The sequence below is a fragment of the Microcystis sp. LE19-131.1A genome (assembly GCF_027532015.1).
In the GTDB taxonomy this organism is placed as follows: domain Bacteria; phylum Cyanobacteriota; class Cyanobacteriia; order Cyanobacteriales; family Microcystaceae; genus Microcystis; species Microcystis ichthyoblabe_A.
Genome location: NZ_JAPZSS010000107.1, coordinates 1 through 42,187 on the forward strand (window position 1 = coordinate 1; position 42,187 = coordinate 42,187).

The window sequence follows — 42,187 nt, forward strand, 5'->3', positions numbered from 1 at the left end:
GGCGTTAAAAGTTGTCAGACACCCCCCTTATCAAGGGGGGCAGGGGGGATCCCCCCGCCTATCGGCACCCCCCTTATCAAGGGGGGCAGGGGGGATCGAACCTAAAATCCATTTTTAATTTAATTATAACCAGCTACTTAATTCTAAAAAATACCTTATTTTTCCCCAAGCAATCCCAGAAGGAAGATTATAAGTAAAGATAGGGACAAGCGGAACCCATCAGCCAAATTTTCGCTGCCATCACGATATTTTATGGATAAAGATACTCGATTCGCCATTTTAGTCATTGGCATTCCCTTTCTCGGACTAGCTTACTGTGGCTTGATTTTTGCCGTGATGATCTATTGGGTGTGGGCCCGGGAACATCCCGTAACCATGGCCACTTTTTTCGTCCTTGCTCCTTCTTTGATTTCTGGCTCTATCTGGCTGTTAGCTTCCTATAAAGCCCGTCAAAAGCAGCGTTTGGGTTTATAGTTGAATGTAGAGGCCGATGGCATTCGTCCAAAAAGAATCAACTGGATTTTAGAACTTGGTTTAGGTCTTTAGTGTCAACCTCGGCCTAACCGATGGCAATCGCTGTCAGGGATTGGGAAAAAAACCAAAAAGTTTAGCAGCCCCTCCTAAAATGGCGACAACTAGGGCGATAAAAATTCCCCGGTTGGTAAATTCCTGATAAGCAACCCGTGTCGTTAGTCCTTTAATTTCCGTAGTTAGTCGCTCATCTAAGGCTTTAATGTCCCCTCTGATCTCCGATTGTCCTATTTCTACTTTGGTTAACCGTTCATCGATTTTGTCGAATTTTTGATTGACATCTCTTTGTAGGGAGTCTATTTTCCCTTCGATCCTTGTCAGAACAGCTTCTAGGGAATAAGTAACGGTTTCGTTAGCCATTTTCTGTCTCCTATATTTTCTTTAATTGCGATCGCTGTTGAGATTGGGGATACCTAAATATGTCAGTTGTCTTGGCATGGTGCGGTCTCGCGTAGCGAGCGCGTTGCGACCGCTCCAGCTAGTTGTGCAAGTGAGCAGTTAAGGGATTGACATAGCTTTAATGTTTGAGATGGGTTCATTCTCGGTTCCCTGTAGCCTGTTTCCCAATTGCTTACGGTTTGCACTGTCACACCTAACCGTTCCGCTAGTTTTCTTTGAGTTAACCCAGCGTTTTCTCGTAATTTCTGCATACGCTGTCCTAGTTCCCTATCCGTCATTATATCTCAAAAATCATCTAAAAATACTGTTGACATTATATAACTATCATTATACATCAAGAATATAAAGGAAGACGACCGCCCTTCGGTGACTTACTGGTAAAAAGACAATGAAGTTGTTGAATAAATCGGTTTTACTTACCGTTTCTGACTTAGTGCGTCCAAGAAGAATTAATAATCATTCTTTAGTCAGAATCAGAGCAGCACAAGGCTGACATTTAGGGGCTGGGCGCGATAGGATAAAAAAGTGCTAGATAAAAACCCCTCTCCCTTACAGTCCCTAGTTGCGGGTCACTGGTTCAAGCTCATCTGTGGAGCTAGTTACCAAGATTTGCCCACGATTCGCAACCTCGCCTTGGCCTATACTATCGCCGGGGCCGATTGTATTGATGTGGCTGCCGATCGAGCCGTGATCCTTGCGGCCAAGGAAGGCATCGAAACGGCGGAAAAAATCGCCGCATTCTCCCCAAATCGACGACCTTGGTTAATGGTCAGTCTCAATGACGGTGAAGATCCCCACTTTCGCAAAGCTGTCTTTAACCCGCAACTCTGTCCGGTCGATTGTCCCCGTCCCTGCGAAAAAATCTGTCCCGCTTATGCTATTGATGGGGGGGGAGTGATTGAACAGCGCTGTTATGGTTGCGGTCGCTGTTTACCCGTTTGTCCCCCGCAGATAATCGAGACAAGATCCCGTGTCTGTCAACCCGCAGAAATTATCCCCTTAATTATCGAAATGGGAGTAGATGCGATCGAAATTCATACCCAAGTCGGTCATGGAGAGGAATTTGCTCGACTCTGGCAAGCGATCGCACCTTTAACTAAAAACCTAAAAATCCTGGCCATAAGTTGCCAAGATGATGAATATATCATTGATCACCTCCACTATCTGCGAGAAACCATTTCACCCCTAAGCTGTCCTCTGATTTGGCAGACGGACGGCCGACCGATGAGCGGCGATATCGGCAAAGGGACCACCCACCCGGCCATTAATATGGCCAAAAAAGTCCTTTCCAGCAATCTAGCCGGATTTGTGCAGTTAGCCGGGGGAACCAATGACCACACCGTGACCAAATTACAGCAACTGGGACTGAGAAAAAAAATCGCTGGTATTGCCTATGGAAGTTACGCCCGTTCATTGATTTTGCCAATTTTAGAGCATTTAGACCAGCTTAACCTTGAAAATGACCCCCAAGCCTACAAAGAAGCCCTTAAAGCCGCTTCTATGGTGGTTGCTCAATTAAAAGCCTAGCCTTGGTCAAAAAACTATAATATTTTTTTAATTGACAACTAACCCATAAATGTGTTAGACCCCAAGAAAATCTTGGAAATAAAAACGGCCAATTATCGCCAAAACCCTTTACTATTAATGCCAGAAACCCTACCCTCCTCTCGGATGCCAGTGACCGACGATTTAAACAAACTCTTGGCAATTCTACCGGCTCGGATTCGCGGCAAAATCGAGGAACACCCGCGGCAGCATCAACTAATCGAAGTAGTTATGGATTTGGGACGCATACCAGAAGCGCGTTTTCCCGATGGGGCGATCGATCTGGGAGACGAACCGATCTCAAAAGAAGAAATCCAGTATTCGATCGCCAGGGTGGGCAGTTTTAGCGGCGATAATCGCGCCGGGATTGAACGCACCCTGCACCGGATCAGTGCCATTCGCAATCGAGACGGGGAAATTATCGGTTTAACCTGTCGTATCGGTCGGGCTGTTTTTGGTACGATCACCCTGATTAACGACCTAGTGGAAACAGGAAAATCCCTGCTGCTGCTCGGTCGTCCGGGGGTAGGAAAAACCACCGCTCTCCGGGAAATAGCCCGAGTTTTAGCCGACGATCTTAACAAACGGGTAGTAATTATCGACACCTCCAACGAAATCGCCGGAGATGGAGATATTCCCCATCCGGCCATCGGTCGCGCTCGTCGGATGCAGGTGTCCCGTCCGGAATTACAGCATCAGGTCATGATCGAAGCAGTGGAAAACCATATGCCAGAGGTAATCGTGATTGATGAGATCGGTACGGAATTAGAAGCTCTGGCTGCTCGCACGATCGCCGAACGCGGGGTGCAGTTAGTGGGAACGGCCCACGGCAATCAATTGGAAAATTTAATTAAAAACCCGACTTTATCGGATTTAGTCGGGGGAATTCAGGCAGTAACTCTCGGAGACGAAGAAGCACGCCGCCGGGGTTCTCAGAAGACCGTTTTAGAACGCAAAGCACCCCCCACCTTTGAGATTGCCATCGAAATGTTGGAACGTCAGCGCTGGGTCATCCACGAGGACGTATCTACTACTATCGACCAACTGCTGCGGGGACGGGAAGCAATTGCCCAAATCCGTTGGGTAGATGAGGAGGGAAAAGTACAGGTCGCTCAGGAAGAACCAAAACCGGAAAACCTCACCCCTTTGCGCGGCAATTATCTGCCAGAAATGGATAAACCCAAGGGATGGCGGGCCGATGGCCGGATGACCCCCGTGGCCCGTTTCCCTGCGGGCCCTCTCAACCGGGAAAACGATTTTGATCGCCTCCTCGAACAATCTTGGCTACAGGAGGAACCGGAAACGGAAAAAGTCCGCGTACCCGGTCCCAATGGCGAAGATTGGCCGGTTTATGTCTATCCCTACGGAGTCAGTCGCGCTCCGATCGAGCAGGTAGTACAGGCCCTAGATTTGCCGATCGTTTTGACCAAAGATTTACAGGAGGCCGACGCGGTGCTGGCCCTGCGTTCCCACGTTAAAAATCAGTCAAAATTGCGGCAAATTGCCAAAGTAAGACAAATTCCCATCCACGGCATCAAATCCAATACCCTGCCCCAAATTTCTCGCGGTTTAAAGCGGATTTTGGGCATTGATGACCCGATGAATCAGGAAGGTGCGGATCTGCGTTTATTTGCCCGCAGCGGTAGTGATGACGAGATCGAAGCTTTGGAGGAGGCCCGGTTAGCGGTGGAACAAATCGTTATTCCTACCGGCCAACCGGTGGAGTTACTGCCCCGCTCGGCGAAAGTGCGGAAAATGCAGCACGAATTAGTGGAACATTACCGTCTCCAATCCGATAGCTTCGGAGAGGAACCGAATCGCCGTATTCGCATCTATCCAGCTTAGGAGTCAGGAATTTGCAGCGACGCACCCTCATCATTATCGGTAAAGGGACGGCGATCGGTGCGGTGGCCTCCCTGATTATCCATCGTCCCCAATCGGGGGCGGAATTACGGGCTAAAATGCCCCTAGCTGAAAGAATTAAGCTCTGTCTCGATCTGGCTAGTTTAATTCTAGCCAGATCGACTATCTCGATGGTTATTTGGGGAATTCTCTATCCCTATCTTACCCATCCAGAGCCATCGGGTTTTAACAATGCCTTGGCTGAATACCAAGATTTACCCTTTTTGATGGGGGAAGTGGCAAACTATTAACTGTTACCGTTGAATGGGAAAAGACTGTGGATATTCGCTTAATCGTTGTCGATGTGGATGGAACGATCGCCGGGGATAACAATCAGGTTAATCCGGCCGTGGTGCAAGCTGTCTCTTCCGTCCAAAAAAAGGGGATTTCCGTCGCTATTGGCACTGGTAGGATGTACCGCTCGGCTTTACGCTTTCATAAACGCCTTAAATCCACTTTACCTATAATTGCTTACAATGGCGCTTGGATTCAAGATCCTGTTTCCCAAGTTCACCATCGACATACCCCTATTTCCCCCGACTTGGCGATCGATCTTTTGGATTATCTCGAACAACCCCAATGGAAGGAGAAAATCTCCCTTAATTTTTATATGGACGATGTGCTTTATGTGCGGCAATTAAACGCGGAAACGGAATTCTATCGCCAGCGATCGGGTATTATTGCCGAAGCAGTGGGGGATTTACGCAAAGTCGCCCACAAAACCACTAAAATCCTGGCCATGGGGGAAGATAAGCAATTTATCGCCGAGATTTGGCAGCATTTACAGCAACGCTATCAAAATCAAGATTTATACTTTACCCAATCGAGTCCGACTTTTTTTGAAGTTACCCACGTTGAGGCTACCAAGGGAAGCGCCACCCAATTTTTGGCCGAAGATATCCTAGGATTACAACCAAAAAACGTTATGGCGATCGGTGATAATTTTAATGATGTTTCTATGCTCACCTATGCGGGTATCGGTGTCGCTATGGGTAATGCTCCCCAAGCCGTTAAGGATCAAGCCGATTGGGTTGCCCCCAGTGTAAACTTAAATGGGGTGGCTGCGGCCTTGGCAAAGTTTGTTTTGATTTGAGCAAGATTTGACTTTTTACTAGAAAACCAACATCCTTTTCACCGAGAAAATTATGACTATTAATACGCAAACTGTTACGATTTCTAACAAAGATATTGACATAGATGCCTATTTAGCCATTCCCGATCGAGTGGGAATTTATCCAGCAATTATCGTGATTCAGGAAATATTCGGCGTAAATGACCATATTCGAGATGTCACCCGCAGAATTGCCCAAGAAGGCTATATAGTGATCGCTCCTGCCATTTATCAGCGATTTGCTCCTGGTTTTGAAACGGGGTACAGTATGGCAGATATCGAAATCGGTCGTCAGTACAAGGAACAAACCAAAGCAGCCGAATTAATCAGCGATATCCAAGCCACCATCGATTATCTTTATAGTTTGCCACAGGTGCAAAAAACCGGTGTCGGCACGATCGGTTTTTGTTTTGGTGGTCATGTGGTTTATCTTGTCTCCACTCTAGAGGATATCAAAGTTACTGCCTCTTTTTACGGTGCAGGAATCACCACGGGAACCCCTGGGGGTGGTCAAGCGACAGTGAAGGTGACTCCCCAAATCAAAGGGACAATCTACGCATTTTTCGGGGTGTTGGATACCAGTATTCCTCAAAAGCAAGTGGATGAGATAGAAAACGCATTAACCCGTTATCAAATCCCCCATCGAGTTTTCCGCTATGAAAACGCCGACCATGGCTTTTTCTGCGACCAAAGGGCTAGTTATAATGCTAAGGCGGCCAAATCTGCCTGGGGTCATGTGCTAGAGTTATTTAGCCTTCTTAAATCTTAATGGTCTGACTCCTCAAGCTTCAGCTTACACTGGAAGCAGCTCGAAATCATACTTGTAACTATTCTATTTATCATGACACCGAACCCAGCCTTTTCCATGGACGATTTTGCCAAAGCTCTTGATCAATACGATTATCAATTTGAAAAAGGGCAAATCGTGCGCGGGAGAGTCGATCAACACACCTCCGATGGAGCATTCATCGATATTGGCGGCAAATCCTCCGCTTTTATTCCTTTAAGGGAAATTTCCCTCGAAAATGTTACTTCCATTCCCGAAGCTTTACCCATAGGTGCAGAATTCGATTTTCTGATTACCCGTGGACAGGACGCGGAAGGACAAGTTACCCTGTCTCTGCGGCAATTATTACTACAAAAAGCTTGGGAAAATGTCAGGGAAATCTCTGAAAGTGGCAAGTCGGTACAGCTGCGCGTCACGGGGGTGAATAAGGGGGGAGTGACGGGAGAAGTGGAAGGATTAAAAGGATTTATCCCTCGCTCCCATTTAATCGAAAAAAATGATTTAGATTCCCTGATCGGACAACTTTTAACCGCAACTTTTATTCAAATCGATCAAGAAAATAATAAATTAGTTTTATCTCAGCGAGAAATTGCTCGCGCTAAGGCTATCAGTCAATTAGCTGTGGGTAAATTATTAAGTGGCACTGTGGTTAAATTACAACCCTACGGTGTCTTTGTCGATTGCGGTGGAGTGACGGGATTACTCCATGCTAAACAGGTGACAGGAGCCTCTTTTAATTCTCCCATGACTTTCTTTAAAGTTGGTCAAGCAATTCAAGTGGTAGTCGCGGAAATTGACGAATATAAAAACCGCATTTCCCTATCCACAAAAATCCTGGAAGCACACCCCGGCGAAATTCTCGAAAACTTTGCAGAAGTCATGGAAACAGCAGCAGAAAGATTAAAACAAGCTCAGGGAAAAACCCCAGAAACTTAGCGTAGGGTGGGTTAGGCGACAATAATTTAGATACTTTACCACCTATTTAGTATTCGCCGTAACCCACCATCAGTTATCAGTTATCAGTTATCAGATGTGAGTTTTAAGTGGACAGTCTTAAGTAGGAAATTGCCGTTTTCTTTTCGCTGATTGCTGTTTTTTACTTTTTCCTTGATCAAGATGTTTCAAGAAAAGATGTTTCAAGATCGGATAGCAATTTTAGGGACTATGCACGGAAAAGAGCGGGTGATTGCACCGATTTTAGCGCAAGAAATAGGCCTTAAGGTGATTGTACCCGATAATTTTAATACCGATCGCTTTGGCACTTTTACCCGGAATATTAAGCGCATCGGGACACAAATTGAAACCGCTCGCAGGAAGGCACAACAAGCGATCGAGCTTTCGGGATACGATATCGGAATTGCTAGTGAGGGTAGTTTTTATCCCTATCCTAACTTGCCGTTAGTTTCCTGTAATCGTGAATTGATTTTATTACTCGATCGAGTCCATAATCTAGAAATAATTGGTCAAGCAATAGTCACGGAAACTAATCACGCTCACCAAACTGTCACTAATCTAGCAGATGCTTTAGAATTTGCCGAAAAAATAGGGTTTCCTAGTCATGGTTTAGTGGTGATGTTTGATAAAAATTCTCTCGACTCTGAGCATATTTTTAAGGGAATTACTGACCAGAAAAATTTCGTTAAAATTGTTGAAGATATTCTTGACAAAAACGGCAAAGTACACCTAGAAACCGATATGCGCGCTATGCACAATCCCACGCGGATGAAAGCAATTGCAGCTGCGACAGCAAATCTTGTTCAAAAACTTAATCAATTATGCCCTAATTGTGGTTGTCCGGGGTTTGATATTATCGAAAGAACATCGGGTTTACCCTGTGGTTTATGTCACTTTCCCACCTCTTTAATTAAACTGGAACTATACGGTTGTCAAAGGTGTGATTATCGAGAGGAAAAACTCTTTCCCAACGGTGAAAAAACCGCCGATCCGATGTATTGTCAATATTGTAATCCCTAAAGATAGCTTTTCTATGGAAAGAATTTTAGAACCAGAAGTAATGGATGATCGGGAAGAAGCGATCGAATATGATGCCATGGACTTCACGGAAGTTAATACTAATTTCGCCAAAGAAGCCGTACAATTAGCCGGTATTAATGCTAGGGTCTTAGATGTAGGAACTGGTACTGCACGCATTCCGATTATACTCAGTCAACTACGTCCCCAATGGCAAATTATCGCTATTGATCTGGCCGATTCTATGTTAGAAATTGGTCAAAAAAATATCCTTAATGCTAACTGTCAAGAACAGATCAAATTGGAGAAAGTTGATGGAAAAAATCTTCCCTACCAATCCGAGCAATTTGATTTAGTTATTTCTAATAGTTTAATCCATCATCTCGAAAATCCTCTGCCTTTTTTACGCGAAATTAAGCGAGTTTTAAAACCGAATGGGGGCATTTTTTTAAGAGATTTATTCCGTCCTGATTCCGAGGAAATAATCCAGGGGATGGTGAGGGAAATCGATCCTAATTTTTCTCCCCGACAAGCGCAACTATTTAAAGATTCTCTCCATGCCGCTTTTACCCTAGCAGAAATTGCCGATTTAATCCAGCAGTCGGGATTAAAAAATATTAAAATTTATCAGTCTTCTAATCGTCATTGGACAGCCATAAAAACAAGTAAAAACTAATCACTAAATCAGGGGAAAATTGAGTCATGAAAGTTGGATTTTTGGGAACAGGATTAATGGGAACGCCAATGGTAGAAAGATTATTAAATCAGAAAATTTCTGTTATTGCCTATAATCGCACCTTAGAAAAATTAGCACCTTTACAGCAGTTGGGAGCCAAAACAGTTAACTCTCCTGAACAAGTAATTCAGGAGGCAAATTGTCTGATTTTAATGTTAACTAATGCCGCCGCTATCCAAGAGGTTTTAGGATTAAATTACGAGCAATCTAACTTCAATAATCGGACTATTATCCAGATGGGAACCATTGCCCCTTCTGAAAGTAAACAACTGCGAGATCAAATTGTGGCTAAAGGGGGAGAATATCTAGAAGCACCCGTGTTAGGAAGTATTCCCGAAGCTAAAAAGGGGACTCTCTTAGTTATGGTGGGAGCAACGGAGAAACAGTTCCATCAATGGTCAAATTTATTAGCACATTTTGGTCAAGAACCGATGTTAATCGGGGAAGTGGGAACCGCTGCGGCATTAAAATTAGCTTTAAATCAATTAATTGCCACTCTAACCAGTGCTTTTGCTTTGAGTTTAGCTTTTTTATCCCAGCAAGGAGTAGATCTAGAAAAATTCATGACTATCCTGCGTCAAAGTGCCTTATATGCGCCTACTTTTGACAAAAAATTAACCAGAATGTTAGAGAAAAATTATGCTAACCCTAACTTTCCCACTAAACATTTACTCAAAGATGTCAATCTCTTTTTAGAGGAATCGGAGAAGTTAGATTTAACCACTTTTCCCCTAACAGGAGTAGAGCGTCTTCTGGAAAAAGCTTTAGCAATGGGATTAGCAGAGGAAGATTATTCAGCTTTATATGAGGCGCTGAAAAAAGAATTATAAACCGCTTACCCACATCAAAAAGACTCTCTTTGGTTTGTGTAGGAAGAAAAACCGATAAAAGGCTTTAAATTTTCCTTAAGCTTTGTTGAGGTGGCCGGAAGAGGGGGTTAGAGTGGGAAGTGATGGAATTTTGGGCATATTTTCCTATGACGTTGACTGAATTTGGATTATTAGCGGGTTTACTTGTCCCCGGTATCCTGCTCTCGATTTTGGTGATGGTGAGTTTTGCCAAAGGGGGTTAATAAAGTGATAGAGACACCGGTGAAAGTGTCTCTATCTTTTTGGGGTGAGGATTAATCTATTTTTGGTTTTTTGCCCAATTTAATTGATTCTGTAGCTAACAAAATTGATTCTAAATGATGGCGCTTCTCCACTTGACCGAGGAAATAACCTGTCATCATCGCTGAAGCGAGAAGATTCGCCAAATTCTCGCGGTCAGTGGTAATTTGTACCGCAAAATCCTCTGAGGGCAACATTCCCACCAATCCCCTGACGTTTTGCGAGATAATATCTTTAATTTCGCTACTGACGGATTGGGCTATTCTCTCAAGGGTTTCAGGATGCTGCTGCTGGAGATACTGCATCAGACAGTTATCATTTTGTTCTTCGGTTTCCCAGGGAAAAAAATCAGGATTAAAAGTCATCAGAACTTCCACGCTGTAGTGGTTATTGGATCTAGGTTAACAAATCGCTCTTCTTGATTGCCCGAAGTCCCCCCTATCTTCTTCAAGTTTAGCTCAGTGATCAGAAATATTTACCCTTAATATACCCTCTCCCTCCTTATTCCTGATCGGTAGCTTCTAGAATACCCTGTTCCCTAAGATTGTCAACCTCGAAATATTGATGAAATTTATCGGTTACTTCTAACCAATAGGATCTACCTTCGTTTTGCTTGCGTTTTCTCACAAATCCTCGTTCTACCAAGTCCTGAACCTGTTGATAGGCCGTACTGCCCCGCAAATTAATTAAATCCGCTTGCAAAATCGGTTCTTTCAGTGCGATCGCCGCTAAAGTGCGGAGGGTTCCTGTGCCTAATTCGGCCGGGATCAGGTCTTCGATCAAATTCTGATAAGCTGACCGCAATTGTAAACTATAACCGAGGGGGGTTTCCACCACTTCCAAGGCACTATCCCGGTGGGCATAATCGGACATTAACTCGATCATAGCATCTTCCACCGTCAAGCGATCGCTGTTGGTTAATGTCACCATCTCGGTTAAGGGGACAGGCTGCCCTTTTAGGTAAAGTATCGCTTCTAGACGGGTAGCTAGTCTGATCTCCTGGTGGGCTTCCGCGCTCAATCTCGACTACCTAAGTTTAGACACTAAGCTAATATTCTACTAGAAAACGAACGAGAAAATTATGGAAACTTTTTGGAGTCAGGTTTTAGACTTTTGTTATCAGGCTACCGAGCAGGTGGGCGATCGCCTAGTAGCTGATTTTGGCAAATTACAGGCCACCAATAAAGCAGATGGGACTTTAGTGACGGCTGCCGACCGTTGGTCCGATGGCGAATTGCGATCATTAATTGCCCGCACTTTCCAGGATCATGGAGTCTTAACCGAGGAAACTACCCATATTTTCCCGGATCAAGAATGGTCTTGGGTAGTGGATCCAATCGACGGCACGACTAATTTTACTCGCGGTATTCCCATCTGGGGCATTTCCCTAGGACTTCTCTACCGGGGGACTCCCGTGTTCGGATTTGTTTATCTCCCCTGCCTGAAACAGTCCTATTATGGTTATTGGTACGGTGAGACGGGTTTAACCGGTCCAGAGGGGGCCTACTGCAACGGTCAACCGATTCACACCAGTGACGATTTTCCCAGCAAAAATCATCTGTTTAATCTCTGCGCTCGTAGTACAGGTGTATTCAAAAACCCCTTTCCCTGCAAAGTGCGGATGATAGGAGTGGCTAGTTATAATCTGCTTTTGGTTGCCGATGGCACTGTCTTGGGAGGAGTGGAAGCAACCCCAAAAGTCTGGGATATTGCTGCGGTTTGGGCAATTCTACAGGCCGCTGGCGGGGTATTTATCTCTTTAGGAGAAAAGATTTTTCCCTTACAGGTGGGGGAAAATTATAGTGATCGATCCTATCCCTGTTTAGCCGTGGCTCGATCGAATTTAGCGCCAGTTTTCTTGCCTTTAGTCGGTTTTCTCAAGGATGTTGCTTGAATGGAGAATTGCTCAGGTTAGAATAGCTGCATTTATTGGTTTTATCTCTATTTAGGGCTGGCTGAATAAATCTAAAAACCTTGTTGGATAATATCTTTAAGCTTGTTTGAAATCAAAAACTGCCAGCCCTTGGATTGATCAGGGGGGAAATTTAGGCACTTTTTGCCTGAAAATTAGGTAATTGACCCCCTGAAAATCGGTAAAACCCTACACTCCACACCCTACACCCCACACCCTGCCCCCACGAATTTATTTCATGAGTTTTGATACTTCCTCTCTCAGCGAACGCAACGATAAAGCCGAAGTCTATCAGCCGGTAATTATTCGCCTCGAAAATGTGTCTAAAATCTACGGCAGTGGCGAAACCATAGTTAAAGCCCTCAATAACATCAATTTAAGCCTAAAAAAAGGGGAATATTGCGCTATTATGGGGGCTTCAGGTTCGGGAAAATCCACAGCCATGAATATTATCGGCTGTCTTGATCGTCCCACCTCGGGGTCTTATTATCTAGAAAATCTGGACGTTTCCACGCTGCCGGATGGGGATTTAGCTCAGATTCGCAATCGCAAAATCGGCTTTGTTTTCCAGCAATTCCATCTTTTACCCCAGATGAGTGCGCTAGAAAATGTCATGTTACCGATGATTTATGGTGGGGTTCCTCCCCAAGAAAGAAAGGAAAGAGCGATTGCTGCTTTAACGAGGGTGAAATTGGATAATCGACTGCACAATAAACCCAATCAATTATCGGGGGGACAACAGCAGCGCGTTGCTATTGCTAGGGCAATTGTCAATCAACCCATATTATTACTTGCTGATGAACCGACGGGGGCGCTAGACTCGAAAACTACCCAAGAGGTGATGGCTATTTTCTCGGAATTGAATAACAGTGGCATTACTATCGTCATGGTAACTCACGAGGCTGATGTGGCGCGTCACTCTCAGCGCATTATTTGGTTTAAGGATGGTGAAGTGGTTTATCCTAATCTCGCACCGACGGATTTACACGAGGTGATTGGGTAGGGTAGGGATTTTTCAGTTATCAGTGAAAAGAAAACGGCAACTTCCTAATTAGATATCTGTTAGGGATTGGGAAGAAAACCAAAAAGTTTGGCTGCCCCTCCTAAAATGGCAACAACCAAAGCGATTAGAATCCCTCGATTGGTAAATTCCTGATTAGCGACTCTTGCAGTTAATCCTTTAATTTCTGTGGTTAGTCGCTCATCTAGGGCTTTAATCTCCCCTTTTAACTCCGATTGTCCTATCTCTAGCTTGTTAACATCCCTTTGTAGAGAGTCTATTTTTCCCTCAATCCTTGTCAGAACAGCTTCTAGGGAATAAGTCACGGTTTCGTTAGACATGGGCTAAACTCCTATATTTTGCTATGTTGCAATCGCCTTATTTATGGGTTGCCACTGAGTAGAGAAAATCTGATGCTGACGGTGATTATTGCCCCGATACCGGCACTAATTACCCCAACAATCAGAGGTAAAATTAACCCCCGAAATCCCTGTAAGTCAGAAACAGACTTAACTAAAACAGATTGCTCGTTTTCTACTTTTTCTAATCTTTTATCGATGCCCTCAATCTTAAAGCCTAAGGCTTTAATCTCCCCTTTTAACTCCGATTGTCCTATTTCTACTTTGGTTAATCGTTCATCGATTTTGTCTATTTTTCCCTCAATCCTTGTCAGAACAGCTTCTAGGGAATAAGTCACGGTTTCGTTAGACATTGGCTAGACTCCTATATTTTGCTATGTTGCGACCGCCTTATTTAGGGGTTGCCACCGAGGAGAGAAAATCTGATGCTGACGGTGATTATTGCCCCGATACCAGCACTAATTCCCCCAACAATCAGAGGTAAAATTAACCCCCGAAATCCCTGTAAGTCAGAAACAGACTTAACTAAAACAGATTGCTCGTTTTCTACTTTCTCTAATCTTTTATCGATGCCCTCAATCTTAAAGCCTAAGGCTTTAATCTCCCCTTTTAACTCCGATTGTCCTATTTCTACTTTGGTTAATCGTTCATCGATTTTGTCGAATTTTTGATTAACATCTTTTTGTAGAGAGTCTATTTTTCCCTCGATCCTTGTTAGAACAGCTTCTAGGGAATAAGTCACGGTTTCGTTAGACATGGGCTAAACTCCTATATTTTGCTATGTTGCGGTCTCGCGTAGCGAGCGCGTTGCGACCGCCTAATCTTCTTTGGGCGCGATTGCTCCAGTGGGGACTAATTCTGATAATTCTACAGGCTGTACTCAGTAGCGATCGCATTAAAATAATCACACAATCAATTAAAAGTATAATAATACTAAATCCATTGAGTACAGGCTAGTTATGAGGAGAGGCACTCATGCAATAGGCAATAGGCAAAAGGGAGAATAAATAATCATTCTTTAATAACCGGATTTAATATTAGTAAAAATTATCAATTGAATGTTAAGAAGTGCGGAAATTGGGATTTAATACTGCTCACTTAAAACTCAAATCTGATAACTGGTAACTGGTAACTGGTAACTGGTAACTGATAACTGATAAATCCTTAGATTTCGGGTGCTTTTAGGGAATAAAGGGAGAAACTAGCGGTTTTTACCTTTGCCTGTTGCACTAAACTGGGTACAGAATTACGCGCTAGGGCGGTTAATTTATTGGTAGTAGCATCGTAAATTGTCGTAGCCACTTTGGGATAGAGTCCAATGCCGATAATTGGCACTAATAGAGAGGCGATAATAAAGACTTCCCGGGGTTCCGCATCCACTAGGGCATGGTGTTCTTCTAATTCCTTATTTTCCGGTCCGTAGAGAATTTCTCGCAACATGGACAAGAGATAAATCGGAGTGAGAATGACACCGATAGCTGCTAAAAAGACGATAATAACGCGGAAAGTGGGACTATAGGCATCACTGGTGGCAAAACCGATAAATACCATTAATTCCGCCACAAAACCGCTCATCCCGGGCAAAGCCAGGGAAGCGAGGGAACAGGTGGTCCACATGGCAAAAACTTTCTTCATTTTCTTGCCGACACCGCCCATCTCGTCTAACATCAGGGTATGGGTGCGATCGTAGGTACAACCGACCATAAAGAATAAACTCGCCCCAATCAGTCCGTGGGAAATCATCTGTAACATCGCCCCACTTGTGCCAATATCGGTAAAGGAAGCCATGCCAATCAGCACAAATCCCATGTGAGAGATGGAAGAATAGGCAATTTTGCGCTTAAGATTGCGTTGGGCAAAGGAAGTTAAGGCGGCGTAGATAATATTAACCACCCCTAAAATCACCAAAACGGGGGCGAAAACGGCGTGAGCATCGGGTAACATCCCCATATTCATCCGTAAGAGCGCATAACCACCCATTTTAAGCAAAATTCCCGCTAGTAACATATGGGCAGGGGCAGTGGCTTCGCCGTGGGCATCCGGTAGCCAAGTATGAAGAGGGAAGATGGGCAGTTTTACCCCGTAGGCAATCAGAAAACCAGCGTAGAGGAATAATTGCAGTTTCAGGGGGAAATCCTTGCCGGCAATAGTCACCATGTCAAAGGAGACGGTATCGCCATAAAAAGCCATCGTCAGCGCCGCTACAAGGATGAAGAGAGAGCCTCCGGCGGTGTAAAGGATAAATTTGGTGGCTGCGTAGAGACGGCGTTTACCGCCCCAAATAGAGAGGATGAGATAGACGGGGACTAATTCTAATTCCCAGACGAGGAAGAACAGTAACAGATCCTGTACGGCAAACACCGCAACCTGTCCCCCATACATCAACAGCATCAGGAAATAGAATAGTTTCGGTTTAAAAGTCACCGGCCAAGCCGCTAAGATAGCCAGAGTGGTGATAAATCCCGTTAAGATAATCAGAGGCATGGAGAGGCCATCGGCTCCTAATGACCATCTTAGGTCAATTTCGGGCAACCATTGGTAACTTTCCACTAATTGCAGATTGGGATTAGCGAAATCGTAACTGCTATAGAAAGCATAGATAATTAGGGCAAAGTCGATTAATCCCACCGTCAGAGCAAACCATCTCACAGTTTTACCGTCTTTATCGGGAATTATGGGAACCAATAAAGCGGCGACGATAGGAAAAAGGATGATGGCAGTTAACCAAGGAAAGTTCGTTAGATTCATCGGCTGTTTTAATATTTATTTAATCGTCAGAATCGAGAAATTAAGCTAGGGCTTTTTGGCAGTTTTACCTAGCAAAACCGCCTTTTTTTCGCTTGTTCTCGCGGTTACATTTGACTGTACCTAAATCAATCTAGCAATTATTTTCCTGTCCTTGTCTGTTAATATTGTTAAGTTTCAATGCCATTGTGTCACTTTAACCAAGAAAAACCCCGGCTGAGAGAGGGGCTAAAACTGAACGACTAGAGTAGTTCAGTTTAATCGGGCAAATCAAAGAGAACCCCCGTCATATAAAGCTCTGCCCATTCCCAACCAAAGGCTTTTTCTAGTACACGACGAGTTTTATCGTTTTTTTGCTGTTGACTACAATAATCCCGTTGTCCCTGTAAATAAATGCGCGCTTCTTCCCCGGAAAGAGGCTGACTTTCCTTAGCACATTTGCAGTGAATTGTCAAGAAATCTGTAACTCTTTGTAAAAATTGTCGTTCCTCGGCGGCGGTTTCGGGACGAATAAACAGACAATATTGGGAGAAAATATGACCCCAAGGGGGCAAATCACGAGCCTGGGCGAAATTAGCCGCAGGTAAAGCCGCTAAAGCCTCATTATAGGCACTAGAGAGGGTTTTATCGCCACTGGTGGGAGAAAGATCCACAATAGCGGCACTGATTCCCGCTTTGCCGGAGACTATATCACATCCGAACATCGGCAGCGGATATTCTGGACGGGGGAACATGACACAGTGAAGTATATCCAAACCATTGCCCAGTTTAGCCAGTTCTAGGTGCATTTTGCGGAACTGGGGAGTTTGATAGCAGCGATTCTCGATAATCAATTTTTCCCCTTCTAAACGTCCCTCCACATAGCCTAAACCTTCCGGCAACTCAAAGGGCGACAAATCAAGATAATTTTCCCAGTGGGACAGAATTGCTGTGGCTAATTGTCCAATCAGGGGATGAAGTAACGGTAAAATTTCAGGGTTGGTAACGGCTATCATAGGTCAGTTATCAGTAATCAGTTATCAGTTATCAGTTATCAGTTATCGTCTCCCTATCTCCCTATTTTCCTATCTCCTGACATCTAAAATACACTTTACCCCATGGAGCGATCGAGATTAGAACTGGGAAATATAAAATTAACTTCTTTGTCCTTCTCCCAATTTACCCTATGGTTAGCAGTGCCGCTCGTCCAAAACCTTCCTTAAAAACCCTCTGGCAAAAGATAGAATCTTCTCCCTTGCCAGAAACCGAGGAATCGATTATTTTAAGAATTCTGGTGCAAGCTTTAGTAATCGTGGGTATTATCGCCACCGATGTGGCTACCGATAGTTATACCAGTATTTGGGCGGTTCCTCTCAGTATTATCGGCGGAATCTGGAGTTGGCGACGCAGGAAAAAGCGCAATATTGGGGCAAAATTTTGTATAGCGATCGGAATGTTGGTAGTGTTGGCGCTATTCTTGGGTAATATCGTTGCGATGCAGGATAGTCGCATTGCCTTAACACAATTATTAATTCAATTACAAATTCTCCATAGTTTTGACCTGCCCCGACGCAAAGATTTAGGGTATTCTATGGTAATCGGTTTAATTCTCTTGGGAGTCGCCGGGACAATCTCCCAAACCCTCGCTTTTGCGCCTTGGTTAATCCTATTTCTGTTTTTATCCCTACCTACCCTAGTTTTAGACTATCGTTCTCGTTTAGGTTTAGATAATCTCAATCAGAGTCTCCCTTTCTTCTCAAGGAAATCCCCGCGTCTAGCCACAAAAAAATTAGTTTCCCCGCAAAATTCCCCCCTTTCTCCCAAACGTTTCGGGATTTTCTTTCTGACAATTCTCCTCTTGGGATTGACAATTTTTGCCCTGATGCCGCGTTTTCCGGGTTATCAAATTCAATCTTTTCCCGTCAATAGTCCCGAAGGTATGGAAAATCAGGATTTTGAACAGGGAGACAGACAAATCGTTAACCCCGGCTATGTGCGCGAGGGTGAAACGGGGAATGGTGGCGTAAATGGTGGGAATAGTCCCACTACAGGGTCAGGACAGTTAGATACTACCTTTTATTACGGTTTTAACAGCCAAATTAACCAAAATTTGCGGGGAAGTATGACTCCCCAGACAGTCATGCGGGTACGTTCTCAAGCCCCCGGATTCTGGCGCGCCATGGCCTTTGATCGCTATACTGGTCAAGGGTGGCAAATCTCGCGAGATCAAGAATTAGAGGATTTAAATCGCAGTAGTTGGTCCTATCGCTTTTTTGTGCCGTTACCCGCAACCCAGGCCAAAACTCATCAGGCAGTTCAAACCTACAGCATTGTCTCCAGTTTACCGAATATTATCCCTGCTCTTACCTCGCCTCAGTTTCTCTTTTTTCCTACCCGACAGGTATCTCTGGACCGAGAAAATAGCTTAAGGTCGCCGGGGGGATTAGCGGAAGGGCTAACTTATACTGTAATCTCACAAGTGCCGGAACGCAATCGCAGCCAACTGCGATCGGCCCCAGAAACCTACCCTAAGTCTATTCTCAAGTATTATTTACAAATTCCTGCCGAAATTGCCCCGAAAGTCCGCCGAAAAACCGAGGAATTGCTGGCCAAATCTCCCAAACCTTTAACCTCTCCCTACGAGAAGGCCTTATATCTGGCCCAAGCATTAAAGCAAAACTATGAATTAAAAGCCGATTTGCCCTTTTTAGCCGAAAATGAGGATTTAGTCTCGGCCTTTTTGTTTCGTTTTCAGGGGGGTTACGCCGATCATTTTTCCACCGTGTTAACGATTATGTTACGCTCGATCGGTATTCCTGCCCGATTAGCCACCGGTTTTGCCCCTGGCCAGTTTAATCCTTTCACTGGCTTTTATGTTGTCCAAAATACGGACGCTTACGCCATCACAGAGGTGTTTTTCCCGGGTTACGGTTGGTACACTTTCGATCCTATCCCAGGCCACGAATTAATTCCCCCATCCTTTGAGGAAGCGGAACCTTTTAGCGTCCTCAAGCAATTTTGGCAATGGGTGGCCGGATGGTTGCCCTCTCCAGTCACGGGTTTTCTCGGTCTGATTTGGGAAAATGTTATCGTTACTATCGGTCAGTTATTGACCTGGTTATGGCGCTTTATTTCCGGCAGTCTTTTCGGGGGAATTCTCGGCGGTTTAGTCGGGGTCGTCTTCGCCTACGCTAGTTGGTTAGGATGGGGACAGTTCCATCGTTGGCGTCGGGGTCGCAAGTTAGCCAAACTACCCCCAATCGAGCGTTTATACCAGCAAATGTTAGGAATCTTAACAGAAGCCGGTTATGGCAAACATCCCGCTCAAACCCCTTTAGAATACGCCACCGCCGCCCGCCGCGTCCAACCGCCCCCAGTGGCGAATATTATCGAGGAGATTGCTCGCGCCTACGTTGATTGGCGTTATGGCGGGAAATTGGCTAATATTGAGAGATTACGCCAACGTTTTCGAGAATTTGTCAAGCTAGTGAAAAAGTGAGCTTGAGGTTATAGTTAGGGTTTGCTGAAAAAGTTTTTCGGCAAATCCTCAATAATCAGTCTTTAATAACTGGATTTAGTATTACTTGGTCGTCTTTTGATAAATGGCGATCGCATTGCACTAATCCGATGGCTTCGACTAGAATAAATATGCTAGGATTAGGGTAATTTATCTGGATCAAGTTATTCCCTAGCTTAAATAAACACTCATTCCTCCACTGACAAGATATCATCATGGATCTGCCAGCCTTTGATCATAACCTTCATCAGTCCGATACTACCCATACTTTACATACTCATGCGGATTCGTCGCTGGATTTGCACGACCACCAAGATTTGTTAAACGACCCTAATTTGGGAGTTCACCACGATCCCTTTGTCCCATCTAATATCAGCATTTATGAGCCTCATCATATCCATAATGCTTTTGAGCATCAGGGTTTAGCAGATTATCAACCCCATCACGCTAATGGTTTATTAGACCATCAATATTCTCAAGTTGATCATCCTTCTCATTTTGATCAAGGTTTTGAGAACCAGCACTTAGCAGATTATCACCCTCATCATGCTAACAGTTTCCCAGACCATCAATATTCCCACCCAGATCATACTTCCCATTGGGATCATCTTTCACAGCGATCTGGTTCTGAGACGGCTTCTGAGTTATTAAGTAAAGCAAATGAAATGGAGAAACGGGCTAATGAAAGTTTAAGTCGTTCTCAGAGTCACAGTAAAGAAGCCGATTGGCATCGTGAGCATAAAAACCAGTCAGATGCCTCTAGTCATGGGAAAGAAGCCCAAAATGCGATGGCTGAATCTGAGAAATATCAGGCGGAAGCTCAAAAGTTAAGGGAACAGGCGAAAAAAGTCTAGAGGGTTATTATGAAAGGTAGCTTTTAGACTGTCGCATTAGAGAGCAAAAACCTTGACTTTTACCTTCTTTCTGATAGCCCAGGACAGGATTGTTCTGTATTACTGGGGTTGACTAAGACTAAATTAAAGTTACGAAAAACCATTGTGGAGGATTTAGAAATATGTCTTGGATGTATGGCTTAAGTTTGTTAGCATCAAGTGGCATTAATGCTTGGTCAGCATCAGAAAATCGTAAATCTTCTGAAAGTATCAGTCGGCTAAATCGGGATTCTTCCGAAGAAATTGCTCGATTAAGTAGAAAGCATTCCGCAGAATTGCAGTATAATCAATTAAAATTTTCCGTATTGCAACAAAGAGAAAATCAAGAATTTCAAAGAGAATTAGCTGAACTTAACCACGAAAGAGCGAAGGAAATTGAGGCTTTTCGGGCGAAAGTGAGTCACGCTATTAATCAAAAAAATCTGGATTTTCAAAAATGGCGTTTTGAGCAGGAAAAGAAAATTCAATATGATATTTTACAGTTACAGCAGGATTTTCAACGGGAGTTAAGCCGTCTTCAACATCAAAATGCGGTGGAGTTGATGCGGGAAAGGGTAAGATCAGATAAATCTCCTATTCATAATCAAGCTTTCGATTTATTAGAAAATTCTTTTGCTCATCCGTTGATGCCTTTGCAGGTACTAATTTCACCGCCCCAACTAAATTATGATCCCAAAACAGGTAAACCCTATCTTTCTGGCTTTGAAGATACTTTAGCGGAGGAAATTCATCAGTTTCTTAGTCAGGGCCATGCTCTTAATCAAGAATGGCCTGTTCAATTCCTAAATGGAAATTGGATCTCTAATAGCCAGGGTGGAAATGCTGCTCTATTGTCTCTGCATTCACAGTTAAAAAGCATTCACGTTCTAGTTTTGGATACAAAAATCCCATTGGATAAACTAAATTTCAGTGTGGGATACTGGTTTAGTGGTGATACTACTTTTACTCGCCGTCCCATTTTGTCAGGTCAATCTTTTCCTGATTTGCTTTATGAATCTGCTAAAAAAAGAGCGCTGGAATGGGAGAAAAAAAGAGAAAAAATCAAGGCTAGTGGTAAGGATGAAGCATATATTAAGGCTTTAGGGAAGGTCGATGAGGAAAATTTACAGATTTATTTCCAAGAGTTAGCAGGAATTGCTGAATTAAAACAAACTGGTGTTACCGATTTACTTATTCGTAAAGAATACAAGATTACGGAGGAAGATTATAAAACATTTTATCAATATTTGGCGGTATGGCATTGTTTAGCGATCGGGCTTTATGCTGACATTCTCTTTTTGGGTAATTCTTGGGAAAATATTCCTTTATTGCCTAGTTTAATTCCTTATCTGTTAGAAAAATATCGGGATAACCCTCTGTTAACTTCGGAGTTTTGGCAGGAAGCCATTTCCAGCATTGTGAAGGTTTACGGAGAGTTTTATAATAGCTTGAGGTCGGATTTTGCCCATTGGGCGACTGAAATTCGGATGGAGTTAGCATTATCTTTGGCTAATTTACCAAGCGAGTATCAGTGTTTGGCTTTAGAGCAAGGTAATCAGGCTTTTTCCGATTGGTTACGAGCTAATGATGCGCCTTCGGACAAGGTTTTTGATCTCGACAATGACGCTGATTGTCAGCTTTTGAAACGGATTATTTATCAAGAAGATAAGCCGTTTTTAGAGTCATTAAAGTTGTTATTAGAGAAAATTCGGGGGGCAGAGGGGATTGATGAAATTAAAACGAATGTAATTGGCAGTTTTTTAGTTGGTTGGGAGTTTTTGATCTGTCCTGATAGTACTTACAATCTATCAATGATAGAAGCCGAAAAATTACCAGCGATTGTGGAGACAAATCCTGAAAAATCTGATATAATTAGTCAAGCAAGCATCAGTTGTCAAACAACCACGAGGAAAAATCCCATGAGTAATCAAACTTCTTCCGTTAATTTCGAGGCAACTGAAGTTCGTCTTTGGTTTGCCGATCAACTGGATCAAATACGTCAAACTTTAGTTACATCAGAGAAACAAGCGGCAGAAGCATCAGGAAAGTTGGCACTATCGGCTCTAATAGATAATTTGCGTAGGGAAGTTGATAAACTGAAAAATGCAAAATTTCGTTTTTTGATTATTGGAGATTTTAATCGTGGTAAGAGTAGTATTTTAAATGTTTTATTTGGTCAAGAACTGCTACCAATGGGAGTCACGCCTACTACGTCTATTCCTACTTTTATTCAATACGGGGAACAAGCAAAAGTCATAGTTTACAAGAAAGATGGTACACAAGAAAGCATGGGCTTAAAGGAGTATCAACAGAAATATACTTTTAACTCAAAACAGGTAAAAGATAAAATCAAAAATATTTTTAAAACAGTTGAAAATTGGCTAAATTCTTTAGAAAAAGCCGAAATCTATTACCCAATCGAATTGTTATCGAGGGGGGTAGAGTTTATTGATACAGCAGGACTGAACAGTTCGGAAGCTGAAGATAGAAAAACGTTGTCGTACATTCCTGAGTGTCATGCAATTCTATTTGTTTTAAGTGCTCACCAGCAGCTTACTGCCAAAGAGCAAGCTTATCTAAACACACATATTAAGGATAAAGTAGGATCAGTATTCTTTTTGATCAATCAATGGGAATTAGTCCCAGAATCAGATAAAGAAGAAATACATGAGGCTTTTGTTGAAAGATTATCTGACTGTTTAACAGCAAAAGAAGAAGAAATCGAACAAATGTGGGAGGACACCATATTTGATGTATATGCTCGTACAGCTTTAGAAAGACTAAAAGAAAAAAACTCTCTCGACGGCACTGGATTTATGCAATTCAGCGCGAGACTTGATCATTTTTTGATTCATGAACGATTAATTGCTGAACTATTGCCATCTCTTCAAACGGCAACATCCGTTACGAATAGGGTAACTGAGGTTGTTGAGGAAAGATTACTTGTTCTTAATGAGACGGTAAAGTCTTTGGAAGAAAAAATCAGAAAAGTTAATCCTCATATTAAGTCAATGAAAACAATTGCCAAAGGGTTAAGAAAGGGAGCTACTAATACCAAAAATGCTTGTATTGCACAAGTTGGGGGAGAGTATCAGAGTTATTTTAGTCAAATACTAAGCAAAATTGAGAATGATTTCACAATGCCTCCTGTAGCTGGTCTCGGAGAGAATCAGAAAGAGAACTATACAAAACAGTTAGAGAAAAAATTCCAAGAATACCAGCAAGAGAAACTTGATGGATGGAAAAAAATAAGTGCGGGTATAGTAGCCAATAATTATCTTGAGTTAACTGAGTTGTTTAGTGAAGAAAATAAGGAATACGATAGAGAAAGACAAGAAATTAAGGAAATTCTTGAAGGAAAAGACCTTAATATTCAAAATCAATCTCAGCTATCAACTTATCAAACTGGTTCTACTCCAGAAAGTTCTCTAAAGGCAATTGATGGTAACGCAACTAAAAAAATGATTTTAGCTGGATCAGCCGCTACAGTGGGTACAATCACAGCAGGTGTTGGAGTGGCTACTGCTGCGAACGTTTATCTTGGTACTCATATACTATTAGCGGCTGGGTTAGCTGTAACACCAATAGGAGCGGCTTTATTAGCTGTTAGTGTTGTAGGTGGTGGACTTGCAACTTGGTGGGGACGACGTTCGGAGATCGATAAATTTCAAAAAGGAATGCAAAAACAATTAGCGCAAGAATTTCAAAAATTGCTTGAACCTGAGCAAATATCGGGTATTAAGGAAGCTATTGGGAATTTATTTGTTGGTTTTGAGAGTTATGCCGATCAATTAAAAGATGACGTTGAATCTTTGGAAAGTTCTCTGAATAACTTACTGGAATCCAAAAGGAGTAAAGAAGTTGATGCTCAAGCTGAAGCAAAACGTTTAGAAGCCTTGAAAGCAGATATTTCTGCTCAATGGGAAACTATTAATGTCAAATATAAGGAGATAGCTACAGCTAAAAAATAAACGTATTTTCGTAATTGTTTAAGCGTAGTTTACTAAAATTATTATTTAGTGGGCTACGTTTTTCTCTATTAATTCAAGGGCTTATATTCAAAATGAAATCTGTAATTACAACTTCAAACACTCTTAAAACGGCTTGCCAATTTCTTGACCCTCAAGAACACCAACAGCTTATTAAAGATGTAGAATTAGTCTGCGAACAACTCGTTGATCCTAACTTTAGAGTAGCTGTTCTTGCACCCTTTAATTTCGGCAAATCCACACTAATTAATGCTCTGTTAGGTCAAAATATAATGCCTGTTAAGATGATCAGAACAACTGGTATAGCAATCAGGATTAAATACGGAAAAACTTTAACTACAATTATTACCTTAAAATCAGGTGAAATCATTAGAAGCAATGACACAGAAATCCTCAAAGAATTTGCCGTGTTAAACAAAAAAGGACAACGAAGAGAAGATGTTGACTCTGTAGAAGTTTTATGCCCTCATTTCCTATTAAAGAACGGAGTAGAATTGCTAGATTTGCCTGGAACAAACGATAGAGAAGCACAAGATATTTTAGTCCGTGATCAATTATTACAGGTTGATTTAGTCATCCAAATATTAAATGCAAGACAACCCTTTACTCAAGGTGAACAAGACACTTTAAATCAATGGTTAATTGAGAGAGGAATAAAAACAGTTATTTTTGTTCTGAATCGTATGAATCAAATAGAAAACAAAAAAGACAAAAGTGAAATATATGATGATGTAGTCTCCACAATTAAATTTTTCAAACCTGACTTACCAGAGGGCTTAAAAAAACTATATTGTGTTGATGCCCTTCCTGCTCTAGAAGCAAAACAAAACAAGAAAAAATGGAATGTCTTTAAAAGTGGCATCATTGATTTTGAAGTTAGTTTATTGACTATCATCTCATTGTATAAAAAAAGAACAAGTCAAACTAGGTTACTCCGTGTAATTACTATGGCAAGTAAAGTAAAATCTATATTGCATAAGCAAGCTAAAGACTTAGCTATGGAAATTTCAAATGCTGAAAATATCAGAAATCTTGCTATTGAGAAAGGAAAACAACAAGAAAAATCACTAAAAGAAGAATTTAAAAAAAGAGTAGAAAATTATCAAAACTGGCTGTCCCCAAATATTCTTGTTGCGAGTTATCAAATAGATGCAGCAAAAACTTTAGAGACTAGAGGTTTTTATGACTGGCAAGATAGCAAGTTTAAGTCCATTATTCTTGATTACACTCAAGCTATAGAAAAATGTGTTAGCAAAGCCTGTACAAAACTTCAAAAAAGTAATTCTAATCGTATTAATATTTCATTTCCTGAGTATCCAAAAGTCTCATTACCTAGTCGTCAAGATAGAAATGCGGGACAGTGGATTGGTGACATTTTTAACGGTGGCGCAAATCGCAAGAAATTAGACCAGGAATATGAAAATAAGAAGTGGCAAGCTTATAAAGATGCTGCCTATAGTTATTTATCCGAATTTAGTAAAAATACCTTAGCTTCCCTAAATGAATATGAAAAAAATATTGATCCCTTAATTACTTTTTCTATACCACCAGAATCTCGTGAAGTTATTTACAAACGTAACGACTTGAATTCTATAAATTCTTCCATTAACTCAATTCAATGTTTAGAATCACAAAAAGCTAGAATAAATAGATATAAATTAAAAACTTTGGAACTTCTTAAGGTATTTATAATATTTTGGAGTAACTGGTTTTTATATTTTTTAAAGTAATGGATAAATAAATATAGCGGCATTCTCCTGAGTGAGAACATGGAACTTCTTGCGGATTAAGGATTTTAGCCATTTTATTTGTCCCTCACCAGCTCAGATGCCGCTATAATTCATAATTGATAACTTTAAGGGAGGCTTAATCAATCATGTTAACAGTTAATTTAGATCATGAATCAGAAAAATATTTAATTGAAATTTTGTCAGAAGAAAAAATAACTAGCCAAGAATTAGTCAAAAAACTTTTGCGTAACCATTGGATTACTCTAAAAAAATCGCCAACAATTTTAGAAAGAATGGGTGGTTATCCTGAACATTTATTAGACGAAAAAGAAGACTTATCTGACAGAGATATTCGTAAGGAAAAAATTGCTAAATATTTGCGACAAAAACATGAACAACATGAATAGTTATGACTGAATATTACCCCTTTATCCTTATTGATACAGGAATTATCGTCGCATTTTACAATAAAGGTGATCGTTATCATCAACAAGTTGTTAATTTTTTTGCTAATTGTAGTAGTCAATTAATTACTACTGTTGGCTGTATAACTGAAACTATGTGGTTACTTGCACCAGATGTAAAAGTTCAAACAGAGTTTTTATCAGCCTTAGAAAAGGGAGTATTTATTGCTGAACATTTACTATCAGAAGATTATCAAAAAATCAAGCAATTAAATCAGATTTACCAAGACTTACCTGCTGATTTCACTGATTTATCGTTAATAGCGATTTCTGAAAGATTAAATATACCTGCTATTGCCACTTTAGATAAAGATTTTGATATTTATCGCCGTTATCGTAATCAATTTTTTATCAGAGTTTTTTATCCTCAGTAGTGCAATTACTCTTATTATCTATGGCTAAAGCCATTACTACCAACCAAAGGGCGATCGCAAGTTTTCGGGTTATTTGTATGCCGTAGAGTTTGTCATTTTCTCCTTTATTAAAATCCCTCAATCTCCTAACTATCTTCAGGACTAAATTGAGAAAGCATAATTATGACAAATTATCAAACAGAAATGGCTCTTCGGTTTATGTTATGCAATGAACGGGGGTTATAGAGGATGTAACCCTTGTATAGAAAGGCATTTAGCGATTTTTGTCAATTATTTTTGATCTAGAGCGAACTAATCAATTAAATCTCTTGTCAGATAAGGATTTAGTCGATTTATGCCCCCATATCGAACCATACCAAGTAACGAAGAACCACAGAAATTAAAATCAAAGTTCCTTTAGATGTTGCTGAAACTTAGAGGAGATATAACGTTTCTTGTACCGATTTCCAATCCCCTTCAGATAGCAAAACTGCATTACCATCGCATCCCTCAATAATAATGGGTTCGTGGGAAACAGTCACTGAATCAATCAAATCCTGCAACTTTTGTTGAGCCTCATTAACCGGGATCATAACCCCTCCTAATTGTTTTCTACCAGTGCCGAAAGAAAATCCTCCGATAATCCTAGCGCCAATTACCCAAACCTGACTCCATTCGTAACTATCTCGGTGCTTACCCTAACGGCACTGGTAAGGCGATATTCTGACTTCATTCCAAACGACAAGTTTAAACAAATCTAAGCGCTTTCCTCACTAGATAATCGTCCTTCAATCGGTTCGTATTCATCTTCCAAGAGCCAGAGTTGAGCCTCTTCATAATCTGGAAACGCCTTGACGAGACGGTACTTTTCAGCAGGATCAAAAACATAACATCCCCTCGCCTTATCGATCAACACTAGCAGGATATAGGGAGGCGACTGCATGGAATCCACCCAAACTTCTAGGAAGCGCCAATTATCCTTCACTAGGTCGGGTTCGAGGAATTGCGTGATATTGGTTGTTTGCATTAATCTTAACCTCGCCGTAGAATAAAGAAGACTTTAAACCATCTGGGCTAATTCGACAACCAATCGCTTCGGCAAAAAATAGCCCATAGCGTTCATAGTTTCGAACATTGCCCGTGTATTCACCCCTTTCTATGATAGCCTGAATAACTCGTAGCATTGTATCTTCATCTTTAAACACATGAATAGCTCGTCCTCTTAACAGTAATCTCCGTGATTGTGGAGTATTCGGTAGATGTTTAGAAATATGCTTAGCGTCAAGAAAAATCTCGCGATTAATTCCGCTCATAATGGTTAGACTTCGGCGTTTCTAATAATTGCTGGAATCGGCAGGCCGTCTTCCGCTAAAGCCGCAATATAACCGGTAATCGCCTCTTTTATATTAATCAAGGCTTCTTCTTTCGTTTTTCCCTGACTAACACAGCCTTTGAGACTTGGACACTCCACAATCCAATAGCCATCTTCGTCTCGATGTACAATGACTTGCCTCATTTTCCCACTCGCTCTTTAAGAAGTGTTAATAAGGCTCTTCGTTACTTGTTATGGTTCGATAGGGGGGCATAAATCGACTAAATCCTTATCTGGCAAGAGACTTAATTGATTAGTTCGCTCTAGAGCAAAAACAATTGACAAAAATCGCTAAATGCCTTTCTATATAAGGGTTCCATCCCTTATAACCCCCGTCCATTGCATAACACAAACCGAAGAGCCGTTAATAATTACCCCTAATCATAGCAAGCAACTCAGCCAAATTTATTTACCGTTCCTGCATTATCCTTCCCCCAACGTCATCTCTAGATTTAGTCCAGGCACTGAAGAATACTTACACTGTCGGTGCTGGTTTTTTGCAACCAAAGTAAATTACATATCTTAAATTGAGAGTAACTAAACTTGACAATCGGTTTAACAATGCGCTAGAGTAACTGAAACTTCTCAACTGTAACGCTGGCTGAAGGGAGGCTATTAATTCCGACTAAATTTCTTTACTACTAAACTAAGAAAATATAATTATGACAAACTATCAAACAGAAATCCGAATCAAAGTCCCTTTAGATGTTGCTGAAACTTATTGGAATGCAACGGAAGAAGAACGCCAAAAAATAGCAGAAAAAATCTCTTTTTATGTTCAATCTTCAAATTTATCTAGAAAAGAATCTCTGGACAAATTATATAAAACGATGGCTACTATTGGACAAAAAGCGCAAGAGAGAGGATTAACCACTGAAATTTTAGAATCTCTCTTAAATGAAGATGACTAGATGCTTTGTTCTCGATCCCAATGTTATTATCAGTTAATATCGAGAGTTGACGTCAACGTTTTCGAGAGTTGCTCAAGCTAATGAAAAAGTGAGCTTGAGAGCAGTTATCTTAATGGTGAGGTAGGAAGTTTTCGTTTTGGGTAGCAAATTAGGTTATACTTCAATGTTAAGAAATGTAACCAAGTACAAAACCCTTACTGTTGCCTTGTCTAAACAGTTAACTTTATTTTTGTCCGACTACTGAAATTCTCAGCCAGCAATTTATAAGCAGATCAATGTCATCTTGTCAAGTATTTGAACAATCAATTCAGATTAAAGCTAGTGCCACGACGGTGGAGCGTTGTATCACGGATTTAGAGTTAATGCGTCGTTGGTTGAATCCGGTGTTAGTTTGTGAACCTATAGGCGATTGGAAGACCGATATCGGTGGGAGAAGTCGTTTTTTGATTCAAATTCCCCTAATTCAGCCAACGCTAAAAAGTACGGTGATTGAGAGGGAACCGGGGTTAATTGTCTGGCAATTTGAAGGCTTTTTTCGCGGATGCGATCGCTGGGAATGTCAACCCAATGATGACGGCACTTGTCTAATCAATCGTTTTGAGTTTGCGATTCCTAATCCGGTTGTGGGGTGGGGATTCCAGCAATTCGCCGCCAAATGGACTAAAAAGGATATGGAAGCGCAATTAAGACGCTTAAAAAGAGTAGCCGAGGAAATTTATCTACTTTCAGCAACAAGTTAAGCTGATGGGGTGGTAAGCGGGGGGTTTTGGGGATGGGAGAATACCCTCACCCCCAACAGCTAACCCCTGATCCCTAATCGATCGAGATCGACTGGGGACTATTGCCGTTATCCTGATTATTGTCCTTAAAACTGACTAATCCCTGCTGTTCTAACCATTTTTTGAGGGGATCGTCCGAAAGTTTCAAGCGCAGTAATCCCGAGGCAAAACCACCGAAAAAAGCGATCGGTTGTTGAATCAGTTCTTTAACAACGGGTTGTAATTCATCGAGAAACATCTTATTCTATCTCCTGATATTGTCACACCTATCAATGTTAAGTTAATTGAAGTGATTCTGTAAGACTAGCATGACTGAAACTTCCGACACGGTGAAAAAATCTTTCCGGCTAACCCCGTTTATTTTCCTGGGAATACTGCTCATCTGGCTAGGAATTAGGTTAATTGCTCCCGATAGCGTTAGTTTATTCGCTGGTACTCGTCCCGATTATTTGGGAGTCAGGGAAGGTAAACTGGCCCCTTGTCCGGTCACTCCTAATTGTGTTAGTAGTCAGAGTCAGGATCAGGCTCATTCGATCGAACCCCTTAGTTATCAGGGTAGCGGCCAAGAAGCGATCGAGCAATTAGCTAAAATTATCGCTTCCCAACCGAGAACTAAAATTATTAGCCAAGACAGTAACTATCTCTACGCCGAATTTAGCAGTCAATGGATGGGATTTGTCGATGATCTGGAATTTTATCTTAATCCTAGCAAAAATGCGATCGATGTTCGCTCCGCCTCCCGGTTAGGAGAATCGGATTTAAATGTCAATCGAGAACGAGTGGAAACCCTGAGAAAACTCTTTTCAGTGATCAGTAAATAAGGGATAGGGAGATAGGGAGGTGGGGAAATGGGGTGTGGGGGGTATGGGAAGAATAAATAAAAGCAATTTCCTGACTCCTGACTCCTGACTCTCGACTCCTGACTCGGAGAATACTATAAACTTGAAAAATTATGTTTCGTCCCCAACCGATACCAGCAAAAGCAGGACAGGAATCCGTCTGGGATTATCCGCGTCCCCCGCGCCTAGAATTATCGCCTAAACACCTAAAAATTATCTTTAATGGGGTGATAATTGCCGATACTAAAAGCAGTTATCGAGTTCTAGAAACCAGTCATCCTCCAGTTTATTATCTACCACCCCAAGATATTAAAATGGAATACCTGCAAGCTACAGCAGAAAAGTCTTTTTGTGAGTGGAAAGGTCTAGCCGGATATTACAATATCACCGTTGGGGATCAACAGGCAATTAACGTCGCTTGGTATTATCCGGACCCGACACCAGAGTTTCAGGCAATTAAGAATTATCTGGCTTTTTATCCTGCCAAAATGAGCGCTTGTTATGCCGATGGGGAATTAGTACAACCGCAACCGGGCAACTTTTACGGGGGATGGATAACCTCCGATGTGGTTGGTCCGTTTAAAGGCGTTCCCAATAGTTGGGGCTGGTAATCAGGTTAAGTAAGTAGTCGTGCAAAATTAACTTCTTGGTTAGGAAAGGCAAAAGGCAGCTTTTTCTTCCCACTTCTCACTTCCCCAACCCCCCATCTCCCCACACCCCACACCCCCCGTTAACTCCTAGTTTCTGCTTTTGACGAGAAATTATGACTATATCCCAACCCGATCTAGAACCCACTTGGATGACGATTATTCGCCTCTTGCGCTGGGATAAACCCGCCGGTAGGTTAATTTTGATGGTTCCCGCTTTATGGGCGGTATTTTTGGCGGCAGACGGGGTGCCACCACTACCCTTGATCGGGGTGATCGTTTTGGGAACTTTGGCTACTAGCGCCGCCGGCTGTGTGGTTAACGATCTTTGGGATCGGGATATCGATCCACAAGTCGATCGCACTCGTAACCGTCCTTTAGCGGCCAGAGCTTTATCGATCAAGGTTGGTTTGATTATCGCTCTAATTGCTTTCTTTTGCGCCGCAATTTTAGCTTTATATCTCAATTTCCTGAGTTTTTGCCTATGTGTGGCCGCCGTTCCCTTGATTATCTGCTATCCTCTCGCCAAGCGTTTTTTTCCTGTACCCCAATTGGTTCTTTCTCTCGCTTGGGGTTTTGCGGTTTTAATCTGTTGGAGTGCCGTCACTGGGTCGTTAAATAGTAATACATTTATATTATGGGGAGCGGTGATTTTTTGGACATTGGCATTTGATACAATTTATGCTCTGTCCGATCGAGAGGATGATCTCAAGGTTGGTATTAACTCCAGTGCCATATTTTTCGGCAAATACGCTCCGGAAGCCGTTGGGGTCTTTTTTGCCCTAACAGTGGGTTTATTGGCTTGGGAGGGGCAAAAAATGCAGTTATCAGCCTCTTTTTGGCTAGGGTTGGTTCTAGCGGCGATCGCTTGGTGGCGTCAATACCGGCTGTTACGTCAATCGGATTTACCTAAACCAGTTTATAGTCAAATGTTCGGTCAAAATGTTTGGGTCGGTTTTATTTTATTAGCGGCTATGATTGCGGGGAGTTATTTTTAAATAAGTAGGGCTTGCTGAATAAATCTAAAAACCTTGTTGGATAAGGCTTTTAGACTTTTTTGACCTCAAAAAGTGCCGACCATTGGAGGGATCGGGGGTAAAATTCAGGTACTTTTTCCCTGAAAATTAGGTAACTGACTACCTCAAAATCGGTAAAACCCTACGCCCCACACCCCACACCCCACACCCTGCCCCCACCAACAAACTTTTTCAGCAGACCCTAAGTAAATCGAGTAATTTTTGGGCTCTCCCAGCTTTAGTGGGTAAAATGTATTCTAAGATACATTTCTCAAGAGCGAGGGGGTGGAACGAACCACAAAGACACAAAGGACACAAAGATCGATCGATCCTATGTCAATTAAACTTATCACACAGAACCTAGAAGAGCCAATTTTTGACTCTTTCGGTCTTCCCAAGCGTTTTTTAAGCTCGATCACTATAAAATCAAGTTAGTAAATTACCGCCCCTTAACTAATGTCTAACTCGAAATCCGATAACGTTTGGAATCACAAACCCCGTTGGTGTCAACCTTGGTCGATTTTGTTGACAGGAATTACCCTGATTGCCGGGTGTTGGTTTTTAACTCAGCGTCTCTGGTTAACCCTACTCCTATCTATTCCTATACTCCTCTGGTGGTTTGTCTTCCTAATTCTTTATCCGCGGACGCTGCAGCAACAGTTAAACACAGAAAGAATCGGGGAAAGCATTGATTAAAACAGGAAAGACAGGACAGGGATTTTTATCCTGTAATTGACTACTTTCGTCTCCGCGAAAAGTGTTCCAACGGAAAGGAGCTTTTTTTTCACTCGACATCCATAAAAGTCTTTTTGCTCGCGTCATCGCTACATACAAAAGTCGGTATTCTTCAGCTTTTTTAAGTTGTCCAGCTTCTAACCAAGCGCTTAAAGGTGGGGGAATAATTGGTATGCTGTCGGGGTTTAAATAGCGTTGATGAACCGCTGCTCGAATTTGCGCCCGGGCCACTTCTGCGAGGGTAAAATCTCCCAAAAATTTTGCCCCATTGGGTACCCAAGGTTTGCCTGGGATAATATCTTCGTGAAGAAAGGGAATAAAAACATAATCCCAGTCTAAACCCTTGGCTTTGTGCATAGTAATAATCGTCAGTTGTCCAGGACGAGTATAACAATCGTCGTTATCTTCTTCCACTCCTTCAAAGCGCTCAGAGGCGATAATTTCATTGAGAGTATTAATTGTATTTTTGAGAGAACTATTACCAGCAGTTTCCTGATAAATACGGGCGGTTAATTTTTGCAAAGTGGCTAATTCTGACCCCGAATATTGGAGAGTCATAGCGAAAAAAGACAGGAGTTGATAATGGGGTAATTCTAATCTAGCTTTTAGTAAACTGCAGCAATAACGACGGGCGATTTTTTCGTTAGATTTCAGTTCAGGATCGAGGGGAGTGGGATAAAGAAATTGTTCGGGATAGGTAACTAAAGGATTTAAGTCTTGGGCAGTAATTAAACCCCTCAATTGTAGCACTTCTAAAGCCGCTTTGAGATAATCGGGAGAGTGGGGACGTTCGACAAAAGCCAATAGTTTCAGCATTTCGGCGGGAATTTGGGAAAAGCGATCGATCTCGTTAGCTTCAAAAATTCTGATTTGATAACTTTTATAAAAATGGGCGAATTTTTGAGCAAAAAAGTGTCCTTGTCGATTTTCTCTAACGAGGATAGCGGCATTATGTTGAGGGTTTTCTTGGAGTAATTTAACTAGACTTTTTTCGATTAATTCTACTGTTTGATAAATGTCATCGGGTTGATAAATTTCTAATCCTTTTCCCTCCTTGACTGGATTAGGTTGGGGATCTTCGGCGCTGACGGGAAGAATCGCTTGAACTCGAAAAGGAGCCTCGGTAACTTTATGATTATCTTTCCCCTGTTTCCAATCTCGATCGACCCATTGTAACACTAAATTAGCAGCTTCAATAATTTTAGTATTGCTGCGACCTGCTTGGTTCATAGTGGATAAATTGCCTTCGTTTTGACAACTTTCACAAAACCAATTAAAGTAAACAGGATCTGCGGGGGTAAAGGTAGAATTAATCGCTTGATTGGGATCGCCGACGCGAATTAAATTAGGTATTTCCCCGTTATTATTTTTTGCTAAAATAGTAATTAGTTTTTCTTGGAGAGGACTAGAATCCTGTGCCTCATCTTCAAAAACTCCAAAGACAGATTTTTGCCATTGTCGGCGAATTTTTTCTTCCTCTAATACCCGCAAGGCTCCTAAAATCATGTCATCATAATCTATATAGTTTTTCTGACGCATCAGGATTTCATACTGTTGGTACAAACCACTAGCAATAGCGAGAATTTGATAATTATCGTCGGTATAGTGGCTTAATTCCCAGACTTGCTGCGGTGATAATCCCGAACTTTTTAGCTCATGAATGGCCGTATAGGCAAGACTAGGTAAAATTTCGGTTCTCAGCACTGATTGACGGCGTAATCTTTCAGTTTCTTCCCCATCAAATTCCACTCCTTCTAATAACTTTTGATAACGAATTGGGTCGGCAATTAGCCATTTTTCCACCGAGTTTCTAATAATTCTGTGGCTAGGAGTCGGAATAACTAAGGTAGAAGATTCGAGGTCTAATCCCGATAATTCCGGGTAACGACGGGCTAATTGTAGGGCCAGTCCATGCAGAGTTTGGACGCTGAAACCTTGAGCAGAAAGCTGTAAATCTTGCAAGCGTTGTTTAATTTTAGCTTTAATACTAGCGGCAGCCGAGCGGGTGTAGGTGACAATAATTAACTGTCTTTTAGCATGAAGTTGCTCACGAGCAATAACCATGGCAGCAGCTACGGCCAAACTGTGGGATTTTCCCGCCCCCGGCACCGCAGAAATGGCCATTTTTCCCCCTTGCCAATCGGCTAATTCCTGTTGTCCTGCGCGCAGTTGTTGCCGGAGATTTACCAGTAAATTTTCTCGATTAATTACTTTAGTTTCGCTCATTATGCCCCGCCAATTTTATTTTTAGTTTAATTGTATTACTATTTTAGTTTATCTTTAAACTAATTGCTGTAAAAGTTAGCTACAGATAACTAGAATGGGGAGATAGGTTTTTTCAGTGAACAGTAAACAGTAAGCAGTAATCAGTGAAAAAGAAAGTAGCGAAGTTTTCACCTAACACTGTCCACTTAAAACTGTAATCTGATCACTGATCACTGATAAGTAGGTAGGTATTGAAAACTTTCAGATCCCCCCGCCTATCGGCACCCCCCTTATCAAGGGGGGCAGGGGGGATCGAACCTAAAATCCATTTGTAATTTAATTATAACCAGCTACTTAACTGATCACTGATCACTGATATGTAGCCAATTTTGTTGTACTTCTACCCGAATTTTGCCGGTTAAGGAAGAAGTGGCATCGCGATTAACACCAGTAATAAGATTAACCACTGACTCAACTTCGGCAAAATTAGGCGATGAGGGTAAATATTGAGCTAAAAATAAACGAATCACTCGTCTTTGTATCGCTAGAGGTAAAATTTGTAAAGGGGAGCGATCGAGTCTTTGTTGATCTAGATCGATAACTTGACGAAAAATATCCCGGGCAATACTATCTAAATAATCGCTTTCTGCTTCCAAAATTTCGGCAGTTTGGGCGAGATGTTTTTCAATTTGGGGGTTTAAATTAGTTTGCAGGTACGGTAATAATTCCAGACGGATACGATTGCGAGCATAGCGTAAATTTTCATTAGCTCGATCGTACCAGATCGGTAATTCTCGACTTTGACAAAAAGCGAAAGTTTCCCCGCGAGTAACATTTAAGAGGGGACGGACTAAAAAAATATCCGGGGTTAAACTTGTCAACCAAGTTAGGGCAGAAAGTCCATCACTACCGGCTCCGCGCATGAGATTATAAAGGAAAGTTTCCGCTCGATCGCTCCTCGTGTGTGCCGTGAGAAGATAATTAAAACCCTGTTCTTGGGCGATTGTTTGTAAAGCTTGATAACGCCATTGTCGGGCCTTGGCTTCCGTTTCCGCCATGGGGGGTGCGGTGGCAATATAAACGGGTAATTGCCAAATTTCGGCGATTTTACGCACATGATCCACTAATCCTCGGTCCTGGGACCAACGGTGATCACAATGAGCGATCGCTAGTTGCCAACCCCAACGAGGGCGCAAATCCAGCAATAATTGACCTAAACAGAGGGAATCCTGACCTCCCGACAATGCCACTAACAGAGACGCATTTTTAGGTAGTAATTGTCCCTTTTTCACCGTGGTTTCCAGACGAGTATGGAGAGGTGTCCAAAAATTAGCCAAAATTTTTAGATTTATTTACTTGACAAGGGTGTGAGAAGTATTTTCAGTGATCAGTAAACAGTGATCAGTAAACATTAAACAGCAAAAAGACAGTAGGAAACTGCTATTTAATACTGCTCACTTAATACATAATGCCCACTTAAAACTCAAATCTGATAACTGATAACTGATAACTGATAACTGATAACTGATTTAACCTTGCCAATTAACCCAATCTTGGGGTTTTAGGAAGACATCATAGAGTTTTGCTTCTGGGGTGTTTGGTGCAGGTTGATAACAGTATTCCCAACGGACTAAAGGAGGTAAAGACATCAAAATCGACTCGGTACGACCGTTAGTTTGCAACCCAAAAATTGTGCCACGATCATAAACTAAATTAAATTCTACATAACGACCGCGACGATAGAGTTGAAACTGACGTTCTCTGTCACCGTATTCCGTCGAGTGCCGTTTCTGGACAATGGGAACGTAAGCGGGTAGAAAAGCTCGGCCACAGTCATTAATGAAACTAAAAATTTCTTCCCAGTTGCGGGGTTGTTGGGGAGATAATTTTTCTGAATAGATAGCGGCATCACTTTCGGCAAAAGGACCGCGATAGAGAGGGTCTAAACCGTCTTGGTAATCAAAGAAAATCCCACCGATGCCTCTGGCTTCCTGACGATGATTGAGATAAAAATATTCATCACACCAGCGTTTAAAAACGGGATAATATTCGGGATGATGTTGGTCGCAAACCTGTTTAAAAGTGCGGTGAAAATGACTAGCATCTTCTTCAAAGCCATAGTAGGGAGTTAAATCGGCACCACCGCCAAACCACCAAACTGGACCGGCTTCAAAATAGCGATAATTGAGGTGAACCGTGGGAATATAAGGATTGCGAGGATGCAAAACCATCGAGGTTCCCGTGGCGTAAAATTGATGACCGGCAGCCTCGGGCCGTTGTTTGGCAATGCTAGGAGGTAATTCTTTCCCCCAAACTTCCGAAAAATTCACCCCTGCTTGTTCAAAAATTGCCCCTTCCCGCAAAACTCGCGAACGTCCGCCGCCACCTTCGGGCCGTTGCCAACTATCTTCGATAAATTTTGCTTGTCCATCCACTTCTTCTAATCCCCGACAAATTTCATCCTGTAGGGATTTCATAAATTCACTGACACGGCTACGGCTGTCACTGGCGGGCAAATTAGCAAGGGTGGGGGTTGTGGTGAATGCAGTCATACTCAAGGATCAAAGTTGATAACTCAGTGATTATATTACTACTAGGTGATGAAACGGACGCTCTTCGATACTTAACTTAACATTTAGAGGGATTGGCGGTGGGGAAGTGGGGAGCGCTGGAGCGCATATTAGAGTTAGTCCCGCTCCGGGGACAATAACACAGATACCCAACTTCTACCACCATGTCCTCCCGTCGAATCATCATCGGTGACGTTCACGGTCAATACGATGCTCTTTTGCAGCTAATGGAAGCAATCGCGCCTCAAGAAAAGGAACTGGTTTATTTCTTGGGCGATTTAATTGATCGTGGTCTTAATAGCGCCGAAGTGGTTGAATTTGTCCGTCAACACCGCTATGGTTGTCTATTAGGCAATCATGAACAGATGCTGCTAGAAGTATTGGGCAGCCAAGGAATGATGGGGGAAATGTTGCCGGCTTGGCTTTATAGTGGCGGTCATGCTACTCTCGTGAGCTATAACCACAAAATACCGCAAGATCACATCGATTGGCTGAAAACCTTGCCTCTTTACCTCGATTTAGGCGATATTTGGCTGGTTCATGCCGGTGTTTATCCCCATTTACCCCTAGAAGAACAAGATGCTACTCATTTTTGTTGGATCCGCGATGAATTCCACAATATGCCGGAACCTTTTTTTAGTGATAAATTAATTATCACTGGCCACACGATTACCTTTACTTTTCCGGGGGTAAGTCCGGGGCAATTAGTCGCCGGTGCCGGTTGGTTAGATATCGACACGGGAGCCTATCATCTCCACAGTAATTGGTTAACTGGATTAGATATCACTAATCGTTTGGTTTATCAGGTCAATACCAAAGATAAAACCAGGCGAAAATTCGATTTAGAAGATATAACCACCTCAATTAATCCCGCCGAAGTCTATACTAAAAGAGTGCAGCCCACCCCTTAAAAATAACTGTTATTAACAAAAATATAATTCTCGGACGGGGAATAATGTCAAATCCCCCCAGATAGCTCAGATATTAATCCCTGGATTGAATAACGCGAACCAGCAGCTTAGGCTATTGGGATTCTTTGATCGTAGGTTCTCAAGAGCGGTAAATTGAATAAAGAATTGTCCAGCTTTCCTTCACCCATGACTCTCCCCTCGGATTTTCCCCTAGAACCACCGGCTACCAATAAAGATCCCCATCGTGATTATCGCGGACTCGATCGCGATAAACTCACCCCCATGTACCAGCATTATGTGGAGGTAAAAGAAACCTATCCCAATGCCCTTTTACTGTATCGTGTGGGCGATTTTTTCGAGTGTTTCTTTCAGGACGCGGTGATTATCTCCAGAGAATTAGAATTAGTTCTCACCAGCAAGGAAGGGGGTAAAGGTATTGGGAGAGTCGCCATGACCGGGGTTCCCCACCACGCCCTAGAGCGCTATAGTCGTTTATTGGTGGAAAAAGGCTATGCAGTGGCGATTTGTGACCAAGTAGAGGATTCAACGGAAGCAGCCGCCGAAAAACGACTCGTAGAACGCGCTATCACCAAACTGCTCACCCCCGGAACCCTCACCGATGAGGGAATGTTAAACGCAAAAAAGAATAATTTTCTAGCTGCTGTGGTTATAACCGGAGAAAATTGGGGATTAGCCTATGCAGACATCTCCACCGGAGAATTCTACACCACCCAAGCCAGCGATTTAACGGCTTTAAGCCTAGAATTAACCCGTTTACAGCCCTCGGAAATCCTTTTTCCCATCAATGCCCCCGATTTAAACCGTATTTTGCGCCCCGGGGAAAAATCCGACCATCTCCCCCCCTGTTTACCCGATAGTTTTTGTTATTCTCTCCGTCCCCAAAATATCTTTACTCTCACAGAAGCGAAAAATCGTCTCCTAATCACCTATAAAATGCGTTCCCTAGAGGGGATGGGCTGCGAACATTTACCCCTCGCCATTCGCGCAGCCGGAGGCCTATTAGAATACATTGAAGATACCCAAAAAGCCAATCAAGTCCCCCTACAACCTTTAAAAACCTACTCTATCTCCGAATTTTTGATTTTAGATGGGCAAACCCGTCGTAACCTTGAAATTACCCAAACGGTGCGCGATGGTAGCTTCTATGGTTCTCTATTATGGGCGATTGATCGCACTTGCACGGCCATGGGTAGTCGCGCTTTACGTCGTTGGTTACTGCAACCTCTCTTAGATTCTCGCGGTATTCGCGCCCGTCAAGATACTATCCAAGAGTTAAAGGATAATCCCTCCCTGCGCCAAGATATTCGGCAAAAATTAAGGGAAATCTACGATATAGAACGTTTAAGCGGTCGTGTAGGTGCAGGAACGGCTAATGCCCGCGATTTACTTTCCCTAGCGGCATCTTTAGTCAAATTAGCCGATTTAGCGGCTTTGGTTGCTTCGGGAAATTCGCCCTATTTGAAAGCTTTACAGCAAATTCCCGCCGATTTAGAAAAATTAGGCCAGCAGGTGATAGCGCATCTGGTGGAATCTCCCCCGCTGCATCTGAAGGAAGGGGGGGTGATTCGCCAGGGAATTGATGCCCAATTGGATGCCCTGCGGCGCGACTATCAGGAAGTAATCGATTGGTTTAAGAATCTGGAGACGACAGAAAAAGAAAGAACGGGTATTAGTAACCTTAAGGTTAATTATAACAAAACTTTCGGTTATTATATCAGTTTACCCCGCAGTAAAGCCGATTTCGCCCCAAAAGAGTATGTGCGTAAGCAAACTTTAGTCAATGAGGAACGTTATATCACCACCGAGTTAAAGGAGAAAGAAAATATAATTCTGACGGCAGTAGATGAATTAAATAAGTTAGAATACGAGATTTTTAGCGATTTACGCCGTCAAGTGGCCGAATTTTCCCCAGAAATCCGGGAAGTAGCCACAAAAGTCGCCGCTTTGGATGTGTTGGCAGCATTGGCAGAAATCGCCGTTTATCAGGGATATTGTCGCCCGGAAATCGCGGATGGTCGTCTTATCGATATTAAAGATGGTCGTCATCCCGTGGTGGAACAATCCCTTGGGGCCGGCTTTTTTGTGCCGAATTCGATTAATTTGGGCAATCAGGAGGGTTTAGAATACCCCGACTTGATTATTCTCACCGGTCCCAATGCTAGTGGCAAAAGTTGTTATCTGCGACAGGTGGGATTAATTCAATTGTTGGCCCAAACCGGCAGTTTTGTCCCGGCAAAGTCGGCCAAAATCTCCATCTGCGATCGCATTTTCACCCGGGTGGGGGCTGTGGATGACCTCGCTACCGGCCAATCCACCTTTATGGTGGAAATGAACGAAACTGCCAATATTCTCAATCACGCCACAGACAGATCATTAGTATTATTAGACGAAATTGGCCGGGGGACAGCCACTTTTGACGGTTTATCCATAGCTTGGTCTGTGGCCGAGTATTTAGCCACGGTACTGCAATCGCGGACGATTTTCGCCACTCACTACCACGAACTGAACGAATTAGCCTCAATTTTAGAGAATGTGGCCAATTATCAGGTAACAGTCAAAGAATTACCCCATGAGATAGTATTTTTGCACCAAGTACGACCGGGAGGTGCGGATAAATCCTATGGTATCGAAGCGGGGAGATTAGCCGGTTTACCAACTTCTGTGATCGATCGTGCCATGCAGGTGATGGGTCAAATCGAAAAACATAGTAAAATTGCGATCGGTTTGCGTCAAGGAATTAAGAAAATTAAACCGGTTAAGTCGGATAATTCCCCCTCTCTGCAGCAGTTAGATATTTTTGATGACAGTAAGTAGGGTTTGCTGAATAAATGTGAAATGTAGGCAAAGTAAGGGTTTTGGGGCTTTTCTCCCGAAACAGGTGCAAGATTTTGAGAGAATCGTCGTTCAAAACCTTGCGTCTTTATCGGCCCGCGTCCTGTAGGGGCGAAGCATTCGGGCAATAACCTATCGGTGAAACCGTAGATTTTCTATCCGAATGCTTCGCCCGTACTTTTTCAGCAGACCCTAAGTAGGGCTTGCTGAAAAAGTAAGGGGGCAGCAGGAGAAAGATAATTGATTATTCAAGCCGATTGAGAAGATAAGTTTTTGTTGAGATAATTCAGAGAAAATATAACTTTTATTAATAGCAAAGGGGAGAAAACAGGAGAAAA

43 protein-coding genes are annotated in these 42,187 nt (G+C 42.4%); 26 read left to right on the top strand and 17 right to left on the bottom strand.

All coding sequences use genetic code 11. The features are described 5' to 3' along the window. Positions 1 to 252 precede the first annotated feature (252 nt). A complete protein-coding gene (locus tag O9323_RS09405) occupies positions 253 to 474 on the top strand; it encodes a hypothetical protein (protein WP_002736250.1) in 222 nt (73 codons plus the stop codon). Between the two features lie 105 nt (positions 475 to 579). Here the strand turns inward: O9323_RS09405 and O9323_RS09410 are convergent, their stop codons facing one another. Continuing rightward, on the bottom strand, positions 580 to 891 hold the full coding sequence (locus O9323_RS09410; protein ID WP_002737935.1) for a DUF4164 family protein: 312 nt from the start codon (positions 889 to 891) through the stop codon (positions 580 to 582). 62 nt (positions 892 to 953) lie between these two features. Beyond that, positions 954 to 1,208 carry a helix-turn-helix domain-containing protein gene (locus O9323_RS09415; RefSeq protein ID WP_024970346.1) on the bottom strand — a complete coding sequence of 85 codons (255 nt, stop codon included), beginning with the start codon at positions 1,206 to 1,208 and terminating at the stop codon, positions 954 to 956. 247 nt (positions 1,209 to 1,455) lie between these two features. Here O9323_RS09415 and ldpA point away from each other — a divergent pair, with 247 nt between their 5' ends. The 9 genes from ldpA (at position 1,456) to O9323_RS09460 (ending at position 9,812) form a co-directional block, all read left to right on the top strand. Beyond that, complete coding sequence (gene ldpA / locus O9323_RS09420; RefSeq protein ID WP_288125007.1) at positions 1,456 to 2,457, top strand: circadian clock protein LdpA; 1,002 nt, start codon at positions 1,456 to 1,458, stop codon at positions 2,455 to 2,457. A gap of 117 nt (positions 2,458 to 2,574) precedes the next feature. Then, positions 2,575 to 4,320: a R3H domain-containing nucleic acid-binding protein gene (locus O9323_RS09425; RefSeq protein WP_502846423.1), complete on the top strand. Its 1,746-nt coding sequence runs from the start codon at positions 2,575 to 2,577 to the stop codon at positions 4,318 to 4,320. Positions 4,321 to 4,331: 11 nt separating this feature from the next. Beyond that, the gene (locus O9323_RS09430; RefSeq protein WP_288125009.1) at positions 4,332 to 4,628 is read left to right on the top strand and encodes a hypothetical protein; all 297 of its coding nucleotides are present in this window, start codon (positions 4,332 to 4,334) and stop codon (positions 4,626 to 4,628) included. A gap of 26 nt (positions 4,629 to 4,654) precedes the next feature. Continuing rightward, on the top strand, positions 4,655 to 5,470 hold the full coding sequence (locus O9323_RS09435; RefSeq protein ID WP_288125010.1) for a Cof-type HAD-IIB family hydrolase: 816 nt from the start codon (positions 4,655 to 4,657) through the stop codon (positions 5,468 to 5,470). A 52-nt stretch (positions 5,471 to 5,522) separates the two neighbouring features. After that, a complete protein-coding gene (locus tag O9323_RS09440) occupies positions 5,523 to 6,257 on the top strand; it encodes a dienelactone hydrolase family protein (protein ID WP_288125011.1) in 735 nt (244 codons plus the stop codon). 96 nt (positions 6,258 to 6,353) lie between these two features. Continuing rightward, positions 6,354 to 7,211, top strand: coding sequence for a S1 RNA-binding domain-containing protein (locus tag O9323_RS09445; RefSeq protein ID WP_193979205.1), 858 nt, complete (start codon positions 6,354 to 6,356; stop codon positions 7,209 to 7,211). A 180-nt stretch (positions 7,212 to 7,391) separates the two neighbouring features. Next, on the top strand, positions 7,392 to 8,249 hold the full coding sequence (locus O9323_RS09450; RefSeq protein ID WP_149107908.1) for a DUF6671 family protein: 858 nt from the start codon (positions 7,392 to 7,394) through the stop codon (positions 8,247 to 8,249). Between the two features lie 13 nt (positions 8,250 to 8,262). Next, complete coding sequence (locus O9323_RS09455) at positions 8,263 to 8,922, top strand: class I SAM-dependent methyltransferase (RefSeq protein ID WP_193979201.1); 660 nt, start codon at positions 8,263 to 8,265, stop codon at positions 8,920 to 8,922. Positions 8,923 to 8,948: 26 nt separating this feature from the next. Then, complete coding sequence (locus O9323_RS09460; RefSeq protein ID WP_123230531.1) at positions 8,949 to 9,812, top strand: NAD(P)-dependent oxidoreductase; 864 nt, start codon at positions 8,949 to 8,951, stop codon at positions 9,810 to 9,812. 293 nt (positions 9,813 to 10,105) lie between these two features. Here O9323_RS09460 and O9323_RS09465 read toward each other — a convergent pair whose 3' ends face one another. Together O9323_RS09465 and scpB are read right to left on the bottom strand one after the other, a co-directional pair. Further along, positions 10,106 to 10,456, bottom strand: coding sequence for a DUF760 domain-containing protein (locus O9323_RS09465; RefSeq protein ID WP_002735620.1), 351 nt, complete (start codon positions 10,454 to 10,456; stop codon positions 10,106 to 10,108). Between the two features lie 136 nt (positions 10,457 to 10,592). Continuing rightward, the gene (gene scpB, locus O9323_RS09470; RefSeq protein ID WP_002737651.1) at positions 10,593 to 11,111 is read right to left on the bottom strand and encodes an SMC-Scp complex subunit ScpB; all 519 of its coding nucleotides are present in this window, start codon (positions 11,109 to 11,111) and stop codon (positions 10,593 to 10,595) included. A gap of 61 nt (positions 11,112 to 11,172) precedes the next feature. Here scpB and O9323_RS09475 point away from each other — a divergent pair, with 61 nt between their 5' ends. Then, entirely contained in the window at positions 11,173 to 11,985 is an 813-nt protein-coding gene (locus tag O9323_RS09475; protein WP_002737211.1) for an inositol monophosphatase family protein, read from the top strand. A gap of 256 nt (positions 11,986 to 12,241) precedes the next feature. Continuing rightward, the gene (locus O9323_RS09480; protein ID WP_024969999.1) at positions 12,242 to 13,006 is read left to right on the top strand and encodes an ABC transporter ATP-binding protein; all 765 of its coding nucleotides are present in this window, start codon (positions 12,242 to 12,244) and stop codon (positions 13,004 to 13,006) included. 59 nt (positions 13,007 to 13,065) lie between these two features. On the opposite strand, the gene O9323_RS09485 is transcribed toward O9323_RS09480, so the two are convergent. The 5 genes from O9323_RS09485 to O9323_RS09505 form a co-directional block, all read right to left on the bottom strand. Beyond that, positions 13,066 to 13,344 (bottom strand): hypothetical protein, encoded by a 279-nt coding sequence (locus tag O9323_RS09485; RefSeq protein ID WP_002735949.1) that lies wholly within the window; start codon positions 13,342 to 13,344, stop codon positions 13,066 to 13,068. Positions 13,345 to 13,385: 41 nt separating this feature from the next. After that, a complete protein-coding gene (locus O9323_RS09490; RefSeq protein ID WP_288125012.1) occupies positions 13,386 to 13,715 on the bottom strand; it encodes a hypothetical protein in 330 nt (109 codons plus the stop codon). A 41-nt stretch (positions 13,716 to 13,756) separates the two neighbouring features. After that, entirely contained in the window at positions 13,757 to 14,119 is a 363-nt protein-coding gene (locus O9323_RS09495) for a DUF4164 family protein (RefSeq protein ID WP_002778558.1), read from the bottom strand. A 407-nt stretch (positions 14,120 to 14,526) separates the two neighbouring features. Further along, positions 14,527 to 16,110 (bottom strand): photosynthetic/respiratory NAD(P)H-quinone oxidoreductase subunit D1, encoded by a 1,584-nt coding sequence (gene ndhD1 / locus O9323_RS09500; RefSeq protein ID WP_288125013.1) that lies wholly within the window; start codon positions 16,108 to 16,110, stop codon positions 14,527 to 14,529. Positions 16,111 to 16,364: 254 nt separating this feature from the next. Beyond that, the gene (locus tag O9323_RS09505) at positions 16,365 to 17,102 is read right to left on the bottom strand and encodes a phycocyanobilin:ferredoxin oxidoreductase (RefSeq protein WP_288125014.1); all 738 of its coding nucleotides are present in this window, start codon (positions 17,100 to 17,102) and stop codon (positions 16,365 to 16,367) included. Between the two features lie 170 nt (positions 17,103 to 17,272). On the opposite strand from O9323_RS09505, the gene O9323_RS09510 reads away from it, so the two are divergent. From O9323_RS09510 to O9323_RS09535, 6 genes are all read left to right on the top strand, one after another. Next, entirely contained in the window at positions 17,273 to 19,585 is a 2,313-nt protein-coding gene (locus tag O9323_RS09510; protein ID WP_288125015.1) for a transglutaminase TgpA family protein, read from the top strand. A gap of 233 nt (positions 19,586 to 19,818) precedes the next feature. Further along, positions 19,819 to 20,457: a hypothetical protein gene (locus tag O9323_RS09515; RefSeq protein WP_288125016.1), complete on the top strand. Its 639-nt coding sequence runs from the start codon at positions 19,819 to 19,821 to the stop codon at positions 20,455 to 20,457. Positions 20,458 to 20,618: 161 nt separating this feature from the next. Continuing rightward, on the top strand, positions 20,619 to 24,446 hold the full coding sequence (locus O9323_RS09520) for a dynamin family protein (RefSeq protein WP_080694078.1): 3,828 nt from the start codon (positions 20,619 to 20,621) through the stop codon (positions 24,444 to 24,446). A 92-nt stretch (positions 24,447 to 24,538) separates the two neighbouring features. After that, on the top strand, positions 24,539 to 26,194 hold the full coding sequence (locus O9323_RS09525; RefSeq protein ID WP_024969477.1) for a dynamin family protein: 1,656 nt from the start codon (positions 24,539 to 24,541) through the stop codon (positions 26,192 to 26,194). 146 nt (positions 26,195 to 26,340) lie between these two features. Then, the gene (locus tag O9323_RS09530) at positions 26,341 to 26,601 is read left to right on the top strand and encodes a hypothetical protein (RefSeq protein ID WP_004159065.1); all 261 of its coding nucleotides are present in this window, start codon (positions 26,341 to 26,343) and stop codon (positions 26,599 to 26,601) included. A 2-nt stretch (positions 26,602 to 26,603) separates the two neighbouring features. Then, positions 26,604 to 27,032 carry a type II toxin-antitoxin system VapC family toxin gene (locus tag O9323_RS09535; protein ID WP_004159064.1) on the top strand — a complete coding sequence of 143 codons (429 nt, stop codon included), beginning with the start codon at positions 26,604 to 26,606 and terminating at the stop codon, positions 27,030 to 27,032. Between the two features lie 413 nt (positions 27,033 to 27,445). Here O9323_RS09535 and O9323_RS09540 read toward each other — a convergent pair whose 3' ends face one another. The 4 genes from O9323_RS09540 to O9323_RS09550 form a co-directional block, all read right to left on the bottom strand. After that, positions 27,446 to 27,604, bottom strand: coding sequence for a type II toxin-antitoxin system Phd/YefM family antitoxin (locus O9323_RS09540; RefSeq protein WP_004159063.1), 159 nt, complete (start codon positions 27,602 to 27,604; stop codon positions 27,446 to 27,448). Positions 27,605 to 27,768: 164 nt separating this feature from the next. Continuing rightward, entirely contained in the window at positions 27,769 to 28,038 is a 270-nt protein-coding gene (locus O9323_RS09545; protein WP_002736772.1) for a hypothetical protein, read from the bottom strand. Continuing rightward, complete coding sequence (locus O9323_RS22875) at positions 27,986 to 28,324, bottom strand: DUF6972 family protein (protein WP_502846422.1); 339 nt, start codon at positions 28,322 to 28,324, stop codon at positions 27,986 to 27,988. Before O9323_RS22875 ends, O9323_RS09545 begins: the two co-directional genes overlap by 53 nt. A 5-nt stretch (positions 28,325 to 28,329) precedes the next feature. Further along, complete coding sequence (locus O9323_RS09550) at positions 28,330 to 28,527, bottom strand: type II toxin-antitoxin system HicB family antitoxin (RefSeq protein ID WP_149107899.1); 198 nt, start codon at positions 28,525 to 28,527, stop codon at positions 28,330 to 28,332. A gap of 518 nt (positions 28,528 to 29,045) precedes the next feature. On the opposite strand from O9323_RS09550, the gene O9323_RS09555 reads away from it, so the two are divergent. Next, positions 29,046 to 29,294 (top strand): hypothetical protein, encoded by a 249-nt coding sequence (locus tag O9323_RS09555; protein ID WP_288125017.1) that lies wholly within the window; start codon positions 29,046 to 29,048, stop codon positions 29,292 to 29,294. Between the two features lie 275 nt (positions 29,295 to 29,569). Further along, positions 29,570 to 30,034 carry an SRPBCC family protein gene (locus O9323_RS09560; RefSeq protein ID WP_002736419.1) on the top strand — a complete coding sequence of 155 codons (465 nt, stop codon included), beginning with the start codon at positions 29,570 to 29,572 and terminating at the stop codon, positions 30,032 to 30,034. Positions 30,035 to 30,107: 73 nt separating this feature from the next. Here the strand turns inward: O9323_RS09560 and O9323_RS09565 are convergent, their stop codons facing one another. Then, positions 30,108 to 30,311, bottom strand: coding sequence for a ssl0294 family protein (locus O9323_RS09565; protein ID WP_024969002.1), 204 nt, complete (start codon positions 30,309 to 30,311; stop codon positions 30,108 to 30,110). Positions 30,312 to 30,381: 70 nt separating this feature from the next. Here O9323_RS09565 and O9323_RS09570 point away from each other — a divergent pair, with 70 nt between their 5' ends. The 4 genes from O9323_RS09570 (at position 30,382) to O9323_RS09585 (ending at position 33,271) form a co-directional block, all read left to right on the top strand. After that, positions 30,382 to 30,894, top strand: coding sequence for a DUF1499 domain-containing protein (locus tag O9323_RS09570; RefSeq protein ID WP_024969001.1), 513 nt, complete (start codon positions 30,382 to 30,384; stop codon positions 30,892 to 30,894). Between the two features lie 131 nt (positions 30,895 to 31,025). Then, complete coding sequence (locus O9323_RS09575; protein ID WP_002735494.1) at positions 31,026 to 31,523, top strand: DUF427 domain-containing protein; 498 nt, start codon at positions 31,026 to 31,028, stop codon at positions 31,521 to 31,523. Between the two features lie 152 nt (positions 31,524 to 31,675). Further along, positions 31,676 to 32,557 carry a 4-hydroxybenzoate solanesyltransferase gene (locus O9323_RS09580; RefSeq protein ID WP_288125018.1) on the top strand — a complete coding sequence of 294 codons (882 nt, stop codon included), beginning with the start codon at positions 31,676 to 31,678 and terminating at the stop codon, positions 32,555 to 32,557. Between the two features lie 474 nt (positions 32,558 to 33,031). After that, positions 33,032 to 33,271, top strand: a complete 240-nt coding sequence (locus tag O9323_RS09585) for a DUF6737 family protein (protein ID WP_002736158.1) — start codon at positions 33,032 to 33,034, stop codon at positions 33,269 to 33,271. Here O9323_RS09585 and O9323_RS09590 read toward each other — a convergent pair. From O9323_RS09590 to hemF, 3 genes are all read right to left on the bottom strand, one after another. Next, entirely contained in the window at positions 33,236 to 35,536 is a 2,301-nt protein-coding gene (locus O9323_RS09590; RefSeq protein ID WP_288125019.1) for an ATP-dependent helicase, read from the bottom strand. The two genes, O9323_RS09585 and O9323_RS09590, sit on opposite strands and share 36 nt — an antisense overlap. Before the next feature lie 341 nt (positions 35,537 to 35,877). Beyond that, positions 35,878 to 36,852 carry a tRNA lysidine(34) synthetase TilS gene (tilS, locus tag O9323_RS09595; RefSeq protein ID WP_193979689.1) on the bottom strand — a complete coding sequence of 325 codons (975 nt, stop codon included), beginning with the start codon at positions 36,850 to 36,852 and terminating at the stop codon, positions 35,878 to 35,880. Between the two features lie 192 nt (positions 36,853 to 37,044). Beyond that, a complete protein-coding gene (gene hemF, locus O9323_RS09600; RefSeq protein WP_004159040.1) occupies positions 37,045 to 38,067 on the bottom strand; it encodes an oxygen-dependent coproporphyrinogen oxidase in 1,023 nt (340 codons plus the stop codon). A gap of 182 nt (positions 38,068 to 38,249) precedes the next feature. Between hemF and O9323_RS09605 the strand changes: the two genes are divergently transcribed. Further along, complete coding sequence (locus O9323_RS09605) at positions 38,250 to 38,996, top strand: metallophosphoesterase family protein (protein ID WP_288125020.1); 747 nt, start codon at positions 38,250 to 38,252, stop codon at positions 38,994 to 38,996. A 186-nt stretch (positions 38,997 to 39,182) separates the two neighbouring features. Continuing rightward, the gene (gene mutS, locus O9323_RS09610; RefSeq protein ID WP_149107741.1) at positions 39,183 to 41,831 is read left to right on the top strand and encodes a DNA mismatch repair protein MutS; all 2,649 of its coding nucleotides are present in this window, start codon (positions 39,183 to 39,185) and stop codon (positions 41,829 to 41,831) included. Positions 41,832 to 42,187: the final 356 nt, after the last annotated feature.

Excerpts from the sequence above, each read along its gene's own strand:
- mutS (WP_149107741.1), top strand. The coding sequence starts at position 39,183 with ATGACTCTCCCCTCGGATTTTCCCCTAGAACCACCGGCTACCAATAAA.
- O9323_RS09570 (WP_024969001.1), top strand. The coding sequence starts at position 30,382 with ATGACTGAAACTTCCGACACGGTGAAAAAATCTTTCCGGCTAACCCCG.
- O9323_RS09550 (WP_149107899.1), bottom strand. The coding sequence starts at position 28,527 with ATGAGGCAAGTCATTGTACATCGAGACGAAGATGGCTATTGGATTGTG.
- O9323_RS09530 (WP_004159065.1), top strand. The coding sequence starts at position 26,341 with ATGTTAACAGTTAATTTAGATCATGAATCAGAAAAATATTTAATTGAA.
- O9323_RS09580 (WP_288125018.1), top strand. The coding sequence starts at position 31,676 with ATGACTATATCCCAACCCGATCTAGAACCCACTTGGATGACGATTATT.
- O9323_RS09560 (WP_002736419.1), top strand. The coding sequence starts at position 29,570 with ATGTCATCTTGTCAAGTATTTGAACAATCAATTCAGATTAAAGCTAGT.
- O9323_RS09450 (WP_149107908.1), top strand. The coding sequence starts at position 7,392 with ATGTTTCAAGAAAAGATGTTTCAAGATCGGATAGCAATTTTAGGGACT.
- O9323_RS09415 (WP_024970346.1), bottom strand. The coding sequence starts at position 1,208 with ATGACGGATAGGGAACTAGGACAGCGTATGCAGAAATTACGAGAAAAC.
- O9323_RS09605 (WP_288125020.1), top strand. The coding sequence starts at position 38,250 with ATGTCCTCCCGTCGAATCATCATCGGTGACGTTCACGGTCAATACGAT.
- O9323_RS09455 (WP_193979201.1), top strand. The coding sequence starts at position 8,263 with ATGGAAAGAATTTTAGAACCAGAAGTAATGGATGATCGGGAAGAAGCG.
- O9323_RS09485 (WP_002735949.1), bottom strand. The coding sequence starts at position 13,344 with ATGTCTAACGAAACCGTGACTTATTCCCTAGAAGCTGTTCTGACAAGG.
- O9323_RS09515 (WP_288125016.1), top strand. The coding sequence starts at position 19,819 with ATGGATCTGCCAGCCTTTGATCATAACCTTCATCAGTCCGATACTACC.
- O9323_RS09490 (WP_288125012.1), bottom strand. The coding sequence starts at position 13,715 with ATGTCTAACGAAACCGTGACTTATTCCCTAGAAGCTGTTCTGACAAGG.
- ndhD1 (WP_288125013.1), bottom strand. The coding sequence starts at position 16,110 with ATGAATCTAACGAACTTTCCTTGGTTAACTGCCATCATCCTTTTTCCT.
- O9323_RS09510 (WP_288125015.1), top strand. The coding sequence starts at position 17,273 with ATGGTTAGCAGTGCCGCTCGTCCAAAACCTTCCTTAAAAACCCTCTGG.
- O9323_RS09565 (WP_024969002.1), bottom strand. The coding sequence starts at position 30,311 with ATGTTTCTCGATGAATTACAACCCGTTGTTAAAGAACTGATTCAACAA.
- O9323_RS09480 (WP_024969999.1), top strand. The coding sequence starts at position 12,242 with ATGAGTTTTGATACTTCCTCTCTCAGCGAACGCAACGATAAAGCCGAA.
- O9323_RS09520 (WP_080694078.1), top strand. The coding sequence starts at position 20,619 with ATGTCTTGGATGTATGGCTTAAGTTTGTTAGCATCAAGTGGCATTAAT.
- O9323_RS09460 (WP_123230531.1), top strand. The coding sequence starts at position 8,949 with ATGAAAGTTGGATTTTTGGGAACAGGATTAATGGGAACGCCAATGGTA.
- O9323_RS09535 (WP_004159064.1), top strand. The coding sequence starts at position 26,604 with ATGACTGAATATTACCCCTTTATCCTTATTGATACAGGAATTATCGTC.
- O9323_RS09540 (WP_004159063.1), bottom strand. The coding sequence starts at position 27,604 with ATGATCCCGGTTAATGAGGCTCAACAAAAGTTGCAGGATTTGATTGAT.
- O9323_RS09495 (WP_002778558.1), bottom strand. The coding sequence starts at position 14,119 with ATGTCTAACGAAACCGTGACTTATTCCCTAGAAGCTGTTCTAACAAGG.
- O9323_RS09555 (WP_288125017.1), top strand. The coding sequence starts at position 29,046 with ATGACAAACTATCAAACAGAAATCCGAATCAAAGTCCCTTTAGATGTT.
- O9323_RS09545 (WP_002736772.1), bottom strand. The coding sequence starts at position 28,038 with ATGCAAACAACCAATATCACGCAATTCCTCGAACCCGACCTAGTGAAG.
- O9323_RS09585 (WP_002736158.1), top strand. The coding sequence starts at position 33,032 with ATGTCTAACTCGAAATCCGATAACGTTTGGAATCACAAACCCCGTTGG.
- O9323_RS09445 (WP_193979205.1), top strand. The coding sequence starts at position 6,354 with ATGGACGATTTTGCCAAAGCTCTTGATCAATACGATTATCAATTTGAA.
- O9323_RS09575 (WP_002735494.1), top strand. The coding sequence starts at position 31,026 with ATGTTTCGTCCCCAACCGATACCAGCAAAAGCAGGACAGGAATCCGTC.
- O9323_RS09465 (WP_002735620.1), bottom strand. The coding sequence starts at position 10,456 with ATGACTTTTAATCCTGATTTTTTTCCCTGGGAAACCGAAGAACAAAAT.
- O9323_RS09590 (WP_288125019.1), bottom strand. The coding sequence starts at position 35,536 with ATGAGCGAAACTAAAGTAATTAATCGAGAAAATTTACTGGTAAATCTC.
- O9323_RS09505 (WP_288125014.1), bottom strand. The coding sequence starts at position 17,102 with ATGATAGCCGTTACCAACCCTGAAATTTTACCGTTACTTCATCCCCTG.
- O9323_RS09525 (WP_024969477.1), top strand. The coding sequence starts at position 24,539 with ATGAAATCTGTAATTACAACTTCAAACACTCTTAAAACGGCTTGCCAA.
- O9323_RS09440 (WP_288125011.1), top strand. The coding sequence starts at position 5,523 with ATGACTATTAATACGCAAACTGTTACGATTTCTAACAAAGATATTGAC.
- O9323_RS22875 (WP_502846422.1), bottom strand. The coding sequence starts at position 28,324 with ATGAGCGGAATTAATCGCGAGATTTTTCTTGACGCTAAGCATATTTCT.
- O9323_RS09405 (WP_002736250.1), top strand. The coding sequence starts at position 253 with ATGGATAAAGATACTCGATTCGCCATTTTAGTCATTGGCATTCCCTTT.
- O9323_RS09425 (WP_502846423.1), top strand. The coding sequence starts at position 2,575 with ATGCCAGAAACCCTACCCTCCTCTCGGATGCCAGTGACCGACGATTTA.
- O9323_RS09410 (WP_002737935.1), bottom strand. The coding sequence starts at position 891 with ATGGCTAACGAAACCGTTACTTATTCCCTAGAAGCTGTTCTGACAAGG.
- O9323_RS09475 (WP_002737211.1), top strand. The coding sequence starts at position 11,173 with ATGGAAACTTTTTGGAGTCAGGTTTTAGACTTTTGTTATCAGGCTACC.
- hemF (WP_004159040.1), bottom strand. The coding sequence starts at position 38,067 with ATGACTGCATTCACCACAACCCCCACCCTTGCTAATTTGCCCGCCAGT.